This window comes from Microbulbifer sp. ARAS458-1 (genome assembly GCF_045348205.1).
In the GTDB taxonomy this organism is placed as follows: Bacteria; Pseudomonadota; Gammaproteobacteria; order Pseudomonadales; family Cellvibrionaceae; genus Microbulbifer.
The window spans coordinates 3424018-3481688 of record NZ_CP155838.1 but is presented as its reverse complement, the minus strand read 5'-3'; the positions used below and the strand labels follow the sequence as shown (position 1 = coordinate 3481688).

Below are 57671 nucleotides of genomic sequence, written 5' to 3'. Positions count from 1 at the left end.
CTCACTTATGTCCTGCCTCTGGCCATGCACCCGGTAAACCGCAATGCGGTTATCTGCGCCAACCTGGCCATGGATCCGCAGCCAATCCTCGATCTGGGTCCGGAAGCCCTGCGCGAGCGTCTCTACACCGCCCGCGACAAGCTGGGCGAGGGCGATCTGCCTGTGGGTCTGAAGCTGATCCATATGAATCGCTGCCCGGTGCTGGCACCGGCGAACATGCTTTCCGACCAGCGCGCCGCGGACCTGAAGATCGACAAGGCGGCCTGTGCGGCCAACTGGCAGAAGCTGCAGGGGCTGGATCTGACCGAAAAGCTGCATCAGGTGTTCCTCGACGGGGAGTTCCCGGCCAAGGATGTGGAGGCGCGTCTCTACGATGGCTTTATGAATGACGCCGACCGCGACCTGTGTCGCCAGTTGCACAGTGCGCTGACAAGTCGCGGTCCGCAAGCGCTGTCTGGACAGGCGCAATTTTCTGATTCCCGCTTGCCGGAACTACTCTTCCGCCTGCGGGCGCGCAACTTCCCCGAGACGCTGAATGAGGAAGAACAGGAGCGCTGGGAAGCGTGGCGTTACCAGCGGCTGACGGATCCCAAGTTCGGGGCGAGTATTACCATGGAAGCCTATTTCGAGGAGATTGCGCGATTGCGGGAGGAATTCCCGGAGCGCAGTGACCTGCTGGATCAACTGGAAGCCTGGGGTGATGCGCTGTTGGGCTAGCGGGGCGCTGTTGGATGCGCTGCGTTTATCCACCACAATCCCCGACTGTTCCACGCGCCCTCCCGCGCGTAGAATACCGCCCGCCCAGCCGCCGGTGATCCCGGCGCACTTCAGAGGCTATTCAGTCGCTATCAGCGCATAATCGCGCAACTTGTGGAGCAGCAATGGACTTTATCGGTGCCAATATCCTTTCCGTCAGCCAGTTTGAGCGGGACGACATCGACCGAATTTTTGCCGTGGCGGACACCATGGTTCCTTACGCCCGCCGGGAAAAAGTCACCCGTGTCCTTGAGGGCGCAATCCTCGGCAACATGTTTTTCGAGCCCAGCACTCGCACCCGGGTAAGCTTCGGCTGTGCCTTCAACCTGCTTGGCGGCACGGTGCGCGAGACAGTGGGGGTGTCTGCCAGCTCCCTGGCCAAAGGCGAATCTCTGTACGATACCGCACGGGTGCTTTCCGGTTACTCGGATATTATCTGCATGCGCCACCCGCAATCCGGTTCGGTCGCCGAGTTCGCCGCCGCCAGTCGCGTGCCAATTGTGAACGGTGGCGACGGTGCCAACGAGCACCCCACGCAGGCGCTGCTCGACCTGTACACCATTCGCAAGGAACTGGAAGGCAAGGGCGGTTCCCTGGATAACTTCCGCATTGCCATGATCGGCGATCTCAAACACGGCCGTACGGTGCACTCCCTGTGCAAACTGCTGTGCCTGTTTAAAAATGTCCAGCTGGTTCTGGTATCGCCGCAGGAGCTGGCAATGCCGGAAGCGGTGGTCGAAAAGCTGCGTGAAGCCGGGCACCAGGTGGTGGTGACGGATCAGCTCGAGCCGTCGATCAAGCATGTGGATATCGTGTACTCCACCCGTATTCAGGAAGAGCGTTTTGAATCTCAGGCCGACGCCGATCGCTACCGCGGCCGTTTCCGTCTGAATCGCGATATTTTCACCCGTCACGCAGAGCCCAATACCGTGATCATGCACCCGCTGCCGCGGGATTCCCGCGCGGAAGCCAACGAGCTGGATTCGGATCTGAACGAACACCCGAGCCTGGCGATTTTCCGCCAGACGGACAATGGCCTGCTGGTTCGCATGGCATTGTTTGCGATGTTACTGGGGGTGGAAGACAAGGTGGCGCAGTACGCGCGGCCGATTACCTGGCAGACGCGGCGCAATCAGATTTGATACTTGTGTAGAAAATCAGAAATTAAAAAAACCGGCAAAATTGCCGGTTTTTTTAATTTTTGCGGAGTGAGAAATCAGCTCGCTAATGCGTTGCGCACGCTCGCCAGTTTTACGCACAGCACAAATACCGACATGGCCGTGTCCAGTTCTTCCAGAGGTGGGAAGCTGGGGGCAATACGGATGTTGGTGTTTTCCGGATCTTTGCCGTAGGGAAAGGTCGCACCGGCGGGGGTCAGTTTCACACCGGCGTCGGCGGACAGGCGAATCACCTCTGCCGCTACGCCCGGGCGTGTATTAAAGGAAACGAAGTAGCCACCGGCGGGTTTTTCCCATTCGCCCAGATCGGTGTCGGCAAAGTTTTTCTCCAGGTGCTCCAGCACACAGGCAAACTTCGGGCGCAGGATTTCTGCATGTTTTTGCATGTGCTCTTTTAGCTGGGTCAGCTCCGGAAACAGGCGCGCGTGGCGCAGCTGATTCACTTTGTCCGGGCCAATGGTCATCGCTGACATCTGCTGCTTGAGGGAGGCCAGGTTGGCGGGGCTTGCGCTGACAAATGCCACACCGGCACCGGCGTGGGTCACCTTGGAGGTAGAGGCGAACTGCAGTACCGAGTCGGCGGTATCATTACCCAGTGCGGCCTCGCGGATATTCGGTAGTTTTACCTGGTGGTCAAGGTCATGAATGGCGTAGGCGTTGTCCCAGAAAATGCGGAATCCGGGGTTGGCGATTTTCGCCAGTTGCGCCAGGCGGTCGACGGTGTCGGCGTCGTAGGTTACGCCGGTGGGGTTGGAGAATTTGGGGACGCACCACAGGCCAATGATCTGGTCGTCTTCGCGAATCTTCTGTTCCAGTGCGTCCATGTCCGGGCCGGTGGCGGTCATGGGGACTGTGTCCATGGCGATGCCGAGTTGCTCACAGATTGAGAAGTGGCGGTCGTAGCCGGGCACCGGGCACAGGAATTTGGGCGCGCGCATGTCCTTCCACGGCTGGTTGCCGGCAAAGCCGAACAGATAGCCGGTGAGGACCGCGTGATACATGAGGGTCAGGGAGCTGTTGCCGCCGGCCATCACTTCATCGAAGGGTACCTGCAGGATGTCTGCACCCAGCTCGCGGGCGGCGGCAATGCCTTCCAGGCCGCCGTAATTGCGGGTGTCTGTACCGTCTGGCGCGCGGTAGTCTCCGTTCAGAATACCGTCAAGGCTGTCGGACAGAGAGAGTTGGTCCGCCGCCGGTTTACCGCGGGTGAGGTCCAGGCTCAGGTTGTGCTGACAAATGCGCTGGTATTGCTGGTCCAGTTCTTTTTCCCACTGTTGCAGCTGGTCGCGTTGGGCGGTCTCGATACGCACGGAAAATCCTCTTCTCTTGATGGACAACTCTTGACAGACAACTTCCCCAGGAAGTTTCCGGGACGGGAGCTTATCAGCAGAGGGCGGATTGCGTCATGTTTTATGACACTTTTTTGCCGGAAAACCCGGTAAAAACAGCGAATTACGGGAGAAAAAGTGGCAGGGAATTTGTTGCAGTTGAAACAGACTAGGGTTGCCGGGCAGTCAGTGTTGCTGTGCCGCCAGGTGTCGAAAGTCTGCGGCGTACTCCAGGAGTGTGTTTTTCAGATGAGCACGTTGCTCTGGCGTAGCACTTTCAAGAATTTCCGTAGCGAGGGTTCTGGCCTGAGCGCGCAACTGATCCTGCATCTTGCGATAGTCGTCCGACCACAGGGATTGAGGATCGATCAGCAGGGCGCGCAAGCGGGCCTCATAGCCTTGTGGTTTATTGCGCAAAGTGTCGAGAAATGCCGCAGTCCATAGCTGCCGTTGGGCATCCCGGCGTTTGGGGTCGAAGGTGGTGGTGGCGACCTGCCGATCAATCATGGACTCCTGTGCGCCCGTCAGGTCGCCAAGCCAGCGCTCTGCCTGCTTGCGAAACTCCTTTTCCCGCTTGCGCTGCGCTTTGTCCCACTTCTTCAGAGACTTCTCACGCTCATCTTCCATGTTCTCACTGAGCTGATCGATCTGTTTGTCATCCAGTTGCACCAGGATCGGGAGCATCAGATCGCTCAACATCGTGATCGAGGCGTGCCAGAAAGCGTCTACGCGGGCTTCGATGGCCGCCAGTTTCGTCGGGCTGGTGTCGGCGTCGTCGACCTTGCCAGCAAGCTCTTCGAGATAATCCGCGTAGCGGGGCAGTTGCGTCTGGCGGTGCCAGCGATGAAACTCATCGACGCGTTGCTGCAGCAGGTCTTTCTGGGCGCCATCAAGATCGAGATATTTATTCAGGGTGCGGTCCATCCACCAGTCAAGATGGCCATAGGCGAGGCGCACACTGGAACAGGCGGAAAGCAGCAACAGAAGTGCCGCCATCAACAGGATGACAGCACGGGAGCTGGGGCGAGAGGATTGCGTCACGATTGCGGTGGTCATGGCGTTAAATATAGTTGCTGTACCCGACCACCGCTGTTTCTTTGCGTGTTACTTTGGCTGATTCATCAATTTATCCAGACTTCGACACGACTGTTTTTCACTGGTCCCTGTTCGCTATCGGCAGTGAGCGGTGCAAAGGCGCCAACCGCCATAATCTGGCTGTCGCCCATTTGATGATCCCGCAGAAGTGCCCCCTGAACCTTGAGGGCGCGGAAGCGTGAAATAAGGTCCGCGATATTCTGGTTGGATTTGCGGTCGGAAAAACCCACCAGGGTCAGCGATAGGTCGCGGTTTTCCTCCTGGGCCATAAATTCCTGCAACCGGTGCAGGTCGCGCAGGGCACGGTTATCCAGTTCTGTGCTGCCATCGGCAAAGCGGAAAGAGATGCTCAGGCGCGATCCGTTCTCCATCAACTGGCGATAGCTATCCGGTGCGTTGGCGTAGGCGGGCAACTTCAGGGACACCGGTGTCAGGTTGATAAAACCGATTGCCTCAACGATCTGCTGTCCTGCGGGAGACTCAACGAACTTCAGAAAAGCATCGACCTGCGCGTTGAAGCGCCCCGGGTTGCGGTACAGGTACAGACGTCGAGTCAGGGGGAAGTCCTCGGTGGCGATAATGCCACGATCCGGGACCACCGCCGCCAACTCCCCGGACTTGATTGCGACCTTGTGCATGCCATCGGAATCTGCAAATGGCAGGTAGCCAATGGCGGCGCGATCCTGCTCAACCAGCGCACGGGTCTCGTGGTTACCGGAGACCTCGTAAACGAAGGGTTTTGCCGGGCGGGTGCTGCCGAAAACTTCGCTGTCGAAAGTGGCACGGGTGCCCGATTCGATATCCCGGTGTAGTGGCCGTATCGGCAGATCCGGGCCGCCCAGTTGGGACCAGTTGCGGATCTCGCCACTGTAAATCTGGGCCAGCTGTGCGAGGGTGAGGCGATTGATTGGGTTGTCCTTGTGCACAGTGATCACCAGTGCATCGAGGCCAATGACGTGCTCTGCCTGGGCACTGGTGAAGTCACCAAAACGCGCCAGTAGCTCGACTTCTTTGCCTTTAATACGCCGCGAAGCCATGCCGATGTCTGCGGTGTCGCTATCCAATGCTTTGAAACCGGTGCTGGATCCCAGAGCGATGATAGGTACCACTACCTGCTCACCCTCAAGGTCCGCGTGAATCCAGTGCTTTTCGCCCTCGGTGCGCTGCCGGATTTCTGTCGCCCCTATGGATTTCAGGTAGTCTTTTACCAGTGCGGGCGCGAGGTCTGCCCCCACGGTGTTGGAGCCGGTCAGGCGGAATAGAACCCGACTGCTGTCGGCGGCAGACGCGAGACCACTGAACAGCACGCCTGCAGTCAGGACAAGCCGCAGCAGTACTGCGAGTAAATCCTTCGGTAAAATTGTCCCTCGGCGCGATAGATCGCGTTTCATTCTGCCCCCTGTCACTACGAAATACGTTCCCAAGGCTCGCGCTGGTGATTGCTGTTACTTGTAATCCAGCGCGGGCGCGCGCTTTATCGCAGAAAAGTGTGACCAATTTATTGCAAGTGGATTGAACTGGTCCACACGCGCGAGGGGCGGTTACCGGGTCGAGGTGAAGACGTGGGGGAAAAGATTGAAGGTTGTTTTTTGTACGCCTGCCACCGTCGGGGCTGGCCCTGAGGGGCTATGGCGACGTTTTTTTCACCAAAAGGCACGGAAATTCAGCATATAATGGGACAAATCTTCGGGTTTTTTTTGAAAAAAGGCATGACAACGCTGTCATTTGTCTTGTAGTATTTCTCACATATTGGCAGAGGCGTCGATGACGCCCAGCTGGAATCCTCTGGGGCGCAGTGAATGCGGTGGGGAATCCGGCAAGGACACATAACAATAGAAAATCTTAGGGGCCGGTTAGATGGTTGCTTTGAGAGACAGCAGGGACATTCTTTTCATTGGCGTCGATGGCGGTGGTAGCAAGTGCCGTGCATCAGTCTATGACGCCAGCAATCGCCTGTTGGGCACCGGAGTCTCCGGGCCCGCGAACCCCCTTCATGGCTATGCGCAAACCATTGATTCCATTGTGCGTTCTGCCGCACTGGCGGTGGCCGATGCCGGCCTGCCTGCGGAAACTCTGGGAGAGCTGGTTGCAGGTGTGGGTCTGGCTGGGGTGAATATGCCCCGTCTCTACAACGAGATGAACGCCTGGGCACATCCCTTCAAGCAAATGTTCCTTACCACGGATCAGCACTCGGCATGCCTGGGTGCGCACCGGGGAGGAGATGGTGCCGTGATTATCGCTGGCACCGGGTCTGTGGGTTATTCGTGGGTGAATGGCCGCAGCGCGATTGTCGGTGGTCATGGTTTTCCTCACGGCGACAAGGGCAGCGGTGCCTGGCTGGGGATGGAAGCGGTCAAATACCTGTTGATGGCGATGGAGGGCCTGGCGGGAGACTCGGACCTGAAGGGCGAGTTGCAATCCGCGCTGGGTACCAATGACCCCTACGATGTTATTGAAATGATGGCCGGCAAGCCTTCCAGTCAGTATGCCAAATTGGCGGTGCCGGTAGTGGAATGTGCCGAGGCGAATTGTCCGGTAGCGGCCTCGATCATGCGTGATGGTGCTGCGTACATCAGTGACCTCGCAGACAAGTTGATGGAGGGCAAACCTCCGCGCCTGTCCATGATCGGTGGCCTGGCGCCGCGCCTGAAGCCCTGGCTCAAGCCCCATGTGGCGGAGCGGGTTTCCGATCCGCTGGATCCGCCGGAGCTGGGCTGTGTCTACTTTGCCCAGCACTCTCTGGCGGCGCTGGGGGAGAGTGAGTCCACAGCGCGTGAAGAGGCGGATGCCAAGGCGCTGTTCGGGTAATAAACCCGGAATCTCTTTGAACGACAGAGCCAGATCGTTAGAACACACAGGTTGTCGGAAGACGACTTCAGAAAAAGTTACGGATAGATTTTATGAGCGCAGTGACCTCTGGTGAGGCCAACAAGGTGGATGCATCTATGGCGATGACAGTAATGGAAACCGAGGCTCGTGAAGCCCCGAGCCGGATTGCCGAACAACTGCAGAACAACGCACCGATCATGGAAGCGTTGGGCGAACGACTGCGCAGCAAGCCGCCGCGTTTTGTGATGATCGTGGGCCGTGGTTCTTCCGACCACGCCGGTGTATTCGCCAAGTACCTGATTGAAATTGAGACCGGCACACCGACCTTTGCGGCGGCACCGTCTGTTTCCAGTGTTTACGGTAAAAAACTGAAGCTCGAAGATGCGTTGGTCATCGTAATTTCCCAGTCCGGCCGCAGCCCGGACATCCTCGCCCAGGCGCAAATGGCGAAAGACGCCGGCGCCTACACCGTCGCGCTGGTGAACGACGAGAGTGCACCAATCAAAGATATCGTCGATCAGGTAGTGCCGCTGAAGGCGGGCCCTGAACTGGCCGTTGCGGCGACCAAGAGCTACCTGTGCACCCTGTCTGCGGTGCTGCAACTGGTGGCCAACTGGACCCAGGACGAAGAGCTGAAAGCCGGCGTTGAGATGCTGCCGCAAACCCTGACCGATGCCATCGAATCCGACGTGCAGCTGCGCCCGGAAGATCTGGCTGCCGTGAAGAACCTGGTGGTTCTCGGCCGCGGTCCCGGCTACGGCATCACCCGCGAGCTGGCGCTGAAACTGAAAGAAGTGTGCAGCGTCCACGCGGAGTCTTTCTCCAGTGCGGAATTCCTGCACGGTCCGGTCACTCTGGTAGAGCAGAAGCTCACCGTGGTGAACGTGCCCATTGAAGACGAGTCCTACCAGGCCCACAGCGAGCAGATCGCCGATATCATCCGTCGCGGTGGCACCCTGATCAATCTGCACGTGCCGAGCAAAGGTGTACACCCGCGCGTTGCACCGCTGCCTCTGCTGCAGCGCTTCTATATCGACGTTGCCCATGTGGCGGTAAGCCGGGGTATTAACCCGGACGAGCCGGCGGGTCTGAAGAAAGTTACCCAGACCGTTTGATCGCGGATAAGGATTTTGGACGTGGTACAGGCATTTATCGCACAACAGTTATTCGACGGTGAGCAGCTACTCAAGGATGTAGCGCTGACCGTTGACGGCGGCAAGGTGATTTCCCTCGGCGGAACCCCTGCGGCTGACGCTGTGCGATTGCAGGGTTTGCTGGCGCCAGGTCTGATCGATGTACAGGTCAACGGTGGCGGTGGTGCGCTGTTCAATAACGACACCAGCGTCAACGCCCTCGGCAAAATGTCTGCGGCTCACGCCCAGTTCGGGACTACCGGCTTTATGCCCACCCTGATTACCGATCAGGTGGACGTTATGCAAAAAGCCGCCGACGCGGTCAGTGCCGCCCTGAAAGAAGGCGTGCCCGGTGTCCTCGGCGTGCATTTTGAAGGCCCGCACCTGAGCGCGCCGAAAAAAGGCACCCACGAAGAATGTTTTATTCGCCCGCTCAGCGATGAAGAGCTGGCGATTTACGCCCGGGACGACCTAGGCCTGAAGATGGTCACCCTGGCGCCGGAAAACGTTTCCCCGGAAGACATCGGCAGGCTGGTGTCGCTCGGTGTGAAAGTCTGCCTCGGCCACTCCAATGCCGATGGCAAGACCGCAGCCGCGGCGGTAGCCGCAGGCGCGAGCGGATTTACCCATTTGTACAACGCCATGTCGCCGCTGCACTCCCGTGATCCCGGCATGGTGGGTACCGCGTTGATCAGTGACGATTGCTGGTGTGGATTGATTGTCGATGGCCACCACGTGAGTCCGGAAGCGATCACCCTCGCGCTGAAGGCCAAACCCCGCGGTAAGATCATGCTGGTGACCGATGCCATGTCACTGGTGGGCAGCGACGAGCAGAGTTTCCCGCTGTTTAATCGCATCGTCACCCGCGACGGCGACAAGCTGACCTCCAATACCGGCGAGCTGGCCGGTTCGCACCTGGATATGATCGGCGCGGTGCGCAATATTCGCGACTGGTGTGGTGTTGAATTGACCGAAGCCCTGCGTATGGCCGCTCTCTACCCGGCGGAATACCTGGGTTTTGCCGGTGGCCGCATCGCCGAAGGCGCTGCGGCCGATATGATTTTGATGAACGACGATCTTCAGGTGCAAAAGACCTGGATCGGCGGACAGGAAGTCTTCTCCGCGGGCTGAATGCCCGTGACAAAAACAAAACTGATGACGAAATGCATAAACGCTAAATAACGATAATTAAAGGTGAGCCTATGAATACCGCAGTTGTTAGCCAGGGTGAAACCCGCAGCAGTATCCTGCCAATGACCATCATCGGTCTGTTGTTCTTTATCTTTGGTTTTGTAACCTGGCTCAACGGAGCCCTGATCCCGTTCCTGCAAACCATCTGTGAGCTCAGCGCCTTCCAGGCCATGCTGGTAGCTTCCGCTTTCTATATCGCTTACACCGTAATGGCGTTGCCCATGGCGGCCATTATAGAGCGCACCGGCTACAAGACCGGTATGGCCCTTGGCCTTGCGTTGGTTGCCGTCGGTGCACTGATTTTTATTCCCGCCGCTTACAGCCGTATGTTCGGCGTCTTCCTGCTGGCACAGTTTGTCGTGGGCTCCGGTCTCACCATTTTGCAGACTGCGTCCAACCCTTATGTGGTCAGAGTCGGTTCGCCGGAAACCGCCGCGGTGCGTATCTGCGTGATGGGCTTGCTCAATAAGGGTGCTGGTATTGTTGCGCCGCTGGTGTTTGCGGCTCTGGTGATGTCTGGTATCAGCGGTATTTCTGAAGCAGAGCTCTCTGCACTCTCTACCACCGCGAAAGATGCCAAGCTGGACGAGTTGGCTGGCCAGATGGTGAGCCCTTACATCGGCATGGCGGTACTCGGTTTCGTGTTGGCAATCGCCATGATGTTCGCACCACTGCCGGATATTGAAGACGAGGTGGTGGAAGGTCAGGAAGATATGGCGGTTAACCTGCCGGCACTGCTGAAATTCCCACAGCTGATCCTGGGCTCTATCGCACTGTTCTTCTATGTGGGTGTGGAAGTGATTGCCGGTGACGCGATCGGTCTGCTGGGCAAACAGGCGGGCCTGGATACTGCGGTCGCTTCTGTTCTGACGTCCTACACCATGGTGTTTATGGTGCTGGGTTATATCTGGGGCACCATCGCTATCCCGCGCTTTATCAGCCAGCAGACTGCGCTGCTGATCTCTGCGGTGCTGGGTATTGTCTTCACTATCGCGGTGATGACCGGCTCCATGGAAAGCACCGTGATGTCCTCCGCGACCCTGGCGCTGTTCGGTCTGCCTGAAATCCCCAACGCGGTCTACTTTGTTGCGCTGCTGGGTTTTGCCAACGCCATGTGCTGGCCGGCAATCTGGCCGCTGGCGCTGGAAGGCCTGGGTAAGTTCACCTCCAAAGGTGCCGCCCTGCTGATCATGGGTATCTCCGGTGGTGCGGTTCTGCCGCCCCTGTACGGCCACTTCGCCGACACCGGTGATGGCCAGTTGGCCTACGTGATCTCCATCCCGGCTTACCTGTTTATCCTGTTTTACGCCCTGAAAGGGCACAAGATGCGCAGCTGGAAATAACCTCCGGTTATCCAGCTGGCGCTACAGTCAGTCTAAGTTTCTTTTTAAAGTTTCTCTCTTTGGTTCTCGTCATCTTTGCCCTCCTAGTGAGGGCTTTTTTTTGGAGGGGAATCACCGAAGAGCTACTGCGCACATGCCTGGCGGCGTCCGGCGGTGCTGGTGCGCCAGCCCGGTCAGGATACTCATGTATTAACATACATTCCGTTCCTTCCGCTCCGGCGGCCACCACCAGACAGGTGCTCGCTACGCTTTTCGGCGATCCTCGAGCTGTGAGGTAAATTCCGTTTAAGCCGGGGATTGGCCGGTGGAGTCGCGGACCAGGAGTTCGGGGACGAATTTTTTGGTGATGCCGGCGTCTTTGTTGGCGGAGGCGCTTTCGGAGGCGCTTTTGCTGCGGGCTTTATTGAGTACCAGGGCGGCGGCGCATTTGGCGATTTCGCTGTTGGGCTGGTGCGCGGTGGTGAGTTTGGGCCAGGTCTGGCGGGAGAAGGGGCTGTCCTCGAAACCGACGATGGACAGTTGCGCGGGAATTTCGATGTGCATCAGGCGGGCGGCGAAAAGTGCGCCGGCCGCCATCTCGTCGTTACTGGCAAAAATGGCGGTGGGCGGGTTGTCTTTTTCCAGCAGTGCTTTGGCCCCGGATACACCCGAGTCAAAAGAGTATTCCCCGGGAATAATCAGATCCGGGTCGATGGAGATACCGGCTTGTTGCAGCGCTTCCTTATAGCCCTCCAGTCGCCCGTGGGTGGAGACGTGTTCCTCGCCCCCCGCCAGAAACCCGATACGCTTGTGGCCGTTTTCAATCAGATGTTTGGTGATGTCGAAGGCGGCTGCGGTATCGTCCACCTGAATGCAGTTGTCTTCGTCCCCTTCGGCGGCGCCACTGGAAACGATGCGCACATAATCCAGTCCGAGTTTTTTGACCTCATCGATTACCGACTGTGTTTCCGAAAAGGGCGGCGTTAGTACCAGGCCCGCCACTTTGGAGTGCTCCACCAGTGCGCGCAGCTCGTCATTTACGTTAGTGGACTTGGAATTACTCGGGTGAATCAGTAGTTCGTACCCTCGTGCCTTGCATGCCTCGAGAATACCGTTCTGCATATCGATCACATAATAGGCGTTGGGGTTATCGTAGATCAGGGCAATGGTGTAACTGCGGGTGCCCGCCAGGTTGCGCGCTGCCAGGTTGGGTTGGTAGTGCAGCGCTTCCACGGCATCCATCACTTTCTGGCGAGTAGCGGGGCGCACCGACGGCTCGTTGTTGATCACCCGGGAAACGGTCTTGATCGATACCCCGGCTCTTGCGGCCACGTCGTTGATGGTGCTCTTCATTGTTGGCTGTGATCCTTGATGGGTCCTTGTTGGGTCCTTAAAAGGTCCTTGTTGGAATGATTCCGTAATTTGCCTATCAAGCAAGTTTACCCGGTTCTGGCGCGAACGACGATGGCCTACGGGTCACCGAGTGATCCGGCCTATTCCGGGTGTGAAATAAAACTACAAACCCAATTGACAGCTTTTACCAACTGTGTGACTCTGGCGCCAAATTGACAGCGTTGTCATTTGTTTTTGTACAGGTTGGCAGTTGCTTCCGGGGCCGGGAGTCAGTTGCCGGTCAATCGGGTAGATAACAATAACCGGTGCCTGCAACACCACGGCGGGCGCCACTTTAGGGGGCTCGCTATGCACAGTGCACACTCTCACACGTCTCACTCTCAATCTTCCTCTGTTCCTCTTTCCCAGTCGCCAATCTGGCAGGTCCTGCAGGCGCAGGCAGCGGCGCTGAAAGGGCAATCCTTGAGGGCACTGTTTGCCGCCGATCCACAGCGCGCGGAGCGTTTCTCCCTGGAGCTGCCGGAATTTCTGCTGGATTACTCAAAAAACCTGCTGGATCAGGACGTTTTTGTAAATTTATTACGCCTGGCGGAAGCCGCGGATCTGGCGCAGTGGCGAGCGGACTTATTTGCCGGCAAGCCCATCAATGCCACAGAAGGCCGCCCGGTGCTGCATCCTGCGTTGCGCGGTGGTCTGGCGGAAGATATTGAAGTGGGCGGGGTATCCGTCACCAGCCTGGTGGAAGCCGAGTTGGAGCGCTTGAAAGAGTTTGTAGTTTTACTACATAATGGAGCCCTGACTGGCTACAGCGGTAAACGAATTACCGATGTGGTCAATCTTGGGGTAGGTGGCTCCCATCTCGGGCCGCAAACCACCATCGAAGCACTGCGTGCCCATCGGAAGGGCGATGTCGCAGTGCATTTTGTATCCAATGTGGATGGAACCCAGCTCACGGATGTGCTGGCCGGCCTGGATGCCGATTCGACTTTATTCATTGTCTCGTCCAAGACATTCACGACCAGCGAGACAATGACCAACGCCAACAGTGGCCTGAAGTGGCTGCAGAAGGCGATGCCGGAGGCTGACACCGAAGCGCTGCTGCGGCAGCACTTTGTTGCGGTGACTTCCAGTCCGGATAAAGCGCAGCAGTTTGGTGTGCTGCCGGAGCGGACCTTCCGCTTCTGGGACTGGGTAGGCGGGCGCTTCTCGCTGTGGTCATCCATCGGTCTGCCCATTGCCATTGCCTGCGGGTTCGACAATTTCCGCGCCTTGCTGGATGGCGCGGCAAGTATGGACAAGCACTTCCGCGAGGCGCCGCTTGCGGCCAATGCGCCGGTGATCATGGCGCTGCTGAGCGTCTGGTATTGCACCTTTATGGGTTACCCGGCACATGCGGTATTGCCCTACGAACAGGCACTGCACATGTTGCCTTCCTATCTGCAGCAGGCGGATATGGAGAGTAACGGCAAATCTACCACCCGTGCAGGGGTGGAGGTGGACTACACCACCGGCCCTCTAATATGGGGCCAGACGGGCATCAACGGGCAGCATGCGTTTTATCAGTATCTGCACCAGAGCCCGGAAGTGGTTCCCGCCGACTTTATCGGCAGTGTGACCCCAGGGCACGACCTCGACGGTCACCACGAGATTCTGCTGGCAAACATGTTTGCCCAGAGTCAGGCACTGATGAACGGCGTGGACGCAGAGTCCGTCGGTCGTGAACTGGCAGCCAAGGGGCTGTCGCAAGAAGAAATAAAAAGGCTCACCCCATTCAAGGTCCACAGGGGTGGAAAGCCAAGTAACACAATACTCTTGAAGGAGTTGGACCCCCGATCACTGGGAGCGCTGATCGCACTCTATGAGCACAAGATTTTTGTTCAAGGTGTGATTTTGCAAATTTATTCCTTTGATCAGTGGGGAGTGGAACTGGGTAAGGGCCTTGCTAACAAACTGGAGCCAAAACTGGCTTCCGGCGACCTGGCAGGCGAAGACGGTTCTACTGCCCAACTGATCGAATACTACCGCCGGATAAACGGCGCGGTTACGTCCACGGAGCTGCCTGAAATAGAGGTGGCTGAGTCTGCTGGAGAACAGGCTTAAACGCACATTGTGCTGCAGCGTGAAACGAGCTGATAAAAATCGAAGAGTTGAAAAAATGGCAAACAAAACAGTGGTACACAGTCGCGTACAGACGGTGACCGAAAGGATCATCCGCCGCAGCGAAGAAACCCGGGCGACTTACCTGGCTCAGGTCGAGCGCGCGCAGGGCAAAGGCCGTGCGCGTCACAAGCTGTCCTGCGGCAACCTGGCGCATGCGATGGCAGCGTCCAGCGATCATGACAAAAATCTGATCGCCTCCGGGCATGGCCCCAATCTGGCAATCGTCACTGCTTACAACGATATGTTGTCGGCGCACCAGCCTTACGGCACTTACCCGGAAATGCTCAAGGCAGAAGCCCTGCGCAACGGTGCAACCGCGCAGGTTGCCGGTGGTGTACCCGCCATGTGTGATGGCGTGACCCAGGGTCAGCCCGGTATGGAACTGTCACTGTTTTCCCGCGATGTCATCGCCATGGCCACCGCCATCTCCCTGTCACACGATATGTTTGACGGCGGAATGTACCTCGGCATCTGCGACAAGATTGTTCCCGGTCTGGTGATTGGTGCTCTGTCTTTTGGTCACCTGCCTGCGGTATTTGTACCTGCAGGTCCCATGCCAACCGGTCTTGCCAACGCGGAAAAAGTACGCGTTCGCCAGCTGTACGCGGAAGGCAAAGTGGGCCGCAAAGAATTACTGGAAGCGGAAAGCGCCTCCTATCACAGCGCGGGTACCTGCACCTTCTACGGTACCGCCAACAGCAACCAGATGCTGGTGGAAATCATGGGCCTGCAATTGCCGGGCAGCTCGTTTATCAATCCGGGCACCGAACTGCGCGATGCCATGAACAAAGCGGCGGTGAAGCAGCTGGTACAGAACTCCGAGCCCAGCAACTACACACCCATCGCCAAGATCCTGACCGAAAAAGCCTTCGTCAACGGCATCGTTGGCCTGCACGCAACCGGTGGCTCTACCAACCACACCATGCACCTGATCGCCATGGCGCGCGCCGCCGGCATCCAGATTACCTGGCAGGATATGGCAGAGCTGTCTGAAGTAGTGCCGCTGCTGTGCCACGTGTACCCGAACGGTACCGCGGACATCAACCACTTTGCCGCGGCCGGCGGTATGCAGTATCTGATCCGCGAATTGCTCGGGGCAGGTCTGCTGCACAACGATGTGGCCACCGTACTCGGCGATTCCGGTATGGAACCCTACACCTACGATCCGTTCCTGAATGAAGACAAGGACGGCCTGGTGTGGCGCCCGACCGCCGAAGAGTCCGGCAACCCGGACATCATTCGCCCGGCAGCGGATCCGTTCTCCAGCCACGGCGGCCTGCAATTGTTGAAAGGCAATCTGGGTAACAGCGTGATCAAGGTTTCCGCGCTGAAAACCCCGCAGCTGAAAGTGAAAGCACCGGCAGTTGTGTTCAACAGTCAGGACGACATGCTGGACGCGTTCAAAGCGGGCAAGCTGGAAAAAGATTTTGTGGCCGTGGTGCGATTCCAGGGCCCACAGGCCAACGGTATGCCGGAACTGCACAAGCTGACGCCATCCCTCGGCGTACTGCAGGACCGCGGTTTCAAGGTGGCGCTGGTCACCGACGGCCGCATGTCCGGCGCCTCCGGTAAAGTGCCGGCGGCCATCCACCTTTCCCCGGAAGCGCTGGAAGGTGGCGTAATCGCAAAAATCCAGGACGGAGATATTGTAGAGCTGGACGCGGAAGCCGGCGTTCTCAAAGTAGATGTAAGTGATGAAGAGCTGGCCGCACGCGCGCCAGCGGAATGCGACCTGTCAGCCAACAACAGCGGCATGGGACGGGATCTGTTTGTCAATATGCGCAAGCTTGCGAGCGGCGCAGAAACCGGCGGTAGCATTCTTTTTTAACTGAATTCGTGCGGGCGCTGATAACACATCAGGCCCGCGCAACTGTTTGAGAGCAACGAAATGGCAAATTCATTCGACATGGTACTGTTTGGCGGCGGCGGCGATCTGTCTCTGCGCAAACTGATTCCTGCGTTGTATCGCGCTTATATTGAAGGTGGCCTGAACAAGGACACCCGCATCCTGCCTGTGGTCCGTCGTCAGGAAGACGCGGACACCTACATGAAGACCGCACAGCAAGCGCTGAAAACCCATCTGCGCGATGGTGAATACAGTGATAAAAACTGGAAAGAATTCAGCGGCCTGTTGCGCGCCGTATATCTGGATATCGCCAAGCCCGATGAGCAGTGGGACGGTCTGGTGGATATTCTGGGTAAGGACACCAAGCGCACCCGTCTGTTTTATCTCGCGATTCCGCCGGCGGTATTTGGCCCTTGCTGTGAGAACCTTTCCGTAAAAGGGCTTATCCACGAAAACTCCCGCGTGGTTGTGGAAAAGCCCCTTGGCTACAACGCTAAGACCTCCGACGAGATCAACAGCAAGATCGCCGAGTACTTTCCGGAAGACAGCATTTTCCGCATCGACCACTACCTGGGTAAAGAAACCGTACAGAACCTGCTGGCCCTGCGCTTCAGTAACGTGCTGTTCGAACACCTGTGGGATGCGAAGACCATCGATCACATCCAGATCAGTATTTCCGAAACCGTGGGTCTGGAAGGGCGCGCGGGTTTTTACGATGACACCGGCGCAATGCGCGACATGGTTCAGAACCACCTACTGCAGCTGCTGTGTCTGATCGCCATGGAATCGCCGAACAGCATGTCCGCGCGCAATATCCGCTCGGAAAAAATCAAAGTGCTGGAGGCTCTGCGGCCGCTGACTGGCGATAGTGTCGATAACAACATCGTGCGCGGCCAGTACGTGGCTGGTGGTCTGGGTAAGGAGCTGGTTCCCGGCTATCTGGAAGAGTTGAAAGCGGCAAACAGCACCACTGAGACCTTCGTCGCGATCCGTGCACACATCGATAACTGGCGCTGGACCGGTGTGCCGTTTTATCTACGCACCGGCAAACGTATGGAAAAGCGCTGTGCAGAAATCGTGATTCAGTACAAGAACGTTTCCCATAGCGTGTATCAGCCTGAGGCCGGTAAAGTACTGCCAAACCGCCTTGTGATTCGTCTGCAGCCGGAAGAAAGCATCAAAATGGTGCTGATGGCCAAGAAGATGGACAGTCTCACCATGGAGCTGCAACCGGTAGAGCTGAACCTGACACTTTCGGATACCTACGACAGCTTCAAAAGTGATGCCTACAAGCGTCTCATGCTGGACGCCGCAGCAAACAATTCCGCGCTATTTATTCACCGCGAAGAAGTGGCAGCGGCCTGGGCCTGGGTCGATCCGATCATCGACCACTGGCGCGATACTGCGAATCAGCCGCAGTTGTACCGTGCGGGAACCTGGGGGCCGCAGGCCTCCAATCAGTTGCTGGCCGAAAATGGTCACCATTGGTTTAACCCCTAGGTTTAACAACAGGTTTAACCCGTAATTTAACCTGACAGCACCGGCAAAATACGCAAAGGTCAAAACGACATGGTTGAAGAAAAGTTTTTTGCAGATAGGGAACGGCTCACGCTGGCTCTTGCCAATGAGTGCGCAGCGGCACTGCACGCCGGCATCAAGGCCAACGGTCAGGCGACCTTTCTGGTGAGCGGTGGCAGCTCGCCTGAGCCGGTTTATCGTGAGCTTTCCCGTCGTCCACTGCCCTGGGAACAGGTGAATGTAGCGCTGGTTGACGAGCGTTGGGTGGAAAAAGATGAAGCCGGGAGTAATCTCGCATTTATCTCAAATAGCCTGCTGCAGAATGAAGCGGCCAAGGCGCCTTGCCTGGGTATGAAAAATGCCGCGGCGACACCGGCTGAAGGTGAAGCGGATTGCGAACGCGCTTTTCAAGAGCTGCCGCGCCCGTTTGATGTCTGTGTACTCGGCATGGGGAACGACGGTCATACCGCGTCTTTTTTCCCCTATGCAGAAGGGCTGGATGATGCGCTCGACGCAAAGAGTGGAAAGCTGTGTAAAGCCATTACCGCCAAGCAGAGCGCGGTGACGGGAGCGCATACCCAACGTATGACGCTGACCCTCGCTGCAATCTTGCAGGCGAAAGAAATCAAATTGCTGATTACCGGTGAGGAAAAACTCAAGGTCTATCGCCAGGCGCTGCTCGGTGATGACGTGAGTGAAATGCCGGTACGCAGCATTCTCAAGCAAGGGGCGAAGCCAGTCACCGTGTACTGGGCTCCATAAGCCAATAATGAATTTCGACGAGTTTTAGGAAGTGAGTATGCAAGAGAATCTGGTACCCGTTTTGGAGCAGGCTGGCGTAGTGCCGGTGATCGTGGTGGATAACGTCAGCGACGCACTGCCGTTAGCGCAGGCACTGGTGGAAGGTGGCCTTAACGTATTGGAAGTAACCCTGCGTACGGAGGCTGCATTGGCGGCCGTAGAGGAAATTGCCAAGCATCTGCCGGATGCCCACGTTGGTACTGGTACCGTATTGAACGCCGGCGACATCCAGCGCTCCGTGGATGCCGGTGCGACGTTTATGGTAAGCCCGGGTGCCACCGAGGCGCTGCTGGATGCGGCAGATAACGTATCGGTACCGCTGCTGCCAGGTGCTGCGAACCCATCAGAAGTAATGCGCCTGTTCGAGCGTGGCTACGGTTATCAGAAATTCTTCCCCGCAGAAGCGGCCGGTGGCATCCCGATGCTGAAATCCATCGGTGGTCCGCTGGCTAAAGTGAAGTTCTGCCCCACCGGCGGCGTCAGCCCGAGCAATGCACGTGATTACCTGGCGCTGTCCAACGTCGTTTGTGTGGGTGGTTCCTGGATGGCAGCACCGAAACTGGTTGCCGAGAAAAACTGGGCGGAAATTACCCGTCTGGCCAAAGAGGCCTCCCTGCTGAAAGGTTAAAAGCAGTTTCACTGAGCAGAATTGTGCTGGGGGGGATCGATCACCCGGCGCTTAGAACAAACAAATAATCCACAATTTTTAAGACACAGAGGGTGTAGCGATATGAAACTCAGAATTGCTATCAACGGATATGGACGTATTGGACGCAATGTAACTCGTGCTATTTACGAGTCCGGCTACAACGACCGCATCCAACTGGTCGCGATCAATGATCTGGCGCCGGTTGAGGCCAATGCCCACCTGACCCGTTTCGACACTGTACACGGCCGTTTCAACACCGAAGTTGCCGTCGACGGCGAAAATCTGGTGATCGGTGGCGACACCGTAAAAGTTTGCCAGGAGCGCGACCCCGCTGCTCTGCCGTGGGCGGAACTGGAAGTGGATCTGGTGCTGGAATGTACCGGCTTGTTTACCGATAAAGCGGCAGCTTCCAAGCACATGCAAGCGGGTGCCAAAGCGGTACTGATTTCTGCACCGTCCAAAGATGCTGACCTGACCGTGGTTTATGGGGTAAATGACGATAAATTGACTGCGGAACACAAAGTTGTATCCAACGCGTCCTGTACCACCAACTGCCTGGCTCCGGTGGCCAAGGTTCTGAACGAATCCATCGGCATCGAGCGCGGCTTTATGACTACCGTGCACGCCTATACCAACGATCAGAACACTCAGGATGCGGTACACAAAGATATCTACCGCGCGCGCGCTGCGGCAGACAACATGATTCCAACCAAGACTGGCGCTGCCGCTGCAGTTGGCCTGGTTCTGCCAGAACTGCAAGGCAAGCTGGATGGTATGGCCGTTCGTGTACCGGTAAATAACGTATCCCTGGTGGATTGCCAGTTTATCGCCAGCCGCGAAACCACTGCCGATGAAATCAATGCAATCCTGCAAGATGCCGCCGGTAGCATGAAAGGTGGTGTGCTGTCTTACTGCGACCAGCCTCTGGTCTCTGTGGATTTTAACCACACTGCGGCTTCCAGCCACTTCGATGCCAACCACACCCGTGTAAACGGTAACCTGGTGAAAGTCATGTCCTGGTACGACAACGAGTGGGGCTTCTCTCACCGTATGCTCGATACCAGCCTGGCAATGGCGAAGGCTCAGGGTCTTTAATCGAGCCAAGTAAAACGGCTGTAACTGTTAATAAACTGCAGCCTGATAACGTTTCGTTATCTTGCCGGAGTGGGTGCAATACCCGCTCCGGTATTATTCCCCAGTCAATAACGACTGAAATAACAATTCGATTATCAAAAAAACGTCTCACTCCTAATTCAAATACAAAAACACCACTATGATTCGCCATACTAAAATTGTTGCCACGCTCGGCCCAGGCACAGACAAGCCGCGTGTTATTGACGAGATTATCCGCGCCGGCGTTAATGTTGTACGCCTGAACTTCTCCCATGGCAGTGCCGACGATCACCGCAAGCGTGTGGAAGAAGTGCGTCGTGCCGCTGCAGAGCAAAACAAACTGGTTGCCGTACTCGGTGACCTGCAAGGCCCGAAAATTCGCATCGCCCGTTTTGCCGAAGGCAGCATCTTTCTCGAGAATAATGCGGAGTTCACCCTTGATGCGGACTGCCCGAAAGAGGGTGGTAACCAGCAGAAAGTGGGCGTGGACTACCCGTCCCTGATCGCCGACTGCAAGCCTGGTAATATCCTGTTGCTGGACGACGGCAAGATTCGTCTCGAGGTGACCGGTGGCACCAACAGCAAGCTGTTCTGCCGTGTACTGCAGGGTGGCAAGCTCTCCAACAATAAAGGTATCAACCTTCTGGGTGGCGGCCTTTCTGCGCCGGCGCTGACAGAAAAAGACTACGAAGACATCAAGCTCGCTGCCGAGCTGGATGTGGATTTCCTGGCGGTGAGTTTTCCGCGCAGCGGCGAGGATCTGGAAATCGCTCGCAAGGCCATGCGCGAAGCCGGCAGCAATGCCGCCATCGTGGCCAAGGTTGAGCGCGCCGAAGCGGTGAATAATGACCAGCAGATGGACGATATTATTCTCGCCTCCGATGTCATCATGGTGGCCCGTGGTGATTTGGGTGTGGAAATTGGCGATGCTGCACTGGTGGGCGTGCAGAAAAAACTGATCAACCGTGCCAATGCGCTGAACCGCGGTGTGATTACCGCCACCCAGATGATGGAATCCATGATCACCAATCCCACGCCGACCCGCGCGGAAGTGATGGATGTGGCCAACGCCGTGCTGGATGGTACCGACGCGGTAATGCTATCCGCGGAAACCGCTGCCGGCGATTTCCCGGTCGCTGCCGTGGAGTCCATGGCGGAAGTGGTTGTTGGTGCAGAGCAGTACCTGGGGACAACCTCCCGTCCGGCAGCCGACCGTACTGCGTCGGAAGCAATCGATACGGTGATTGCCCAGGCCGCAATCGAATCTGCAGCACGAGTTGAAAACCTGTGCGCCGTTGCCGCGCTTACCGAATCCGGCCGCACCCCACGCATCATGTCCCGGGCTACCAGTCGCCTGCCGATCTACGCACTGACCCGTCATTCCCGCGTTGCCCGCCAACTGGTGTTGCTGCGTGGTGTCGAGCCCATTGAGTTTGACCCTGCGTCCGTACCACTAGGTCACTTGACCGATGCGATTGTCGAGGTTTTGGGGTCCCGTATCGAACTGGAGAAAGGCCAGCGTATCCTGATCACCCAAGGCGAGCGCCTGAATATGGGTGGCGGTACCAGCTCCATGAGAATCAAGGAAATCGAGTAATCTCTAGCGGATTCTGAACGGACTCCCGTAAACTCCCGGCTCTGTGCCGGGAGTTTTGGTTCCAGCCTATATAAACCCTCCATCTGAAGCGGAAGACTAACCGGTCACCTTTTCTGTACAGAAAATATCCTGTGTGCGTCCCAGTTCCCATGTAAAATCACTCCCAACTGTCACAAATGACAGGCAGCTGTTACAAAAAACTGCAAAATACCCAGATAAATTCCCCGAAGGCCTGTAGCTTTTTTATTTCATTCTGTGTATTGTCGATCGTGAGAATGACAGCGCTATCATAAAAACGAATGACAGCGCTATCATTTGGCGGTACAAGGTGAATAAAAGTTTCTAACCAAACCTTTATATCTATAAAAAAGGAAGGGGAAATCGATGCTTAAGCGCAACAAACTCGCTCTCTCGATCAGTGCAGCTGTACTGAGTGGTGGCCTGATGGCTCCGCTGGCAGTTGCTCAGAATAGTGCTCTGGAAGAAATTACCGTTACTGGTATTCGCGGTTCTCTGCAGGATGCCCTCAGCACAAAGCGTGACTCATACTCTATTGTCGACGCTATTTCTTCAGAAGATATCGGTAAGTTCCCGGACAAGAACGTTGCAGAGTCATTGCAGCGTGTTCCGGGCGTAACGATCCAGCGTCAATTCGGAGAAGGTGCTGCGGTATCTATCCGCGGCGCAGGTAATGACCTGACTCTGACCACCCTGAATGGCCAGAATGTTGCGTCCACCGGTTGGTTCGTCCTCGAGCCCGCCAAGCGTAGCTTTAACTACGAGCTGCTGCCTTCCGAGCTGGTTGGTAACATTGAAGTTTACAAGTCCTCCCAGGCTGACCTCGCTGAAGGCGGTGTGGGTGGTACCGTTGTAATCAATACCCGCAAGCCGCTAGATCTTGACCCTCTGACCCTACGCGCTTCTGTTGAAGCGTCCCAGCAGTCTGATTCTGATTCCACTGACCCACAATTCTCTGGGCTTGCCAGCTGGAAGAACGATTCCGAGACTTTCGGTGTACTGGTTTCCGCTGTATCTCAAGAGCGCCTGCTGCAACGTCAAGGTAATGAAGCGTTCTGGGAGTGGGGCGCCGGCCCAGTTGCGTTCGAGCAGGAACGTAAGCGTTCCGCGATTAACGCTACTTTCCAATATCAGCCGACAGAAAACCTCGATATCGTTCTAAACGCTATCGACATGCAAATGGAGGCGGACAATACTAACTACGCGCTGTGGCTGACCCAAGGTAACTGTGGTTGGTGTGGTGTGGACGTTGACCCTTCCGACCAGATTAATGGTACAACCGCCCGTGGTCCTCTGAACGTTGCCTACCTGCAGGCGCGTCCACGTGAAGCGACCATGAACTCCGATGTTTTCGATCTCACCACGACTTACACGGGTGATGGCTATGAGTTGAGCGTACAGGTGGGCTCTACTTCCTCTACCGGTGGTACTGACTTCGAAATGGTAGTTGATGACGGTTCGGGCGGATTTGCTCTGGACGGTGCTTCCTATGATTTCATGAATGGTAGCCAGACTTGGGATCTGAACGGCTTTGACCTGGGAAGCTATGACCCAGGTAGCCTGGCAATGGGCACTGGCGCTAACTTCAATGCCACCCCGAAAACTGATGAAGAGGCCTATTTCCAAGCGGACCTGGAATTTGATGTAGAAATTGGTGCGATCAATTCAATCAAAACTGGTATCAAAACTGCGGATCACAACGCCACTAGTCGTCGCTTTGAGTTCCTGCAGGCGGATGACTTTGATGCGGTAATCTCTACTGATGGCATAATTAATGGCACTATCGACGCTGGCGCTGGTGGCTACGAAATCCCAAGACTGGACGACGACGCTCTGAAAGCATGGGCTAAAGCTTCCATTACTGGCAAGGTAGAAGACTTGGGCTCCTACAGCGAGATTGATGAGACTAACTCCGCAATTTACGCAATGGCGACCTATGAGATAGGTGATGTTCGCGGTAATTTTGGTGTTCGCTATGTGACCACCGACGCGACCTCCACTTATTATCTCGATGGTGTGAAGACGGAAGCTGATGCTGACTATTCTGTTGTTCTGCCGAGCTTCAACTTGGCGTATAACCTGAGTGAAGACGTTATCTTGCGTACTTCTGCGGCTAAGGTAATGGCGCGTCCTCAATACGTTGATATGTACGTTAACCCGAGCCCCATCGGTGCCAACGATGAGATCGACAACAATCAGTACTGGGTTACCGGTAACATCGGTCTAGAGCCTTTCCTGGCGAACCAGTTTGACCTGGGGATTGAGTACTACTTCGCTGAAGGTTCTCTGATCTCTGGTGGTGTATTCTACAAAGATGTCAGCAACTTTGTGACCATCACCGAGTACGCTGCTTCTGCGAGTGAAATTCCCTTCGAGCTGCCGGATAGCGAAGCTGGTTTCGGCTGGATTGTTCAAGAAAAAGACAATGGCGAGGATGCTAAGATCACTGGTATCGAGCTGGGTTACCAGCAAGATTTCGGTAACGGCTTCGGTACCATCGCCAACTATACCTGGACTGACACCGATACTGACGCAGCAACGTTTACTGACGGTAACCCGTTCCTGAGTGACAGCTCCGAGAACGTTTATAACCTGACTGGTTACTACGAAAATGATATGTTCTCTGCTCGTGTCTCCTACAACTGGCGTAGCGAGTACATGATTCGGGAATCCGGTTCCTACGGTAATCGTCTGCACGATGACTTCGGCAGCCTGGATTTGAGCGCAGTGTGGTACGCAACAGAGAACCTGGATGTCAAGCTTGATGTGAATAACCTGCTGGCAGAAGAGTCTGTTCAGATTGGTAATAACGCCGAGCCTGCGCCGGGAACTGGTTTCACTTCAGGGTTCCCGCTGTATGAATACGAAACTGCTCGCCGCATCAATATTGGAGCTTCATACAAGTTCTAATGGCGAGTTAAAACCGTAATGTATCGGAAAAAGGGAAGTTTTTGCTTCCCTTTTTTCGTATGAAAAATATACTAGGCGGGCTTTTTTAGAATAACTTCAAATTTCAATAAGGTGTTGTATGGCCACTGTAGAAGCCCCAAAAATCGTACCTCTGCGCAGCGACGTTCACGGAAAACTGAAAGTGCGTGAATTGGGGACATTTGAGCATGTAAAAAACGCACATATGGTGCCCGTAACTGCTCACGAATTCGCCCGTTTGGGTGCAGAATATCCGATTGTGTTCGTCAAGAACTCCGATACTGGTCAATTCCAGTCTGTTGCACTACTGAGCCTGAAAGTAGGCGAAAACCTGTTTGTGGACGGCGAAAAGTGGAAAGGCGTTTTCGTTCCTGGCGCTGTGCGCAATCATCCTTTCGTTCTGGCTCCTGCCGGCGATGATAAGGAGAAGCTGATGGTAGGTCTGGTTGAAAACAGCCCTGTTGTTGGCGAAGAAGAGGGTAATGCCCTGTTCGACGAAGCCGGTGAAGAGTCTGAGTACCTGAAGGCCAAGAAAGAGTCTCTGGTGGGCTACCTGGAAAGTGACCAGATGACCAAAGCGTTCATTACCATCCTGGCTGAGAAAGACCTGCTGACCACTCAAAACGTTGCAGTTAACGCTGGTGGTGAGAAGATCAACCTGACCGGCATCTACATGGTTGATGAGAAGAAACTGGGCGAGCTGAGCGAAGAAGACTTCGCCGACTTCCGTAAGCGTGGCTTCCTGCCGCCGCTGTACGCGCAGCTGGGCTCCATGCACCAGTTTTCTCGCTTGGCTAAAATGCAGGCCGGCGCCTAATCTTTGACTGCTGTTTTGTATGATGACTATCAATAACGATGAACAAATCAAGCGCGTATTGGTAGTTGGAGGGGGCACGGCTGGCTGGTTGTCGGCCTGTCACCTCGCTAAAAAGCTATCCTCTTCTTCCCCCGCCGGTGTTCAGGTAACGCTGGTAGAGTCTGAGAACATTCCTACAATCGGTGTCGGCGAAGGCACTGTCCCTGCAATTCGGGAATCTCTCCGTTACCTAGGAATTAGTGAAACCGAGTTTGTGCGTGAATGCGATGCGACCTTCAAACAGGGCATCAAGTTCGCGAACTGGGTGCGCCCGCCCGGGGGGGCGGGGTCAGATTTTTATCACCATGTCTTCGATTATCCTGATACCGGCATAGGAGATTTGACTCCTTATTGGCTGCAAAGTGCCAAGGATCGCAGTTACGTGGATGCGGTGTCTGTGCAGGGTGCCGTGTGTGATCGAGGGCTGGGGCCAAAAGATATGACGATACCTGAGTTCGAGGGTATCGTGAGTTATGCATACCACCTGGATGCGGCGAAATTTGCACGACTTCTAACGCGTCACGGGGTTGAAAAGCTTGGTGTGACACATTTACTGGCTGACGTGCAACAGGTTCATCGGGATGAGTCCGGCAATATCCGGTCAGTATCAACCAGTGCTGGAGAGCATATCGAGGCGGATCTTTTTGTTGACTGCACCGGTTTTGCATCCTTGTTGCTGGGGCAGGCAATGGGGGTTGGGTTTGTTGATAAACGCAACGTACTTTTCGCAGACTATGCGCTGGCCGCTCAGCTTCCATATGCGGTAGAAAATTCGCCCATTCCCAGCTTTACCGTTTCGACTGCGCAGGAAAGTGGATGGGTATGGGATATTGGGTTGTCGGAAAGGCGTGGCACAGGCTATGTATATTCCAGCGCACACACCGATCACGACCGCGCAGAAACCGTGTTTCGTCGCTACCTAGGTGATGAGGGCGGGAAGTTGTCGATCAGAAAAATCCCCATGCGTGTGGGGCACCGGCAAACTTACTGGAAGAATAATTGCGTTGCAATTGGCTTGTCCCAAGGGTTTGTCGAACCTCTCGAGGCAACTGGAATCCTGGTATATGACGCCACCGCAAGAATGCTCGCTGATACATTTCCGGCTAATCGCTCGGTAATGTCAATTGTAGCGCGGCGATTCAATCAGGCGGTCCAGTATGCATGGGATCGAGTGATTGATTTTATCAAATTGCACTACTGTATAAGCCAACGAAAAGACCACCCTTTCTGGGTTGAGAACTGTGAGGCATCGACGATACCCGACTCGCTCGCGGAGAAATTGCAGTTGTGGAAATCGCAGCCGCCTAGTGCCTACGAATTCCCCAGCAAGCTAGAAATCTTCAACTTGGCAAATTATCAATATGTCCTATACGGGATGGAATTTGATACATCGATCGAAAAATCTATATCGGGGCGATATTCCATGATGCCCGCTGCCCAGAGTCGAATGAATGAAATCGCAGGTTTTTCCGACCAGTTACTTAATAGTCTGCCAGAGCATCGCGCGCTGATCGAAAAAATCAAAAGGTTCGGCCTGCAAAAAATCTAAAAAAATATGCAGTCAAGCAACATAAAAATATTGAATATCGTGGGTGGTGGTAGCGCGGGCTGGATGGCGGCTATTTACCTGAATCGTTACTTCAATCGCGAAGTTCAGAATTACCAGATCAATGTTATTGAAAGCCCGGATATCGGTATTATCGGCGTCGGCGAAGCGACGGTACACAGTATTCGTTTCTTTTTCGGTGCCATGGGTCTAGACGAAGCCGAGTTGATGGCGGAGACCAATGCGACGATCAAGTCTGGCATCATGTTTCGTAACTGGATGAAGCCGGTCGATGGCAATGTTCACGAGTATTTCCATCCGTTTGATCAGCAGCAGCCGGGTGGGTCTATCGATATTTCTAGTGCTTGGTTTGTGGGGGGGCGTGCTGCGCAGGAGCGTTATGATGAAGGCGTGAGCGTTAACTCCCACCTGATCAAGTGGGGGCGTTGCCCTAAAGGTGCACCTTCGCCGCAGTACCAAGCGGCGGTTCCGTATGGGTACCATCTCGATGCGACACTGCTTGCGCGCTTTCTAAGACGTAAAGCGGTAGAGCAGGGAGTCCGCCATATTGAAGCGACGGTTACGGATGTCGAAGTTGTTGCGGGAGAAATCCGGTCTGTCCTCACGGACGAGGGGCAGTTTGCTGGCGATTTTTTCATAGACTGTACAGGGTTTCGCGGGCTGCTAATCGAGAAGCTCAAACAAGACAATTGGGTTTCTTTTACTGAAGTTTTGCCATGTGACAAGGCTGTCGCGATTCAGCGAGAGCTTCCCGGTGGCGAAAAGCCGCGCTCGTATACGGTGGCAACGGCACTTTCCAGTGGCTGGGCCTGGCAGATTGACTTGGTAAACCGCCAAGGAAGTGGGTATGTGTACGATAGTAAGCGGCTTACACCTGAGCAGGCAGAAGCAGAGCTGCGGGCCTTTTTAGGAGTTGAGTCCAGTGTAATTAAATGCAAACACTTGGATATGAAGGTTGGTTGCAGAAACGATGTATGGATTGGAAACTGCGTGGCTATTGGCCTGTCCGGCGGCTTTATTGAACCACTAGAATCTACTGGTCTGCATATGATCCACCTCGGCGTGAGCTTGCTGGCCACACATCTAGCTGCGGATGATGGGAGTTGTGAGTTGCGTGACTCTTATAATGAAAAGTTGCGAGGGTTTTATCAGGACCTGAAACAGTTCATTGTGCTTCATTACTGTCTCTCGAATCGCGATGATAGTGCGTTCTGGCGGGCAGCTCCGGCTACTGTCGATGGTTGTTCTTGGCTGAAGTCAAAGCTTCCGCTGTGGCAGCGCAAGATTTGTGAATATCAGGATTTTGCCGGAAGCTTTGCCAGTATTTTTACTGATACCAACTATCGTTACGTTCTATACGGAATGCAGCACTACCCCGCACCCCGCTTTGCCTTGTCGGAAAATGAAATAGATTCCACCTTTGATCGCTTCAACCAAATTCTGAAGCGGGCAAAAGCCGGCACCATGGCACATGAAGAGTTCCTTAAGCTGATTCAGTCCAGAAAGCGGACCTGAGCGTCATGAAGGCTTTTAGTTCACGGTATGCCCCTTGGGTAATCTGGCTGTGCAGCTTCTACTGCTTATGGGGGCTGTATATTGTCACGCGGAGCCTGTGGCCCCTCGTTACCGAACACTGGCCCATGGCCCTTTCCATGGCAATTGGCAGCTACGCTGCCGGTTCTACCCCGATGGGCGGCGGTACCGTGGGCTTCCCGGTGCTTGTGTTGCTGTTTGATATGCCCGCGAGCCTTGGCCGTGACTTTAGTTTTGCGGTGCAGTCCATCGGCATGGTCAGTGCCAGTATCTTTATTCTCTGTCGTCGGCAGGCGCTCGCCTGGAGTATGTTGCGGGGTGCCATGATCGGTGCACTGGTCGGCACGCCACTGGGTATTCTGTTTTTATCCCCACTGATTCCGGAGCTGTGGATAAAACTGGCGTTTGCGGTGATCTGGGGCAGCTTTGGTCTGCTGCACCTGTACCGCCTGCAGGAGATCACCTCTCATTCCGGACTCGGCGCTAATGCTTCGGCGCGAGACTTCCGCCTGGGCCTTGTGGCTGGGTTCTGCGCCGGTGGCATGGCGGCGGCGATTACCGGGGTGGGGATCGATATGGTGATTTACGCACTGCTGGTATTGCTGTGCCGGGTGGACCTCAAGGTGGCGATTCCCACCTCGGTGATCATCATGGCATTTACCTCACTGGTGGGAGTGGCGGTGAAAACGGTTACCGGCACCTGGCAGCCGGGCGTGCTTGGCAATTGGCTGGCGGCCGCGCCGGTAGTGGCGCTGGGTGCACCGCTGGGAGTGTTTGTGGTGGGGCTGATTGGCCGCAAGCCGACACTGCTGGTGGTGGCCGTGTTGTGTATTGGCCAGTATCTGTGGACCGGCTTTACCGAGCGCGAGACCCTGGGTGTATGGGGTATGGCGATATTTGCCGGTGCGGTGCTGGTTTGTCTGCTGGGCTTTGAGTGGCTGCGCCGGCTGGGCAATGCGGATGCTGGGAGATATCGAGTGGAGTCGGGTCCACCTCTTTCTACAGCGGCGATCGGGGAGTCAGTCGCATAACTAACTGAGCTTGCTCGTCTTTATCGTGGCGCAATAAAAAAGGCGACTTCTTGCGAAGTCGCCTTTTTTATATATGGCTGGGGTGGAAGGATTCGAACCTTCGCATGACGGGATCAAAACCCGCTGCCTTACCGCTTGGCTACACCCCAGTAAAGGTGCTGTGAGTCTGGTTTCTCACAGGGGGAAAATGGTAGCAAGGGGGAGACTTGAACTCCCGACCTCAGCATTATGAGTGCTGCGCTCTAACCAGCTGAGCTACCTTGCCACTGAAAGTCTCGGCTAACCGAGGGCGCGCATTATCGGGCGACCTCGGAGGGCTGTCAATACTTTTTTGGTAAATTAATCAGTAAGTTACGTGCGACGCCCAATTCGCCATCAAATTGCCCAAGGGTTCAGCGGCCGCGGCCAATGGCTGCCAGCAGGGAGCCGAGGACGACGGTAAACGCGCCAACCCAACTGATCCAGTTCATCGGCTCAGATTCAATGTAACCGGGCCAGAAAGCGCTTATAACCGCGCTGAGCGCCAGGGTCATCAGTGGCACCAGGGCGAGGGTGGCACTTACCCGGGATGCCTCCCAGGCGGCCATGGCTTTGGCGAAGGCGCCGTAGGCGATCAGAGTGTTGGCTGTGAGGAACAGCAGCAGAGCCCAGCCTAGCCCGTCCAATGTGAGCGCGCTGGACGGAGTGGAAACCGGAAGGAAGCACAGGCTGCCTGCCACATAGATCATCATCAGCAGATTCTGGGGGCGGGATTCAGCGACGATCTTCTTCTGAAACAGTCCGTACACAGCCCAGGTCACTGCGGCGATCACCACCAGGCCCACGCCGATCAGGTATTGCGGGTCCTGGCCATCGAGTAATTCGCCGATACGAAGGTTGAAGAACAGGGGTAAGCCGATACACACCAGTGCTACGCCCATCCACTGGCGTGGCGAAAAGCGCTCGCCAAGCCAGAGCACGCTGAAGATCAGCAGTAACAGTGGTGCCAGCTGGATCAGTACCTGCAGGGCGCCGGGGGTGATGTAGTTGAGGCCGGTAGCGTAGGCGATGTAGTTGCCCAGAAGACCGCCGACCGCGAGCAGAGTGTAGGGCAGCAGGCGTCCACTGAGCAGTTTTCTCAGCTCCAGTTCACGCCGCCAGCCATACCAGGCACCGGCAAACAGCGCCGCGCCAAAAAAGCGAAACCAGGTGACGGTGGTGGAGTCCATGTCCTCGATCAGCCCTTTCATGGCGATGGGCAAGAGCGCCCACAGAAAGGCTGTGGTCAGGGCGAGGGGCAGGCCGACTCTCCAGTTGGATTGATACATGGCAACCTTCGGTAGTGGTGGTGCTGTAGGGGGATCGCGGGTAGCGGGTCCGAATCGGCGGCAGCGCTTGTGGCGCTCCCGCCGAGAGGCTAACTGGTTAGCCGGGGGAGGTGGGGGTTATACGTTAAAGCGGAAGTGCACCACGTCGCCGTCGGCAACCACGTAGTCCTTACCTTCCAGGCGCCACTTACCGGCCTCTTTGGCACCGGCTTCGCCCTTGTTGCTGACGAAGTCGTCGTAGCTCACTACTTCCGCGCGGATAAAGCCCTTCTCGAAATCCGTGTGGATCTTGCCCGCTGCCTGCGGCGCGGTGGCGCCCAGGGGGATGGTCCAGGCACGCACTTCTTTTACACCGGCGGTGAAATAGGTGTGCAGGCCCAGCAGCTCGTAACCGGCGCGAATAACGCGGTTCAGGCCCGGCTCGTCCATGCCCAGTTCTTCCAGGAATTCCTGTTTTTCATCGTCGTCGAGTTCGGCGATTTCGGATTCCAGCTTGTTGCAAATGGGGACCAGTACCGCGTTTTCTTCCGCGGCGATGGCGGCCACAGCATCCAGGTGTGGATTGTTCTCGAAGCCGTCCTCATCCACGTTAGCGATGTACATGGTGGGCTTGACGGTGAGCAGGCTCAGTTCGCGCAGGCCTTCCAGCTCGTCGTCGGAGAGACCGAAAGAGCGCAGGGGTTTGGCTTCGTCCAGGTGCGGCTGAACCTTTTCCAGCAGCGCTTTCATTTTGATGGCGTGCTTGTCCTGGCCCTTGGCGGCACGGGTGTAGCGCAGCAGTGCCTTTTCCACGGTGTCCAGGTCGGCCAGTGCCAGCTCGGTGTTGATTACCTCGATGTCTGCGACCGGGTCCACCTGGTTGGCGACGTGGATCACGTTGTCGTTTTCGAAGCAGCGCACCACGTGGGCGATGGCGTCGGTCTCGCGGATATTGGCGAGGAACTTGTTGCCCAGGCCCTCACCCTTGGAGGCGCCTGCGACCAGTCCCGCGATATCGGTGAATTCCATGGTGGTGGGGATCAGTTTCTGGGGTTTGACGATCTCCGCCAGCTTGTCGAGGCGCGCATCCGGTACCGGTACGATACCCGCGTTCGGCTCAATGGTGCAGAAGGGAAAGTTTTCTGCATCGATGCCCGCTTTGGTCAGGGCATTGAACAGGGTGGATTTGCCCACGTTGGGCAGGCCGACGATGCCGCAAGTAAAACCCATGGTCTGAATCCTAATAATGTGTTCGTGTTGTGATCGGAGCGCTGATAGCGCACCGAAAAAGGCTGCTATTTGGAGTTGGTATGCAGTGTTTTCATCGCGCCGTTCCAGTCACCAGCGGCGGCGGTGGGCATAACATCCACGGCGCGATCGATGGCTTCAGCCAGCTGGTCCTGTTCGGTGCGGGGCGCGCGCTGCAGTACGTAGTTGGCGACATCGCGGGCGTTACCCGGGTGGTCGATGCCGAGGCGCAGGCGCATGAATTCACGATTGTTCCCGAGGGCGCTGATGATATCGCGCAGGCCGTTATGGCCCCCGTGTCCGCCACCTTTTTTCAGGCGTGCGGTGCCGCAGGGCAGGTCCAGCTCATCGTGAGCGACCAGAATGGCTTCGGCGGGAATCTTGAAGAAGTTCGCCAGCGGGCCCACTGCCTGGCCGCTGCGATTCATATAAGTGGTGGGGATCAGCAGGCGGATATCCTGCCCGCCGATCCGTACCCGGCCCGAGAGACCGTGGTACTTGCTGTCCGGCGCAAGCTGGGTGCCGTGGATACGGGCCAGCTCGGAGACAAAATCGGCTCCGGCATTATGTCGCGTCCGGTCGTATTCTGGGCCTGGATTTCCCAGGCCCACAATCAACTGGATGGGCGTGTCCGGAGCCTTGCTCAAGGTACTGTTACCTTACCTGGAGAAAAGCCGGCTTATGCTTCGCCGGACTCTTCGCCTTCTGCAGCTTCAGCGTCGGCTTCAACAGCGCCGCGCGGCTTGTGTACAGAGGCAACAACCAGGTCGTGGTCTTCACCGTGCGCCAGGTCTACAGACTCAACACCTTCCGGCAGTTTGATGTCGGAGATGTGAACAGTGCCGTCCAGCTCCAGGTCGGCCAGGTCTACTTCGATGAACTCAGGCAGCTTGGAAGCCGGGGCATTGATATCCAGCTCGTTCAGGGTATGAGACACGATACCGCCGGCCTTCACGCCTTTACAGGTGTCTTCATTCAGGAAGTGCAGAGGCACTTTCACGTGAACTTTGGTGTTGGCAGAAACGCGCTGGAAGTCAGCGTGCAGCAGGACGGCTTTGGCCGGGTGACGCTGCAGGTCGCGCAGGATTACGGTTTCGTCTTTACCATCAACACTCAGAGTGATCACGGAAGAGAAGAAAGACTCGCTTTCCAGTGCCTTGAACAGGTCTTTCTGCAGCAGAGCAATGGATTGCGGTTCCGCTTTGCCACCGTAAATGATGGCTGGAACTTTTGCTTCCTCACGACGCAGGCGGCGGCTCGCACCTTTCCCTTCGTCGCTACGGACGTTGGCGTTCAATTTAAAATCAGACATGGGGTAAACCTCAGGTTGTCTGTCCAGAAGGACCTGCGACCGGTACCCTCTGGCGTTGCTATAGGCTGGGCCGAATCTATTGAAACGCCCAATAGTAAACGCCCAGCAGTGCCGGGCGGGCGCGTATTCTAAGGGGAAGTGCGGGGGAATGCCAGCGGATTGTCGCGGTGTAGCGACTCGGCAAGCTGGTGGATGCGCTGCGCTTATCCACCCTACGAAAATATATCGACATACCATAGGGTGGATAAGCGCAGCGCATCCACCGGGGGGTTAAGAGCGGAACATCGCCGACAGGGATTCTTCGTTACTGATGCGGCGCATGGACTCGGCCAGCATGGCGGATAGGGTCAGTTGGCGAATCTTCGGTGCCTTCTCCATTTTGTCTCCCAGGGGGATGGAGTCGGTGACTACCAGTTCATCCATTACCGAGTTGTTCAGGTTGTCGATGGCCTTACCGGACAGTACCGGGTGGGTACAGTAGGCGACAACTTTCTTGGCGCCGTGTTCTTTCAGGGCGCTGGCGGCGTTGCACAGGGTGCCGGCGGTGTCGACCATGTCGTCCACCAGCAGGCAGGTGCGGCCGCTGACCTCACCGATGATGTTCATCACTTCTGCGACGTTGGCGGCCGGGCGACGTTTGTCGATGATTGCCAGATCGCAGTCCAGGCTCTTGGCCACAGCGCGGGCGCGCACAACACCACCGATGTCCGGGGAAACTACCACCAGATCTTCGTAACTCTGGCGCTCGATGTCGTCCAGCAGTACGGAGGAGCCGTATACGTTGTCCACAGGTACATCGAAGAAGCCCTGGATCTGCTCGGCGTGCAGGTCGACGGTCAGAACGCGGTCGATACCCACGCTCACCATCATGTCGGCCACAACCTTGGCGGAAATCGGTACGCGCTGAGAACGTACGCGGCGATCCTGGCGGGCGTAGCCGAAGTAGGGTACTACCGCGGTGATACGGCCGGCGGAGGCGCGGCGCAGGGCGTCTACCAGCAGGATCAGCTCCATGATGTTGCGGTTGGTGGGCTGGCAGGTGGACTGCACGACAAATACGTCGCGGCCGCGCACATTGTCGGTGATTTCCACGGCGATCTCACCGTCGGAAAAGCGCTTAACCACCGCCTCTCCCAGCGGTATCGCCATATGCTCAACAATCTTTTGTGCCAGTTCCGGGTTTGCGTTGCCGGTGAAGACCATTAAGTCAGCCACTGCGAGTACCTTTTTCGTTGGGAGTAGAAGATGTTAGTGAAATTCAGGTGAGTTTCGGAGCGAGAACTGCTTGCAGGGTAGTGTGATGCCGTTTCATTGGGCGACCATTGGTGCAAGTATCTGATGAGGGCTTTCGCCGGATGTTAGCTCGGAAGGTGCCGAGTGCTCCAGTAGCGGGCCAAGGAGGGCCCGCCCGCAAATCAACATCGCTGATTTGTCGGGAGCTAAGAGCGGACATGCGCCGCGCTTAGCGTCTTTTCATCAATTCAGGGAAGAATTGATGAAAACTTAAAGAGTGGCTGGGGTGGAAGGATTAGCTTCGCCTGCGGCTCGCTGGTCTCCGCTGGCTGCGCCAGCTCCGGCTCGAACCTGTCAGAGTGCGTTGCTTTCGCCATACTCACTGCCAACCTGAAAATATGGCTGGGGTGGAAGGATTCGAACCTTCGCATGACGGGATCAAAACCCGCTGCCTTACCGCTTGGCTACACCCCAGCAATGTTGCAGGTAGTCAATTTAGACTCTTGCTGCAAATTTCGCGAGTTGCCGGTGAGCGAGTGATTCATCCACTCCTCTGGCAACAAAACCTTCCCACCCTTTAGGCCGCACATTAAACACTGCCTGGGCCGCGTTTTCTGATTCGAATCCGGCGAAAACACAAGCGCCGCTCCCTGTCAGAAATGCCTTGGCATGTTGCGCAAGCCACTCTCTGGCCTGCCGCACCTCGGGGTAGAGGTCTTCTACTAATGGCTGAAAATCGTTACCGGCATACTCATCGAGCCAGTGTGTGTTCAGCCGCCTGTCGCGAAGGGCCGCTAATGTAATTGCGGCGGAATCTCTTGTCAAACGCGGATCGGAAAAAAGCGCTGCGGTGCTGACATGGCAGGCGGGTGTCAGCACCAGATACCAGCGCGGCTCTATGGATACAGTGGTCAATCGTTCACCGACACCTTCGGCAAAAGCCGAGTGGCCGTGTACAAACACCGGAACATCTGCACCCAGCTGGCGGCCCAGTTCAGCCAGTGCATTCAGGTCGAATCCGCACTGCCACAGTTGATTCAACCCCAGCAGGGTGGCCGCTGCGTCGCTGCTGCCGCCGCCGATGCCGCCGCCGGCGGGCAGGAGTTTTTCAACGGATATGTGCGCCCCGAGATCCGAATTGCCGCTGGCCTGTCGAAGGAGGGCGGCCGCGCGATACACCAGATTCTGTTCGGAAGATACGTCGACCCCTGGGCAGTGGAGATGGATCTGATGGTCATCGGTGGAGCGAAAAACCAGGTTGTCACCAAAGTCCAGCAATTGGAAAACCGTTTGCAACTCGTGATAGCCATCGGCGCGGCGTCCGAGGATGCGCAGCATCAGATTGAGCTTGGCTGGGGCGGTAAGGGTGAGCGTCTGGGTGGCCATTTAACGAGGATTCATAAAAAACGGGCGGCCAGTTTAGCAGCCACCCGTTCATTTGGGAGTCTTATCGCGCAGGGCGATGTGCTCAAGGTGCTTTATCGCGGGCTCCACTCCTTGATCACCAGAGTGACGCTTACCGGGCCCGCGGCATTGTTGGTGGATGCCTTGATTTTGCCGGGCAATTTATAGGGCCCAACAGACTGGTAGCCCGTAAATTCCAGGGTCCACCCCGATTGTTGCAGGCTCTGCATCAGCCCCTGGGCGTTTTTTCGCTGGCCACTCACCGCGCCAGGGGCCGCCAGGCCGCGCACCCAGTAAAACATTTCGGAGACTGGCAGCGGCCATCCCATGATCTGCTCTGTTAGCTGCGCGGGGTCTGAGGCGAAAACGGCCGGGTCGTTGCCGCGCTGCAGGCTGACGCCTCCCGGGGAGCCGCTGATTGACGTTGCGCCGGCGCCGAGGGGGCCGCTCAGGTGAATGCGGTAATTGGCCCTGTCAGCCTGCTGCCAGATCAGGTTGGCACTGCCATTTTCTTTCGGGGAGCGCACGCCCATTTTTCCCTTGGCTTCCCAGCGCTGCAGCGCCGCAGCGGAAGACGGCTGATGAGCGGTCGGTTCGCTCGGTTGCTGAGGCTGTGGTTTTTGCGCACTGCACGCAGCAAGTGTTAGCAGCAACACAGCACCAACAAGCTTCAGGGCGCGATGCGCGCCCTGCGGTTGGTTGGGTGAACGGTAGAGGGGGGGGAGAACGTCAGCTTTCCGTAACATGCTGTTCCAGTCTTTGTTGGTCCTGCAGCCGCTGCATGGCTTCTGGGATAAGTTTACTTTCCGGGTGTTTCTGCAATCCCTGCTCCCATACTTGCATCGCCTGTTGGCGATCGCCCTGTGCCCAGAGCGCTTCACCCAGATGCGCAGCGATTTCTGGATCCTGCAACAGGCTCAGGGCTTTCTGCAGGTATTGCACCGCTTCGGAGTGATTACCGAGTCGATGGTGCGCCCAGCCCATGCTGTCGATGATCGCAGGATCATCCGGGCTTAGCTCCAGCGCTTTGCTAATCAGTACCAGCGCTTCTTCCAGGCGGTCGTCGTAAGAAAGCAGTTTGTAACCCAACGTATTCAGAAGATTCGCATTATCCGGGTCGCGAGACAACAGCTTGCGCAAACCCTGTTCAAAGTTTGCCAAATCTCCCAGTTGTTCGCTGGTCATCGCATGGGCGTAAATCAGGCGATTACTATCCTGATTTTCAGCAATCGCATTGCCCAGCAGCGTCTGCGCTTCCTGCAGGTACCCGTGTTTGGTTAACAGTTCTGTCTCCAGCAAATAGAACTGTTCCACTTGCGTTGGGTGGCGTTGTCGAAGTTCCGCAAACCACTGATTTACCGCTTCGGTTTGCCCCTGTGCGGCGAGCAGGCTGGTGCCGCGGGTGATTGCCTGCACATAGTCGCTGCCCGGCCGCACCATACGGTAGTGAGTGACAGCCTGCTGTGGGTCAGCAGACTGCTCGGCGATTCCGGCCAGATAAAAATGTGCGGCGGATTCGTGCTCTTCCTGAGCCAGTAAGGTTTCCAGCAGCGGTTTTGCATCGTCGAACTGTTTGGTTTCGTAATGGATCAGTGCCAGGGACAGAATCAGGTTGCTGTCATTGGGGCGCTGTTTCACCAGTTCGGCAAACTGTTGCTCAGCCAGCTCTAGATCTTGACGAATAAGCAGGCGCGCATATTGCAGGCGCAGGCGGCTTTCCTTTGGGTACAGTTCTACCAGGTTTTCCAGTAGGCGCCTTGCCTCCCGTTCCCGTCCCATATCAATCAGTGCGTGGGATTCCAGAAGGGGGGCGTCCAGGTTGGCCGGGTCGCGTTCCTGCACTTGACGGGTTACCAGCAGCGCTTCTTCAGAGCGGTTATTCGCACGCAGTACCATGGCAAGGGCCAGGGAAACTTCGGAGTTGTCCGGGTGTTTCTGTGACAGGCGTTGGAATTCCGGGAGTACCTTCGCGGCGAGCTCTTCATTATCGACAGCCGTGGCTGCCACCGATTGCAGTGGCGCGTCACCGCCAAGCTCAAGTGCACGCTCAGCGTGGTGTAGCGCTTCATCCAGTTTACCTGCCAGCGTCAGTTCTGCCGTGGCGGCGAGCTGGGCCTCGGCGCTTTCAGGCTCCAGTTCCACCCAGAGGACCGCGGAGCGCAGCGCGGCTCGGCGAGCATTCAGGTAGCGGGCGATCCGGGTTGCGCGGGCGGCAATCCCGGCATCCTTGGTGCGCTCTGCCTGAAAATAATAGTTGGCCAGAGCCAGATCGTACTGCTCTCGGTTGCCCGCCACTTCCGCGACCAGCAATGTATAGAAGGTTTCGATGGGGAACGGCTTGGTCTTGGTGTCAACCGCTTCCTCTTCGACCGCAGAGGTTTCGCCTGCTGTGTTTTCCGGTACGGAATCCCCAGCGGCGTTCTTATTTTCTGCTTCCGCCTGTGCCGGGGCGGTCGAGGCTTCCGCTTCCCATGCGGCCTGCCAGTCTCCGCCACTGGCCTCGTGCGACTGGGGCGGCTGTTGGGCACAGGCGCATAAAATGGCGATGGAGGCGGCCGCGGCAGTAATGCACAACGGGCGGGAGGGCCGGGTCGCTGCGCCCTGTTCCATGGCCGCACTCAATGGTGTGCGGGTGAGTTTTCGGGCGTAGAGGAAGGGAAAGAAAAGCTGCATAGAAACGTGTCCGTACGTTCGCGTCTCCTGTGAACTCCAGTGGATCGGGGGTGCCCCGGGCGCGCTGGAAGCGATGCCAATCCGGCAGAGGAGACGCCTTTTGGCGTATTTTTCCGGGTTATCGCCGTATAATTCTAGTTCTGAATTTGCCCACCTGTTGCCCCAGGGCCAGATTCAGCGGCAAAGTCAGCATCTATTTATACCGGGTAGAGCCAGATCGGACTGAGAGGTACTAACTGAGAGGTTCTAACTGAGAGGTTCTAACTGAGAGGTTCTAACTGAGAGGTTCTAACTGAGAGGTTCTAACTGAGAGGTGCTATCAGGCACATAGCCGTAATCCACTTGCACCAGCCGCAATGGGCCCGGACAATGTGCGGCCTTTTTGTGCCAGGTGCGTCGCAGTATCTGGAAGAGATGACGAGAACTTATGCCAATCCTTGCTCTGGGAATCAATCACGATAGCGCACCGGTGGCGGTGCGTGAGCGGGTGGCTTTCGCCCCGGAAGTGATGCCCAGCGCCCTCGCCGAGGCGCGACTTGCCCTCGAGTGCCCGGAATTGGCCATTCTCTCCACCTGTAACCGCACCGAAATCTACGGCGAAGCGACTGCGGAATCCGTCCTCGCCTGGATCGCCGAGTATCACGGCGTGCCCCTGGACGAGCTGACCAGCTGTCACTACCAGTTCACCGACGAGTCCGCAGTGCGCCATATGATGCGGGTGGCCTGTGGGCTTGACTCGCTGGTGCTCGGCGAGCCTCAGATTCTCGGGCAGATGAAGTCGGCCTATGCAGTAGCGCGGGAGTCCGGCAGTGTCGGTTCTACCCTGCACAATGTATTCCAGCAGGTCTTCTCGGTGGCGAAAAAGGTGCGCACCGAGACCGCGATTGGCGAGAACCCGGTATCTGTGGCCTTTGCTGCCGTCTCCCTGGCATCGCGCATTTTTACCGACCTGCGCGAGCAGACTGCGCTGCTGATCGGCGCCGGCGAAACCATCGAGCTGGTGGCCCGGCATTTGCTCGATAAAGGGGTGAAGCGGCTGATTGTCGCCAACCGCACGCTCAACCGTGCCCAGGCACTGGCGGAGGACTTCGGCGCTGAGGCGATCCTGCTGGCGGATATCCCTGAATATCTGCCCCGCGCCGATATTGTCATCAGCTCTACCGCCAGCCAGTTGCCGATACTCGGCAAGGGGGCAGTGGAGTCGGCACTCAAGCAGCGTCGCCACCGCCCCATGTTTATGGTGGATATTGCGGTGCCGCGGGATATAGAGCCGCAGGTGGGCAAGCTGGATGACATTTACCTCTATACCGTGGATGACCTGCGCGGTGTGATCGACGAAGGCAAGCGGCTGCGGGAACAGGCAGCCGAGGCCGCGGACGAAATTGTAAATGTGGCTGCTTCTGCCTTTATGCGCGAGCACCGCAGCCTGCGTGCGGTGGACTCTATCCGCAGTTACCGCCGCCAGGCACAGGGGATTAGTAAAGACGAGCTCGAGAAGTCATTGGTTCAACTGCGCACGGGTGGTGACCCGGAACAGCTTCTTGAGCAGCTGGCCAGATCCCTGACCAACAAATTGATTCATGCGCCCACCGTGGCCCTGCGCCAGGCGACCGCCGACGGCGACCTGGATCGCCTGCGGCTGGTGCGGGAAATTATTGGCCTGGCTGACGAAGACCGCAGCCAGCCTACCGACCACTCGGCCCCAGGGCCGGCGAAGAAGAAACTCAAGTAATGAAAGCTTCTGTACAACAGAAACTCGATAACCTGGTAGAGCGTCACGAGGAAGTGTCCGCCTTGCTGGGGGATGCGGAAATCATCAGCGATCAGGAAAAATTCCGCGATCTGTCCCGGGAATATGCCGAACTGGAAGAAGTAGTGGGCTGTTACAGCCGCTATAAAACCCTGCAGGACGATATGGCCGCGGCCCGCGAAATGCTCGAAGAGAGCGATGCGGACATGCGCGAAATGGCCCAGGAAGAATTGCGTGAAGCGGAAGCGCAACTGGAACCTCTGGAAAAAGAATTGCAGACGCTGCTACTGCCCCGGGACCCCAACGATCGCAAAAACGTCTACCTGGAAATTCGCGCCGGCACCGGCGGCGACGAAGCGGCGATCTTCTCCGGCGACCTGTTCCGCATGTATTCCCGCTACGCGGAAAAGCAGGGCTGGCGAGTTGAGGTGATCAGTGAAAACCCCGGCGAGCACGGTGGCTATAAAGAAATCATCACCCGGGTTGCCGGCGAAGACGTTTACGCGAAACTGAAATTCGAGTCCGGCGCGCACCGGGTGCAACGGGTGCCGGAAACCGAATCCCAGGGACGCATCCACACCTCGGCCTGCACCGTGGCGGTCATGCCGGAACCGGACGAGCGCGACGCGATCGAGATCAACAAGGCCGACCTGCGTGTGGACACCTACCGTGCCTCCGGTGCCGGTGGTCAGCACGTCAACAAAACCGACTCCGCCGTGCGCCTTACCCATATCCCCACCGGTATTGTGGTGGAGTGTCAGGACGAGCGCTCTCAGCACAAGAACCGGGCCAAGGCCATGGCATTGCTGCAGGCCAAACTGAACAGCGCACAGGAATCCGCCGCGGCGCAGGAGATTTCCGACGCGCGCAGAAACCTGGTGGGCAGTGGCGACCGCTCTGAGCGTATTCGCACCTACAACTTCCCGCAGGGGCGGGTCACCGACCATCGTATCGGCCTGACCCTGTACAAGCTCGACGAAGTCATGCAGGGCGCCGTGGACGAGGTCATTGGTCCCCTGCGCACCGAATATCAGGCGGATCAGTTGGCGGCATTGGGGCAGAATTAAATCTCATGGCCACGGTGAAGGAAAACCTGCAGCGCGCAGCAGAGCTGCTAGAGAGCGATAGCCCGCGTCTGGATCTGGAAGTGCTGCTCTGTCATCTGCTGGGCAAGTCCCGCGCCTGGCTCTACACCTGGCCCGAACACCAACTGGATCCGGAACAGCAGTCGCGCTTCGACGCGCTGGTAAAACGGCGTATCGCCGGCGAGCCGGTGGCCCACCTCACCGGCAGTCGCGAATTCTGGTCTCTCCCCCTCAAGGTCAATCGCTCCACCCTGATTCCACGCCCGGATACCGAGGTGCTGGTGGAGGTGGTACTGGAGCGCTGCCTACAGACCGAGGCAAACGTTCTCGACCTGGGCACCGGTACCGGTGCCATCGCCCTGGCACTGGCCAGCGAGAAAAAACGCTGGGCAATTACCGCCGTTGATACCATGCCCGCAGCCGTCGCCCTTGCGGAAGAGAACCGCCAGCGGCTTGGTTTCTCCAATGTGAAAGTCCTGCAGAGCGACTGGTTTTCCGCACTGGCCCAACAGCAGTTCGATGTGATCGTCAGCAACCCGCCCTATATCGATACGCAGGATCCCCACCTGCGCGAGGGCGATGTGCGTTTTGAACCGCTGTCCGCTCTGGTGGCCGACGATCACGGGCTGTCGGACATCCGAAAAATCGCCAATGATGCCCGCCGTCACCTCGCACCGGGCGGCCTGCTCGCCGTGGAACACGGGTGGGAGCAGGGCAAAGCGGTGCGTCAGATTTTCGCTGCCGCGGGTTACACGGAAGTGGAAACCCGTGTGGACTACGCCGGTCGAGACCGGATTACCCTGGCGAGGTAAGCTTCCCACTTTCCTCCGATCCCCCGCCAGCCCTTCCTCCCCCTTGCACACCCTTTCCCGACCCTCTCTGCACAACCCTTTGTGACACCTCCGCCAAAAAACCTTCACGAAAGTTTCATTCAATTTTTGTCGCCTGCGTCTCGTTTTTCCGTCGTTGTATACATCGGGCTTGGAAAAAACCGGGGATCTCTGTGGTTGTGTGAATCCTGAACCGGGCCCGGCGTTCGCGGGGGGGATGCCGCCGCACAGGATGGTTCTTATTACTTTTCTTTTCTTTTCTTTAGCTTTAAGAGCGGGGGACAACATGGGATTGAGTGCTTCAAAGCGGCTGCTGTGCAGCGCGATTGGCATGGTGGTAGCCAGCCAGGGACAGGCGGCGGCCATCAAGCTGGATGCGTTTGTTGACGGTGAGCCGGCGGCGGTGACCGAAGTACTGCTGGATGGCAAGGCCATCGGCAGCAGTGCGGCGGGGGAAAGTTTCTGGTATGACGACCTGCCCGGTGGCGGCCATCAATTGCAGTTGCGCATCGGCGAGCGCTTGATCCCTTACGAATTCACCATCGGCGCCGACGAGGCCGCAGTGATTATCGTCAACAGTGACTCCGCCAGCGACCGCGCCATCAAATCGTTGCAGCGCCTTGCTCTGTCCGCGTTTGATTCCGCCAGTGCGGACGGCGAAGGGCTTGCCGGAAGCGGTGGCGAAAGCCTGCTGCCAGGCCTGATTCAGGGCAAGGTGGTGAGTGCCGGTGAAAACGTGCCGCTGCGCAATGTCGCTGTCACGGTGGTGGGCAGCACTCAAAGTACGGTTACCGACCGCTTCGGCGCCTTCGAGCTGGAGCTGCCCCAGGGCGTCTACCAGCTGGAACTGCAGCACCCGGAGTACCAGGGCAGCCGCCTGCGCGACCAGCGTGTGCTGTCCAAAATGAACCTGGCGGTAGACGTGCAACTCTCGCCGAAGGATGCATTTGCCGGTGGCGACGCGCCGGTGGTGGAAGAGGTACAGGTACTCGGCCGCTACCTGCCGGGCAACCCGATCGAGATCGAGCGCATTTCCTCCTCGGTGGTAGACAGTATCGACTTCACCCAGATCGCCCGCTTCGACGATTCCATGGTAAGCAGCGCGCTCAAGCGCGTGGTGGGTGTGTCCATGGAAGACGACCGCTTTGCCATCGTGCGCGGTATGAAAGGCCGCTACCAGTCCACCGACCTGAACGGCGCCACCCTGCCGAGTACAGACCCGGCGCGCCGCGATCTGCCGTTCGATATCTTCCCCGCCGGCATCATGCAGGGCCTCAGCCTGCAGAAGAGCGCCACCGCGGATGTGCCTCTCGGTGCAACCGCCGGCCATATCAGCATGCGCACCCGGGATATTCCCGATGAGGGCTTTTTTAAAATCTCCTCCTCCGTCAGCCACGGCGATATGCACGGTGACGGCCTGCTGATGTCCAGCACCCAGGGCAACAGGGACTGGCTGGGCATGGACGACGGCAGCCGCGATCTGCCGGATATCCTCAAGCCCTCGGTGGATCAGTACGTGAATATCAAAAACGGTGTCGACGCCGGCTTCGATGCCGCCTTCTTTAAAGCCATGGGCGAGTCCATTCCCCACAATGCCATCGTCTACGGCGAGGCGCAGGCGGATACCAGCGTCAGCTTCAACGGCGGCAACAGCTGGGAGCTGGGTGAGCAGCGTCTGGGTGTGATCGGCGCGGTGCGCTACGCCAACAAGTGGAGCAGCAACACCAAGGAAAACACCCGCTTTAGGGGAACCCAGAACGACGCAAACAAGATCTTTCTCGACAGCGAAGCGGAAACCCTCGACACCAACAATGTGATCGACCTCAGCGCCATGGTGAACCTGCAGTGGGATATCGCCGACAATCACCAGCTGGGCCTCAACAATATCGCCCTGCGCCACACCACTAATTCCAGCGAGCTGGAAACGAAATACGAGATTTACGATGCGACAGGAGAAATCACCGAACGCCTGCGCAACGGTGAAGACAGCGGTGCGAAAAGTTCTCCGGATGCACATATTTTCTGGCGTCAACGGGTCGACTGGATCGAGGAACAGCTGGTCAGTCATCAGTTGTGGGGCTCCCACAGTCTGGATATCTCCGCCGACAGCGGCTGGTCCCTCTATCTGGGGGACCTCGGCGTAAAGTGGCAGGCCATGACCGCCAACACCGACTACGACCGACCCAACGCCACTCAGTACACCTATGAAGGCCGACTCATCCAGCCATTTCAACTCAGCGATGAGCCGACCGCCCACTACAACCTCTGGGAAACCATGCGGGAGGACAACGAAGGCTACCGCCTGGATCTGGAGTTGCCCATCGACGAGATCAGTGGCGTCTCCCTGCTGTTGAAGGCCGGTGCGGAGTCGCTGCAGCGGGACCGGGAGGGCGATGTCACCAACTACAACTGGCGTCTCCAGGGAAGCGGTTACACCGTGGGTGACGGCGGTATCCCCGATCCACGTAAGCACTTTGTGTCCGAAAACATCCTTGGCACCATTGGTTCGAGTGGCACGCTGCTCTCCATCGGCATCGTCAGCATTCCGCCGGAAAACGATGTGGGCTGGGAAGGAGACGACTACCTCAGCGAGCTCAGCACCACCGCGGAATACGCACTGGTGGAGGCCAATATCCGCGAGAAACTCAAGGTCAACCTGGGGGCACGCAGAGAGACCTTCACTCTGGAAGGGGAGGTATACGCCTACACCCCGGAGCCACTCCGCAATGTGATGGACAAGGAGCGCACCAACCCGTCCCTCGGCCTTACCTGGATGTTCAACGACGCCTGGCAGCTGCGCGCCGCCTGGTCGGAAACCGTCAACTGGCCGGAAGTGTTCGAGATTTTCCCGCGCAAGTTTAACGACATCGAAACTCTGGAGGTCTACACCGGCAACCCGGACCTGAAGCCGGCGGATATCGAAAACCTCGACCTGCGTCTGGAGTGGTATCCGTCGGATACCGAGTCCATCACCCTCGCCCTGTTCCAGAAAGACCTCACCAACGCCATCGAAAACCGCTTCGACAAAACTGGCAATGTGTACGACTACTACACCTTCGACAATGCCGAGCAGGCGGAAGTGGAAGGGGTGGAGCTGGACCTGCGCAAGGAATTTGTGCTCGGCCCCAACCGCGGCCACGAACTGTTTGTGCAATTCAATTACACCCATATCGAGTCCTCGGTGGATGTCACCGAGGGTTCTGGAGTTGGTGTGCGCGAAGTCACCCGCCCGCTACAGGGCCAGCCGGACTATATCGCCAACCTGCAACTGGGCTACGACCACGTCGACAGCGGCCAGGAAGTGACCCTGGTGTTTAACCAGACTGGGGAGGAACTGGCCATTACCAACGGTGCGACGGCGAACTCCGCTCTTTTGGGTGACGTGTACCGGCAGTCCTACAGTGACCTGCGGCTGATCTACAAGAAAAATTTTATGAATGGCCTCTCGCTTGCCGCCTCGGCAGACAACCTGCTGGATGAAGAGCGCAACCTGGAATATGTGAAGTTCAACGTGCCCTACCTGAGCTACCAATCCGGGCGCCGCTTCAAGCTCTCTGCCAGTTACGAGTTCTGAGCCAGAAAATTCATAGGCCAGTGTTAAAAGATCAAATGTATTTCAAGACCAGATATAAATGGGTGAATCCATGTTTACAGTAAAACCAAAATTCCCGTCGCTGTGCCGCGGGCTGGCGCTGGCCACCAGCGCCCTGCTGCTCGCCGCCTGTGAGGGGGACATATCAGACGATATCGCGCAGGAGGATTCCCTGGAGATCCGCCTGCAGCAGTGTGAGGTGGGTGTCGGTGGTGTAGTGGGGACCCCCACAGAGCCGGTAGTGATCGACGGCGTGGAAACCCAGGCTTGCCTGCTCAACACGGATGCCGGCCAGCAGGTAGATGTCCGTCTCAAGAGCAGCCACAATTTCGAGCCGCTGGTGTGGGTGCTGGACGGCACCTACGAAATCGGCGAGAGCAAGAGCTACGCAACTCTGGCGGAACTGCAGGCAGATACACTCCACTATGTTGGCAACGCGTCAAAAGTGTATGCAATGCCGGGCACCGTGGTGGTGGTGCACCGCAATGGCAGTTTCGCACCGGATATTGAATCCATCGACGACAACAATACTGGCGGTGGCGAGTGGGGCGGTGTGGTGGTAAACGGCATCGGCTACCACCCGGACTGCGGCACCACCGGTGGTGCGGACAATTTCTGCAACGTGCAGGGTGAGTGGGGTTATTACGGCGGGCTGTCGCTACAGGAAGCTCGTGAAAGTGTCATGGCACGTGGAACTGGTTTTGACGGTTACGTGGCAGAAGCCGGCGGTGAGCTGAGTGGCGGTGGGCGGCTCTCCGCGGCCATCACCCTCAATGCGCCGCATTTTGTTCAGACCTCTGCTCCCCAAGGTGTTTTTTACAGTGCGACCAATGGTCTGGAGCTGAATGGCGGAGCGCTGGGCATTAACAGGCTCAGAGCCTTGGGCAACCAGGGCCACGCGCTGTACTGGCACAGTGGTTTTGGCGGCGAGGTGGTGAACAGCATCATTCACCACCAGTCCGATCTCGCCGCGGTTAAAGGCGAGAACAGTGGCAGCGGCGACAGCGGTGTATCCATCAGCGGCCTCACCCTGGTGGATCAATCTCTCAACGCCGGCGCCGCGCTGGTGCTCGCCGGCGGCGGCAAAATCGGCATCGACAATATGGTGGTGCAGGGCTTTGGCGCCTGCCTGGATATTGCCGACGGCAACACCGGTGTTGCGATTACCAATAGCGCTTTTTATTGCAGTGAAACCACCGCTGCTGCGGACGACGGTAGTGACTATGCCGCCGAGGTACTGGCCAACGCGGAAAATTTCTACACCTTGAATCCGGATCTCACCAACCGGCTGGAAATTGACAACACCGAAATCTCCGGTATCAACGCGGCCCTACTGAGCGGCAGTACCCAGGTCTACGGCTACGAGCTGGGTCTGGTTTACGCGCCCTGTTACGGTGCCGGCGCATTGCTGGAGGAAACCGTCAGTATCGGCACCAGTAATTACCGCGTATGCGAACTGACCGGTGAGATTACCGATAACCTCTATTTCGATAACGATATCAACGGCGAACTGGTGTTGTGGCGCCTGAGCGGAAACGTCACCCTGGGTACAGGCTTCAGCGGACTGGACGCCGCACAACAACAGGCATTACTGGCCAGACCGCAAAAAGTCATTCTGGATCACACCTCCGTCGTTCAGGTGGCTACCGGTGCAACGCTGACGGTAAACCCCGGCGTGGCCCTGACCATCGCTGGCACTGCCGCAGACCCGATCGAGTTAAAAGCGCTGGATGCACAGGCGGGCTGGGGCGGTATCACCATCAACGGCCTGGCAGACAGCTGCAGTAGTGCCGAGCTCTGCGCGCTGGCGCAGAAGCAGTTTGTGGAAATCGACTACCTGCGTGTGCTGAACGCCGGCAATGGCCAGCCGGCACTGACCCTGAATGAAGTCAGCGCTGCGGGTCAGATCAATTACCTGGACATTGCCGATTCTGCCAGCACAGGTCTGTCACTGAATGGCGGTGCGGTAAATATCGACAACCTGTTGGTCTCCGATGTGGTGGGCAACCAGGTGCAATGGGCCACCGGCTACCGCGGCAGCCTGCAGTACGCCATTCTGCAATCCGGAGCCGAAAGCGTCGGCCACGCCCTGCACGGCCGCAATAACGCCGACGATCACGATGCCGCACCGCGCTCGCGCCCGGTGATGGCGAATATCACCGTAAAAGGCGCAGAACAGGTGGATACCGCCATACTGCTGGAACAGGGCTCCGGCCTGCTGCTGTACAACTCGGTGGTGGCGGACTTCAACACCTGCCTGGATATCGACGACCCGGCCACCGCCAGCCTGCAGACCAGTGACCCGGCTGAAATCTTTTTCGACAACGTGGTGCTGGATTGCGGTGCCACCATTGCCGAAGAAGACGAAGAAGCGGGAATGGACTACGCCGCCAGCACCCAGGGGCTGAGCGGCGTGTATCAGGTGTCTGCAGTGCTGGACAGCAACTTCGTCCCGAGTGGCAGCGATATTCCCGGCATCGAATCCAGTATCGACTTTACCCTCGCCGGCGCGGTTGCCAATTACCTGAACGCGAACGTGAATTTCATGGGCTCCGTGCGGGATTCCATCGACGACTGGTATCTGGGCTGGAGCGATTCCGTCGGCGTATTGCTGGCGGCGGAGTGCGACTTCAAGGGCGTGCTGGAAGATGACTATGAATATCTTGGGGACGAAATTGCTATCCGTGACGAAACCGGCACGACCTGGGGATTCTATTCTCCACAGTACAAGGTCTGCGGGCTGCGCGGCACTATTACCGAGGATTTCCTGCTGAATGCTTATACCGGTGCCGACAGGCTGGCCGTGGAGAATGGCGGGCAGGTTGTGGATATGGTCAAGCGCACTGTATTTGTCGATGGCGAATTGGTGGAGCGCGAATTTTCCGTGGCCTACGATCCACTGCCCACCCTGTGGCTGATCAATGGCCTGGTGCGCATCGGCGAGGGCCATCTGGAACTCACCGACCCGGCGCAGGTGCAAGCCATGAAGGCGGACCCGGCCACGCTGGGTATTGAAGCCTCCGCGACCGTGATGGTGTCTGTCGGCGGTGGTCTGCATATTACCCGCGGCGGAGCGCTCGAGATTGTGGGTGCAGAGAGCTTTGTCGAAGGGGATACGGATGCGGCGGGGCCGGTAAACCTGATCGGCGTGATTGATCAGTTGTACTTGCAGCATGACTTGGAAACGGGGCAGCCGGCCGATGTCGATATCCTTGCCTGGGATGGCCTGATCGTCGACGGTTTCGGTCGCAACAACCAGTGCCCCGATGCCGCCACAGCCGAGCCCGGCACCCGCGTGTGCAATATCCAGGGCGAGTACGGCTACCACGGCGGTTACGACAACAGCCATAAAAATCTGCGGATCGAGAACCTGCATATGCTCGGCGGTCGTATCCAGTTGAACAGCGTCGGCCGCGGCGAGATCCACAACCTGTATCACGATGGCGACTGGGAATTTCTCGCCGCAAAAAATTACGGTGCGCCGGTCATTGATATCGACGGCGGCGCGGTCAATCTGCGCAACCTGTATATAGATGATCCAGAACCGGCCTGGGGCAGTCATATCCGCTGGAACCACGGCTACCAGGGCACCATGCAGGACCTGTGGCTGGACTGGCGCCTGGAGCAGGACGATGACGACGATATACCGGAGTACGAGGCACTGGTACAGGACAGTGATGGCAGTACCTGGTTCTACCCCGTAGTTCAGGGGCTGAATGGCGCGCCCGGGCACGAGAACGACCTGCCGCGCTCCATGCCGACCATTGCCAATATGACACTACAGGTGTCCGAGTGGGACCCGCGGGATTTTCCAGATGCCTACAGTGCTGCCATCGAACTCGCCAGCGGCTCCGGACTGTTCCTTTACAACAGCGTGGTCGGAAGCAGTTACAGCCACTTTACCATCGAAGGCCGGGAGCCGAATCCCTATGAGCCGGGCTATGGCGAGCGAGTGGATTACTGTATAAAAACCGATGCAAGCACCCAGCCCCTGGTGGGCAAAGAAATCGCGTTCAAGCAGTTGGCGCTTGGGTGCAGTGTCTTGTCCGATAACACTACATTTGCCAGCGCGGTCCGGCAAAGCTTTGTTACCCGCGATATCGTTAATATGTCGGGCAACGCCAGTAACTCTGCGACCATTGCCAGCCCGAGCCAGGCAAGCTCCGATATTTATGAGCTGGATTGGACGGTGGGTACGTACTACAACGAAAGTTCTTTCGAATCTAGCAAGGGGCTTGTGTTTACCGAGTGGGGAAGTAGATTTCCTGCGACTGATTTGATCAACCAGGGGCGGGCGCCGTTGGATTATTCCTCCTCGCTGACCGTGGATAAGGAGTTTATCACCGATAGCAACTATTTCGGTGTGGTGGATTACTTTATTCCGATCAATGCTGGTGAAACCGTTGCGGATGAAAGATTGTAGATTTTATAGCGCTCTAGAAGGCCGGATTTGATCCGGCCTTTTTTTTGGGTGTTTTTTGTTAAGAAGTTGTAGAGGATTTATGCGAGAATTTTTAATTATCTTTTCTTGTCTGTGTAATTTTTTTTAATTAAAAAATTAATGTCGCCTTTCTGTATATTTCTCGTCTATAGGCAGTTTTTAATAATTTAAAAAACAAGAGTCCTCGGTGGTTAGTGGAATTTAATATGGATATGAAACGAGAGGTTAATGTGTTTTTTTTAATATGGGTTCACTCAATCATATTTGGTTGAGTTTTCTCCGGTGAGGTACTTCTTGTAAATAATCATCCGGTTTTCAATGGGATACATTTTTAATTCCTGGAAGCTGCTGCATAAACTTGAAAGGACTTGGTTATGAAAAAGACAATTCTGTCTGTCAGCCTGATGGCGCTGGCTTCAATGTCATACGCCGTTACCGATCTCGGTCTTGACGAAGAGTGTAACTTTAACGGTACCTGGGATCAGGTTTCCGAGGGGCCGGTTCTGTGTGAGCTGCCGCTGTCTATCGTTGAAGACGATACCGTTGTGCTGGCAAAAGAAGTAGCGGATGGCGACTACGAAGGTGAGCAGATCATCTGGACGCTGCCGGGTATCGTGGTCGTCGGTAATGGCAATACCCAGAACGCCGATCCGAGCACCGTTGACAATACCGTGCTGCAGATCGAAGCCGGTGCCCAGATCGCCGGTGCCGTCGATAGCGCATCCGCACTGATCATTTCCCGCGGTGCACAGATTGATGCACAGGGTACCGCCAACGACCCGATCATTTTCTCCTCTCTCGATGCTGGCTATGACGGCTCCGGTGAGTGGGGCGGTCTGGTAGTGGCCGGTTTCGGCGAGAGCAACGCCTGCCCGAGCGGCGCCATTAGCGGTGGCCAGATGGGTGATGTCTGCACCATGGAAGGTGTTGCCAGTGCGGCTTACTTCGGCAGTGGCCACCTGTCTGCGCCGAATGCCATGAGCAGCGGTACCTTGGAATATGTGGTTATCGCCGAGGGCGGCCACGTGATTTCTGATGGTAACGAGATCAATGGCCTGACGCTGTATGCGGTCAGCAGCACGACCACCATCAACAACATCCACGTGCAGGGCAACGCGGATGACGGCGTCGAGTTCTTTGGTGGCAACGTTGGCATCAGCAATATGTGGATGGCCTGCAACGAAGACGACAGCGTGGATTGGGACCTGGGGTACCAGGGTGTTCTGTCCAATGTGAACATCAAGCAGAATGACGGTGCCGGCTACGGTCTTGAGCTGGCCAATAACCCGGACAATGCCAATGCCCTGCCGCGCTCCAAAGGTATCGTGTCGAACATGAGCATTGATTTTGTCGGCAGCACCGCGCCCGCGGCTTCCGGTATTCCCTTTGACCTGAAGCAGGGTACCGACGGTATGTTCACCAACGTGGTGATCGGCGCTGGTTACGACAGCCCGGTGAAGTGCATGCGCACCGATTCCGCAGTTGCCGGTGGTTCGCACTGGAGTGTGATCGAGTACGGCTGTGATGCTACTCATGCAGGTCCCACTGCCTGGAACCTGCCGGCGTCCAACAGCAGCGCAACCGGTTTTACCGCCAGCACCTTTTGGGCGGCGGCTCCGTCTTGCCCGTAATCTGAATTTTGTTGAATAAGACGTTGTAGTTTGTTGAGCGCAGGCATTGCCTGCGCTTTTTCAGATTGCCTTGTGAATGGATGTGTGCGTTGAAAACTTAAGACGCAATAAACAATTTGATTCCATTTGGAGTTCGCTATGAAAAAGGTAATTGCCAGTTTGGATTTGTCCAAGTTGCTGGGCGCTGTGGTGGTGGTAATCGGCGCGTCCCTGTTTTCTGCTGGGTCGGTACAGGCGCAGGAAGTCAGTGGCCGTATGTGTGCCATTTCCGGCTTTCTGTCTTTCCAGGCGCCGCTGGAAAAAGAAGACGCGTGGCATGAGGTTTATGGAGAGGCCTCTATTTCTGCCTGTGTGGACGAGAATGGCCCGGTGGATGGTGCCGAAGCGCAAGTTGTCATTTCTGGTGGCGGCATTGCGAACTGCGCCCTGCAGAGCTTCTCCCTGTTTCAGTCTGTGGCCTGGAATTATGGCGGGTTCGATTTTGTTACCCTGGAGCCCGCGGTGAGCGAGCGCGCCCCCCTCGGTGCCTACAAAGGCGATGTGCTGATCGGTGAGTTCATCAACAATCAGGTCATTACTACTTTGTTCAACAAAGAGCCGGTATCCACCCTGAGCTGTCTGCTGGGTATTGAACCGCTGGGTACTTTCTCGTTCAGCGGTGTGCAGATTTTTGTCGATAAGACGTCAGATTCAGAGTTCTGATGTCGGGGCTGTGCGGAATTGGCGTGTGAGGCATGGGCTGTGACCCTGTGGCTTGGTAACCCGGGATACAGGGTGTCCGTCAATTTGTCATTTTTCCGCAACAGCCATTTGCGACTATCCGGGAGCCAACGTTGTAAAGTCCCCCTAACTTTGCGGTTCCCGGAGTTTTTCTGTTTATTCCCTGTGCACTGCGTCCGCTGGCTCTGTGCTGTGTCTGTCTAGGGCCCCTCGTTTCCCCGCCGGCGGTGGGGCAGCCCTGTGATACCCGTGCCGCGGATCAGGAGCGCAGCCTGCTATCGGCGCTCGAGGCACTGGCGAAGGCAACCGGCTACCATCTGGTCACCATACCCGAGCTTGTAAAGGGCGAGCGGGTGGTATGGCAGCCGGATTGCTCATCCCCAACCCCCTCACTGGAAAAAATGGCGAGCCAGCTGCTGGCGCCCAACCGCCTGGCGTACCGGGTGATCAACGATACCCTGGTGGTTTACCGGGCCGAGCCTGCGCAGACAAAAGCCGCCCCGCCAGCGCCAGTACCACCCCCCTCGATTGCCGAAGTGAGCGTGGAGGCCAGCCCGTATGTGGCACAGCTGGCCACAGGCAGCGGCAACCAGTTTGGCCGCTACCAGGGCAGCGCCGACGCGGTGTTGGACTATGAGCGCATTCACTCCCTCGGCATTACCGATCTCGCCTCTGCACTGGAGCTGATCTCCGGGGTAAAACTGGAGCAGGAGCGCTATGCGGTGATTCGCGGTATGAAAGGGCGCTACCAGTCGGTGCGGTTGAATGGTGCCACCATTCCGAGCCTTGAGCCCTCCGGCCAGCGGGTGCCACTGGATGTGTTTCCGGTGAATATTCTGAATCAAGTGGATCTGCGCAAATCGGTATTTGCGGATGCACCGGGCAATGCCAGCGCGGGTGTGGTGAATATCGAAACCCGGCGTATTCCCGAAACCCCCTACCTCACACTGGTTTCCGGCGGTGGCTACCGCAGCGGCACAACGGGCTCGCCGGTGATCCGCGGTTACACCGGTGGGCATGACTGGCTGGGTTACGACGACGGCGGCCGCGCACTGCCAAAGGTGCTGGCGAAGAACGCGCGGCTGGGCAGCCCGGACGATTGGGAGGCGGCGCAGCGCAAGGCGGCAGGAGAGGCGATTCTGAACAGCGCGGATGGTGCGCGCAATCCAGGTATTTACCACGGCACTGCCGGAGTGGACGGGCTGCTGAGCCTGAGCGGTGGCCGCGCCTGGCAGCGCGGGCGTCACCACTGGGGGCTGACCGGCTCCCTCGGTTACCAGAACGAATGGCAACAGCGGGCACTCTTGTCTCAGGTGCTGAACCGCTTTTCTGTCGCTGCAGACGGAGACAGCGCCGGCAGTCTTTACGCCACGGAAGACGGTAACCACCGGCGGCTGGAAAATGTCATCAATCTGAATGCGCTGCTGGCACTGGGCTATGGGCTGGATGAGCGGCATCAACTGGGCAGTAATCTCCTGCTGCTGCGCCAGAGTGTGAACCGCGCCGAGCAGATCGAAACCCGCGAGCGCGACGGCTTCGGCGACTATGCCGGCAGTGGCAGCCTGCGCAGCCTGTCCAACTGGACCGAAACCCAGATGGCGCTGTGGCAGTTTTACGGGCATCACTTTATTGGCCCGGAAGAGCGCATCGCGCTGAACTGGCACCTGACCTCCGCGCAGTCTCGTTATACCCGTCCCTTTGATGTGCGCTATCGCTACCGGCGCAACAGTCTTTTCGATTCCTATTATTTCGAGCCAGGCTACAACCAGTTTGAGGTGTCCTGGGAAGAAATGCGTGAGGAAACCCTGAGTGCCGGTGTAAGCGGTGCTTACTTGTGGGAATGGGGAGATAACTGGAGCGGAGAACTGAAATCCGGGCTGGAGCGGCTGAAAGCGCGTCAGGACGGCTATCTGCTGGAGTACACCTTTATCGCCAAGGGGGATATCGAACAGGACCGGGAACGGATGGCGCAGACCAACCCCATGGATATTCTGACACCGGAAATGATTCTCGGCGCGCCCGGTGGCGACGGTTTCCTGCTGGATGACGACCTGAAACTGATTGTGAGCCCCCCGGAACTGGATGGCAGTTTTTACGCGGCACAACATCGCAACCACGCGAGCTACGTACTGGCGGACACGCGCTTCGACGAACGTTGGCAGCTCGTGTTGGGGGTTCGGCGCGAGCGGGATGGGGTGGATGCGGATTTCTGGGATGCGCAGCCGCAGTCGTGGGTGCCGCTGATGGACGGTACGCAGAGTCTGTATTCCGCTGCGCTGGGGTATGTGCCTGACCCGCCCGCGCAGCAGGAGCTGCACCTGGGGTACAGTGAAACGGCGGTGTGGCCCGGGGTCAATGAGCTGATGCCGCGGCGTTACGAAGACACCGATCTGCGTATCGAAATTTCCGGCAATCCCAATCTGCAGATGGCCGCGGCGCAAAACTGGGACCTGCGCTGGCGGTATCGCAATGACCTCCTGGGCCTGGATATGAAACTGCTCGGCTTCTACAAAACCATCGACAATCCGATCGAAGGTGTATTTTTCGATCCTGTTATCAACAACAGCCACGCGTTCAATATTTACAGCTATGCCAACTCCAGGTCGGCGCGGTTATACGGTGTGGAATGGGAGCTTGATTATCAGCGGGTTTTTGCCGACAGCCACCGGCTGGTGCTGCAGTCCAGCTATGCGAGTATGGTCTCGGATGTGACGATTCCCTCGGGCCACTGGCGCGAAGGAGGAAGCCGCCCGCTGCAGGGGCAGCCCGCGTATCTGGGCAGCCTGCAGCTGCAATACCGTCACCTGGGCAGCGAGTGCGGGGTATCGCTGTTGTACAAGCGCGCGGGCCGGGAACTGGAGATTGTAAGTAACAATCGAAATGTGCCGGATGTGTACCGCGATCCGTACGACAGCCTCGCGCTGATCGTCAACACGCCCGTATTGGATGGCATGTACGCGACCTTGTCTGTGGAGAATTTGCTGGATGACACGCGGCGTTATTCCCAGGGCGAGGAGACGTTTATGGCGTATCAATCCGGGCGCCGGTATCAGTTGCGGGTGGGGGTGGAGTTTTAGCGGGCCGCTTTGGCGAAGCGAGCAGTTACACAACTTTCCGCATGGACCACTAGGGCCCGCTGCGCAAAACGATTCCGCTCCCGGTTTCCGCGATTTCCAGTCCGTGCAGGGCAGCGAGGATCTGCAGGTTGCTGTGCATATCCTGCAGATCGAAGGTACCTCCGACGCGCAGGTTGCGGGTGCGGGAATCGGCCGCGGTCACGGGCGTATCCGCGTAGCGGTTGAACTCCACCAGTAGTTCTTCCAGCCGTATATCCTCCACCTGCACCAGCCCCTGCAGCCAATCCCGGTAGTTGTGCAGGTCGAATTTCTGCACGCGGCCGATGGCGTCGCCGGCGATGCGCACGCGTTCGCCGGCGGCTACATGGCGAGTGTTGCCCGGTTGATTGTGCGGGTGTACCGACACCAATCCCTCCAGCACCGTAAGTTCGGTGACATCACCGCGCTGGTCTACGTTGAATATGGTCCCCAGTGCTTTGATCGATGCCTGGAGAGATTCCACTACGAAGGGACGCTCTCTGTCTTTGGCCACGGTAAAGCGTGCCTCGCCGTCGTACAGGCGGATATGGCGCTTGCGCTCGCTGTAATCCACCGCCACCCGGGATTGAGCGCTGAGATCGAGGGTGCTGCCATCGGCCAGTGCGGTGTGGCGGGTCTGCTGGCGCTCGGTAGCGTAAACCTGAGTGTCGGGATCCTGCCCGGTGCTGAACGGCTGCAGCAGGACGGTGATGGAAATGGCAATCAGGAACCCCGCGGCGGCAGTGAGGGGCCAGCGATGGCCTGCTCGCCGGGGCGCTGGCGCGGCGAGCATGGCCTCGGCGGGGGTGCTGCTCGCAACCAGGCGCACGGCTTTCTCGAAGTCCGGGTGGTTCCAGACGCCATCTACCTGGCTGGCTTTGCGCTGGCGGGCCGGATTCTCCTGCAGCCAATTCTGGTGCTGCAGGTGTGTTTCGGCATCGGCCTGTTCGGCGCCGCCGTGAACGATCCAGCGGTAAATTCTCTGTTCTTCCTGCTCGCTGAGCGGGCGTTCTCTGTTCATGGGTGTCACTGGTGTCTGGTTCAGGGCATGCGCTAAAACTGCTGGCGCATTCTTGCTTCGATACTTTTAATGGCCCGATTGATCTGCTTTTCCGCCGCTTTGGTGGTGAGACCGAATTGCTGGGCGATCTGCTTGATGGTGACGCCATGAACCTTGTTCATCACGATCATGGTTCTGAGTGCCATCGGTAGTTCGTTCAGTTGTTTGACGAATAGTGCCAGGTGTTGCTGGTCATGCAATTGCTGGTCCGGCTGTGGTTGCTGGCAATGTAAGCTGTCAGCCACATCGTCCAGTGCCTCGGTGGGTTGTGTTTTCTGGCGCTGGATATCGTTAATCAGATTGGCGGTTACCCGGTACAGATAGCCGAGCGGATTTTCCGGCACTGCGCCATTCTGCAGTTTGTGGGTTACTCGGATCATGGCTTCCTGGTAGATATCTTCGGCCTCACAAACATTTCGCGTGCGCCTGCGGATAAACGCGAGCAGACTGGGCTTTTCTGCCAGCAGGTTGCTGAAGGTCTCATCCTGTGCTGTCGAGGCTGCTCCCCC

At 57.2% G+C, this 57671-nt stretch carries 40 protein-coding genes and 3 tRNA genes (2 of these 43 only partly in view); 26 read left to right on the top strand and 17 right to left on the bottom strand.

Translation table 11 applies throughout. The annotated features are described in order from the left end of the window. Both sbcB and AAFH99_RS14460 read left to right on the top strand, forming a co-directional pair. Positions 1–717 carry the final stretch of an exodeoxyribonuclease I gene (sbcB, locus tag AAFH99_RS14465; RefSeq protein WP_043318789.1) on the top strand. 723 nt of this gene lie to the left of the window's left edge, so the window shows 717 of its 1440 coding nt (coding positions 724–1440); its start codon lies beyond the left edge, outside the window; its stop codon occupies positions 715–717. A 164-nt stretch (positions 718–881) separates the two neighbouring features. Beyond that, complete coding sequence (locus AAFH99_RS14460; protein ID WP_043318787.1) at positions 882–1898, top strand: aspartate carbamoyltransferase; 1017 nt, start codon at positions 882–884, stop codon at positions 1896–1898. A 74-nt stretch (positions 1899–1972) separates the two neighbouring features. On the opposite strand, the gene AAFH99_RS14455 is transcribed toward AAFH99_RS14460, so the two are convergent. The 3 genes from AAFH99_RS14455 to AAFH99_RS14445 form a co-directional block, all read right to left on the bottom strand. Further along, a complete protein-coding gene (locus AAFH99_RS14455) occupies positions 1973–3244 on the bottom strand; it encodes an aminotransferase class I/II-fold pyridoxal phosphate-dependent enzyme (RefSeq protein WP_043318786.1) in 1272 nt (423 codons plus the stop codon). Between the two features lie 204 nt (positions 3245–3448). Continuing rightward, positions 3449–4318 (bottom strand): DUF6279 family lipoprotein, encoded by an 870-nt coding sequence (locus AAFH99_RS14450; RefSeq protein ID WP_043318784.1) that lies wholly within the window; start codon positions 4316–4318, stop codon positions 3449–3451. 65 nt (positions 4319–4383) lie between these two features. Beyond that, positions 4384–5748 carry a substrate-binding domain-containing protein gene (locus tag AAFH99_RS14445; RefSeq protein ID WP_406828048.1) on the bottom strand — a complete coding sequence of 455 codons (1365 nt, stop codon included), beginning with the start codon at positions 5746–5748 and terminating at the stop codon, positions 4384–4386. 466 nt (positions 5749–6214) lie between these two features. On the opposite strand from AAFH99_RS14445, the gene nagK reads away from it, so the two are divergent. From nagK to AAFH99_RS14425, 4 genes are all read left to right on the top strand, one after another. Next, positions 6215–7165 carry an N-acetylglucosamine kinase gene (nagK, locus tag AAFH99_RS14440; protein WP_406828047.1) on the top strand — a complete coding sequence of 317 codons (951 nt, stop codon included), beginning with the start codon at positions 6215–6217 and terminating at the stop codon, positions 7163–7165. Positions 7166–7257: 92 nt separating this feature from the next. Further along, entirely contained in the window at positions 7258–8301 is a 1044-nt protein-coding gene (gene nagB-II / locus AAFH99_RS14435) for a glucosamine-6-phosphate deaminase NagB-II (protein WP_231491776.1), read from the top strand. A 21-nt stretch (positions 8302–8322) separates the two neighbouring features. Beyond that, on the top strand, positions 8323–9450 hold the full coding sequence (gene nagA / locus AAFH99_RS14430) for an N-acetylglucosamine-6-phosphate deacetylase (RefSeq protein WP_406829186.1): 1128 nt from the start codon (positions 8323–8325) through the stop codon (positions 9448–9450). 71 nt (positions 9451–9521) lie between these two features. Beyond that, on the top strand, positions 9522–10853 hold the full coding sequence (locus AAFH99_RS14425) for a sugar MFS transporter (RefSeq protein WP_043318780.1): 1332 nt from the start codon (positions 9522–9524) through the stop codon (positions 10851–10853). 285 nt (positions 10854–11138) lie between these two features. Here the strand turns inward: AAFH99_RS14425 and AAFH99_RS14420 are convergent, their stop codons facing one another. Further along, complete coding sequence (locus tag AAFH99_RS14420; RefSeq protein WP_043318778.1) at positions 11139–12185, bottom strand: LacI family DNA-binding transcriptional regulator; 1047 nt, start codon at positions 12183–12185, stop codon at positions 11139–11141. A 348-nt stretch (positions 12186–12533) separates the two neighbouring features. Between AAFH99_RS14420 and pgi the strand changes: the two genes are divergently transcribed. The 12 genes from pgi to AAFH99_RS14360 all read left to right on the top strand — a co-directional run bounded on the left by pgi (position 12534) and on the right by AAFH99_RS14360 (position 29802). Then, entirely contained in the window at positions 12534–14285 is a 1752-nt protein-coding gene (pgi, locus tag AAFH99_RS14415; RefSeq protein ID WP_051687109.1) for a glucose-6-phosphate isomerase, read from the top strand. Between the two features lie 55 nt (positions 14286–14340). Then, positions 14341–16173, top strand: coding sequence for a phosphogluconate dehydratase (gene edd / locus AAFH99_RS14410; RefSeq protein WP_043318777.1), 1833 nt, complete (start codon positions 14341–14343; stop codon positions 16171–16173). Positions 16174–16233: 60 nt separating this feature from the next. Further along, positions 16234–17691 (top strand): glucose-6-phosphate dehydrogenase, encoded by a 1458-nt coding sequence (gene zwf / locus AAFH99_RS14405; protein ID WP_043318775.1) that lies wholly within the window; start codon positions 16234–16236, stop codon positions 17689–17691. Positions 17692–17760: 69 nt separating this feature from the next. Then, entirely contained in the window at positions 17761–18471 is a 711-nt protein-coding gene (gene pgl, locus AAFH99_RS14400) for a 6-phosphogluconolactonase (protein ID WP_043318773.1), read from the top strand. Positions 18472–18508: 37 nt separating this feature from the next. Then, on the top strand, positions 18509–19138 hold the full coding sequence (gene eda, locus AAFH99_RS14395; protein ID WP_043318771.1) for a bifunctional 4-hydroxy-2-oxoglutarate aldolase/2-dehydro-3-deoxy-phosphogluconate aldolase: 630 nt from the start codon (positions 18509–18511) through the stop codon (positions 19136–19138). Positions 19139–19240: 102 nt separating this feature from the next. Then, on the top strand, positions 19241–20254 hold the full coding sequence (gene gap, locus AAFH99_RS14390; RefSeq protein WP_043318770.1) for a type I glyceraldehyde-3-phosphate dehydrogenase: 1014 nt from the start codon (positions 19241–19243) through the stop codon (positions 20252–20254). Between the two features lie 178 nt (positions 20255–20432). Continuing rightward, positions 20433–21869: a pyruvate kinase gene (gene pyk / locus AAFH99_RS14385; RefSeq protein ID WP_043318769.1), complete on the top strand. Its 1437-nt coding sequence runs from the start codon at positions 20433–20435 to the stop codon at positions 21867–21869. 384 nt (positions 21870–22253) lie between these two features. Next, a complete protein-coding gene (locus AAFH99_RS14380) occupies positions 22254–24797 on the top strand; it encodes a TonB-dependent receptor (RefSeq protein ID WP_406828046.1) in 2544 nt (847 codons plus the stop codon). A 118-nt stretch (positions 24798–24915) separates the two neighbouring features. Then, positions 24916–25632, top strand: coding sequence for a SapC family protein (locus AAFH99_RS14375; protein WP_406828045.1), 717 nt, complete (start codon positions 24916–24918; stop codon positions 25630–25632). Positions 25633–25651: 19 nt separating this feature from the next. Continuing rightward, positions 25652–27220, top strand: coding sequence for a tryptophan halogenase family protein (locus AAFH99_RS14370; protein WP_406828044.1), 1569 nt, complete (start codon positions 25652–25654; stop codon positions 27218–27220). A 6-nt stretch (positions 27221–27226) separates the two neighbouring features. Continuing rightward, entirely contained in the window at positions 27227–28753 is a 1527-nt protein-coding gene (locus AAFH99_RS14365) for a tryptophan halogenase family protein (protein WP_406828043.1), read from the top strand. Between the two features lie 125 nt (positions 28754–28878). Beyond that, on the top strand, positions 28879–29802 hold the full coding sequence (locus AAFH99_RS14360) for a sulfite exporter TauE/SafE family protein (protein ID WP_406828042.1): 924 nt from the start codon (positions 28879–28881) through the stop codon (positions 29800–29802). Between the two features lie 74 nt (positions 29803–29876). Here the strand turns inward: AAFH99_RS14360 and AAFH99_RS14355 are convergent. The 11 genes from AAFH99_RS14355 to AAFH99_RS14305 all read right to left on the bottom strand — a co-directional run bounded on the left by AAFH99_RS14355 (position 29877) and on the right by AAFH99_RS14305 (position 38958). Next, positions 29877–29951 (bottom strand) — tRNA-Gln (locus AAFH99_RS14355). A 39-nt stretch (positions 29952–29990) separates the two neighbouring features. Then, positions 29991–30067: transfer RNA gene (locus AAFH99_RS14350), tRNA-Met, on the bottom strand. 127 nt (positions 30068–30194) lie between these two features. After that, a complete protein-coding gene (locus AAFH99_RS14345; protein ID WP_043318758.1) occupies positions 30195–31109 on the bottom strand; it encodes a DMT family transporter in 915 nt (304 codons plus the stop codon). 117 nt (positions 31110–31226) lie between these two features. Next, on the bottom strand, positions 31227–32318 hold the full coding sequence (ychF, locus tag AAFH99_RS14340) for a redox-regulated ATPase YchF (protein WP_406828041.1): 1092 nt from the start codon (positions 32316–32318) through the stop codon (positions 31227–31229). A 65-nt stretch (positions 32319–32383) separates the two neighbouring features. Next, positions 32384–32983, bottom strand: coding sequence for an aminoacyl-tRNA hydrolase (pth, locus tag AAFH99_RS14335; protein ID WP_043318754.1), 600 nt, complete (start codon positions 32981–32983; stop codon positions 32384–32386). A gap of 32 nt (positions 32984–33015) precedes the next feature. Continuing rightward, a complete protein-coding gene (locus AAFH99_RS14330; RefSeq protein ID WP_043318752.1) occupies positions 33016–33648 on the bottom strand; it encodes a 50S ribosomal protein L25/general stress protein Ctc in 633 nt (210 codons plus the stop codon). A gap of 270 nt (positions 33649–33918) precedes the next feature. Beyond that, positions 33919–34851, bottom strand: a complete 933-nt coding sequence (locus AAFH99_RS14325) for a ribose-phosphate pyrophosphokinase (protein WP_043318750.1) — start codon at positions 34849–34851, stop codon at positions 33919–33921. Between the two features lie 429 nt (positions 34852–35280). Then, positions 35281–35355: transfer RNA gene (locus AAFH99_RS14320), tRNA-Gln, on the bottom strand. 21 nt (positions 35356–35376) lie between these two features. After that, complete coding sequence (gene ispE, locus AAFH99_RS14315; RefSeq protein ID WP_406828040.1) at positions 35377–36267, bottom strand: 4-(cytidine 5'-diphospho)-2-C-methyl-D-erythritol kinase; 891 nt, start codon at positions 36265–36267, stop codon at positions 35377–35379. A gap of 92 nt (positions 36268–36359) precedes the next feature. Beyond that, on the bottom strand, positions 36360–37031 hold the full coding sequence (gene lolB, locus AAFH99_RS14310; RefSeq protein ID WP_406828039.1) for a lipoprotein insertase outer membrane protein LolB: 672 nt from the start codon (positions 37029–37031) through the stop codon (positions 36360–36362). After that, entirely contained in the window at positions 37015–38958 is a 1944-nt protein-coding gene (locus tag AAFH99_RS14305; RefSeq protein WP_043318745.1) for a tetratricopeptide repeat protein, read from the bottom strand. Before AAFH99_RS14305 ends, lolB begins: the two co-directional genes overlap by 17 nt. A gap of 427 nt (positions 38959–39385) precedes the next feature. On the opposite strand from AAFH99_RS14305, the gene hemA reads away from it, so the two are divergent. The 8 genes from hemA (at position 39386) to AAFH99_RS14265 (ending at position 56084) form a co-directional block, all read left to right on the top strand. Beyond that, complete coding sequence (gene hemA / locus AAFH99_RS14300; protein ID WP_406828038.1) at positions 39386–40690, top strand: glutamyl-tRNA reductase; 1305 nt, start codon at positions 39386–39388, stop codon at positions 40688–40690. Then, entirely contained in the window at positions 40690–41775 is a 1086-nt protein-coding gene (prfA, locus tag AAFH99_RS14295) for a peptide chain release factor 1 (protein ID WP_406828037.1), read from the top strand. Before hemA ends, prfA begins: the two co-directional genes overlap by 1 nt. Positions 41776–41780: 5 nt before the next feature. Continuing rightward, the gene (gene prmC, locus AAFH99_RS14290) at positions 41781–42605 is read left to right on the top strand and encodes a peptide chain release factor N(5)-glutamine methyltransferase (RefSeq protein ID WP_043318740.1); all 825 of its coding nucleotides are present in this window, start codon (positions 41781–41783) and stop codon (positions 42603–42605) included. Between the two features lie 304 nt (positions 42606–42909). After that, on the top strand, positions 42910–46197 hold the full coding sequence (locus AAFH99_RS14285) for a TonB-dependent receptor (protein WP_043318738.1): 3288 nt from the start codon (positions 42910–42912) through the stop codon (positions 46195–46197). A gap of 70 nt (positions 46198–46267) precedes the next feature. Beyond that, positions 46268–50638 (top strand): hypothetical protein, encoded by a 4371-nt coding sequence (locus AAFH99_RS14280; RefSeq protein WP_406828036.1) that lies wholly within the window; start codon positions 46268–46270, stop codon positions 50636–50638. Between the two features lie 392 nt (positions 50639–51030). Further along, a complete protein-coding gene (locus AAFH99_RS14275) occupies positions 51031–52287 on the top strand; it encodes a hypothetical protein (protein ID WP_043318735.1) in 1257 nt (418 codons plus the stop codon). 138 nt (positions 52288–52425) lie between these two features. Then, positions 52426–52989 carry a hypothetical protein gene (locus AAFH99_RS14270; protein ID WP_406828035.1) on the top strand — a complete coding sequence of 188 codons (564 nt, stop codon included), beginning with the start codon at positions 52426–52428 and terminating at the stop codon, positions 52987–52989. Between the two features lie 245 nt (positions 52990–53234). Then, positions 53235–56084, top strand: a complete 2850-nt coding sequence (locus AAFH99_RS14265) for a TonB-dependent receptor domain-containing protein (protein WP_043318731.1) — start codon at positions 53235–53237, stop codon at positions 56082–56084. A gap of 49 nt (positions 56085–56133) precedes the next feature. Here the strand turns inward: AAFH99_RS14265 and AAFH99_RS14260 are convergent, their stop codons facing one another. Together AAFH99_RS14260 and AAFH99_RS14255 are read right to left on the bottom strand one after the other, a co-directional pair. Then, a complete protein-coding gene (locus tag AAFH99_RS14260; protein WP_406828034.1) occupies positions 56134–57123 on the bottom strand; it encodes a FecR family protein in 990 nt (329 codons plus the stop codon). Positions 57124–57155: 32 nt separating this feature from the next. Further along, a protein-coding gene (locus AAFH99_RS14255) for an RNA polymerase sigma factor (RefSeq protein ID WP_406828033.1) crosses the window boundary here: on the bottom strand, positions 57156–57671 show its 3' portion. Its footprint extends 24 nt past the window's final position; the window shows 516 of its 540 coding nt (coding positions 25–540); its start codon lies beyond the right edge, outside the window; it ends in the stop codon at positions 57156–57158.

Coding starts and splice junctions, on each gene's coding strand:
- prfA (WP_406828037.1), top strand. CDS start 40,690: ATGAAAGCTTCTGTACAACAGAAACTCGATAACCTGGTAGAGCGTCAC.
- AAFH99_RS14365 (WP_406828043.1), top strand. CDS start 27,227: ATGCAGTCAAGCAACATAAAAATATTGAATATCGTGGGTGGTGGTAGC.
- pgi (WP_051687109.1), top strand. CDS start 12,534: ATGCACAGTGCACACTCTCACACGTCTCACTCTCAATCTTCCTCTGTT.
- AAFH99_RS14370 (WP_406828044.1), top strand. CDS start 25,652: ATGATGACTATCAATAACGATGAACAAATCAAGCGCGTATTGGTAGTT.
- zwf (WP_043318775.1), top strand. CDS start 16,234: ATGGCAAATTCATTCGACATGGTACTGTTTGGCGGCGGCGGCGATCTG.
- AAFH99_RS14270 (WP_406828035.1), top strand. CDS start 52,426: ATGAAAAAGGTAATTGCCAGTTTGGATTTGTCCAAGTTGCTGGGCGCT.
- edd (WP_043318777.1), top strand. CDS start 14,341: ATGGCAAACAAAACAGTGGTACACAGTCGCGTACAGACGGTGACCGAA.
- AAFH99_RS14345 (WP_043318758.1), bottom strand. CDS start 31,109: ATGTATCAATCCAACTGGAGAGTCGGCCTGCCCCTCGCCCTGACCACA.
- AAFH99_RS14275 (WP_043318735.1), top strand. CDS start 51,031: ATGAAAAAGACAATTCTGTCTGTCAGCCTGATGGCGCTGGCTTCAATG.
- nagK (WP_406828047.1), top strand. CDS start 6,215: ATGGTTGCTTTGAGAGACAGCAGGGACATTCTTTTCATTGGCGTCGAT.
- AAFH99_RS14450 (WP_043318784.1), bottom strand. CDS start 4,318: ATGACCACCGCAATCGTGACGCAATCCTCTCGCCCCAGCTCCCGTGCT.
- AAFH99_RS14445 (WP_406828048.1), bottom strand. CDS start 5,748: ATGAAACGCGATCTATCGCGCCGAGGGACAATTTTACCGAAGGATTTA.
- AAFH99_RS14420 (WP_043318778.1), bottom strand. CDS start 12,185: ATGAAGAGCACCATCAACGACGTGGCCGCAAGAGCCGGGGTATCGATC.
- AAFH99_RS14285 (WP_043318738.1), top strand. CDS start 42,910: ATGGGATTGAGTGCTTCAAAGCGGCTGCTGTGCAGCGCGATTGGCATG.
- AAFH99_RS14375 (WP_406828045.1), top strand. CDS start 24,916: ATGGCCACTGTAGAAGCCCCAAAAATCGTACCTCTGCGCAGCGACGTT.
- lolB (WP_406828039.1), bottom strand. CDS start 37,031: ATGTTACGGAAAGCTGACGTTCTCCCCCCCCTCTACCGTTCACCCAAC.
- pgl (WP_043318773.1), top strand. CDS start 17,761: ATGGTTGAAGAAAAGTTTTTTGCAGATAGGGAACGGCTCACGCTGGCT.
- AAFH99_RS14325 (WP_043318750.1), bottom strand. CDS start 34,851: ATGGTCTTCACCGGCAACGCAAACCCGGAACTGGCACAAAAGATTGTT.
- AAFH99_RS14425 (WP_043318780.1), top strand. CDS start 9,522: ATGAATACCGCAGTTGTTAGCCAGGGTGAAACCCGCAGCAGTATCCTG.
- AAFH99_RS14305 (WP_043318745.1), bottom strand. CDS start 38,958: ATGCAGCTTTTCTTTCCCTTCCTCTACGCCCGAAAACTCACCCGCACA.
- ispE (WP_406828040.1), bottom strand. CDS start 36,267: ATGGCCACCCAGACGCTCACCCTTACCGCCCCAGCCAAGCTCAATCTG.
- AAFH99_RS14280 (WP_406828036.1), top strand. CDS start 46,268: ATGTTTACAGTAAAACCAAAATTCCCGTCGCTGTGCCGCGGGCTGGCG.
- AAFH99_RS14360 (WP_406828042.1), top strand. CDS start 28,879: ATGGCCCTTTCCATGGCAATTGGCAGCTACGCTGCCGGTTCTACCCCG.
- prmC (WP_043318740.1), top strand. CDS start 41,781: ATGGCCACGGTGAAGGAAAACCTGCAGCGCGCAGCAGAGCTGCTAGAG.
- AAFH99_RS14460 (WP_043318787.1), top strand. CDS start 882: ATGGACTTTATCGGTGCCAATATCCTTTCCGTCAGCCAGTTTGAGCGG.
- pyk (WP_043318769.1), top strand. CDS start 20,433: ATGATTCGCCATACTAAAATTGTTGCCACGCTCGGCCCAGGCACAGAC.
- gap (WP_043318770.1), top strand. CDS start 19,241: ATGAAACTCAGAATTGCTATCAACGGATATGGACGTATTGGACGCAAT.
- AAFH99_RS14260 (WP_406828034.1), bottom strand. CDS start 57,123: ATGAACAGAGAACGCCCGCTCAGCGAGCAGGAAGAACAGAGAATTTAC.
- AAFH99_RS14330 (WP_043318752.1), bottom strand. CDS start 33,648: ATGTCTGATTTTAAATTGAACGCCAACGTCCGTAGCGACGAAGGGAAA.
- nagB-II (WP_231491776.1), top strand. CDS start 7,258: ATGAGCGCAGTGACCTCTGGTGAGGCCAACAAGGTGGATGCATCTATG.
- AAFH99_RS14380 (WP_406828046.1), top strand. CDS start 22,254: ATGCTTAAGCGCAACAAACTCGCTCTCTCGATCAGTGCAGCTGTACTG.
- ychF (WP_406828041.1), bottom strand. CDS start 32,318: ATGGGTTTTACTTGCGGCATCGTCGGCCTGCCCAACGTGGGCAAATCC.
- eda (WP_043318771.1), top strand. CDS start 18,509: ATGCAAGAGAATCTGGTACCCGTTTTGGAGCAGGCTGGCGTAGTGCCG.
- hemA (WP_406828038.1), top strand. CDS start 39,386: ATGCCAATCCTTGCTCTGGGAATCAATCACGATAGCGCACCGGTGGCG.